This is a genomic window from Verrucosispora sp. FIM060022, assembly GCF_003977705.1.
Lineage (GTDB): Bacteria > Actinomycetota > Actinomycetes > Mycobacteriales > Micromonosporaceae > Micromonospora > Micromonospora gifhornensis.
The window spans coordinates 802,534-859,583 of record NZ_RQIV01000002.1 but is presented as its reverse complement, the minus strand read 5'-3'; the positions used below and the strand labels follow the sequence as shown (position 1 = coordinate 859,583).

Below are 57,050 nucleotides of genomic sequence, written 5' to 3'. Positions count from 1 at the left end.
TGATAGGGTTACGGCGGTTATGGCGGAAGGGAAACGCCCGGTTACATTCCGAACCCGGAAGCTAAGCCTTCCAGCGCCGATGGTACTGCACTCGGGAGGGTGTGGGAGAGTAGGACACCGCCGGACATTCTTCGATTTGAGGGCCACCCTTGTTGGGGTGGCCCTCGAACGTATCTACCCCCCGGGAAATAGTTACTGCTGGTTCGGGATCGGGGACGGGTTCTGCGCCGTCGAGCGGCGCCCTGGTCATGACCTCGCGCAATGCCACGGGCCGGCGGGCCGGGCATGTCTGCCTGAACTGCTTTGCTCTGCTTCAATCCACGCACTGGTTTCCGTTGCTGGTTGTTGCGTGGGTTGAAGCAGAGCAAAGGGAGTCCCGAGCACCACAGTGAGGGTGTTCGAGCGTGGGTGTTAGGGGAGCCGGAGGAGAACCAGGGGCATGAGATCATGTAGGACGTCGTCACCCGGTGTCGCCAGCGGCTGAGGTCGAACAGTTCCCTCAGCAGGACGGGCAGCGCCAGACCGTTGACCCGCGGCGTGTTCTCCGCGCGTTCTCTCCGTCCTCGGAATGGGCGGACAGGCGCCGGGCCGAGGGTGAACCACTGTGCCTCGGCGGCGCGGTCATCGTCCGGTGTGTGCCGAGGTCAGGCGGGTTCCTTGGCGCAGATGAAGCGGGGCTCCGCGTCGTAGGTCCAGGTGAACTTCTCCCGCTTGACGACTTTGCCGTCCTTCTTGATGACGCGGAACGCGTCCTGGGTGAAGCCCTGGCTGCCGTTGGCCGGGATGCAGCTGGGCCCCGGCTCCAGGTAGACGGTCTTCGGCGAGGTGATGTTGCGACGGGGGCCGTACTCGGTTTTGACGCTGTCCCAGATCTTCGTGCTCCAGATCGAGACGGTGATCGAGTTGGCGGTGTACGAGGTGTCGATCAGTACGCCGTACTCGGTGTTGTTGCGGAATTTGAAGTCGAGGTTCGGCCAGAAGATCGTGGACTCGATGACGGCCGGGTAGCGGCTGAAGTAGTACGAGTGCGGCTTGTGCTCGACGTCTTCCAGGCCCGCGTAGTAGGTCGCGTTGAACAGCGTGGTGGTGAACTGCGAGGTGCCACCGCCGACTCCGGGCACCAGTTTGCCGTCGAGGATCACCGGCGCGTCGCGGTAGCCCTGCGCGTAGCCGCGCTCCCCGGTGTGGCCGTTGAGCGAGAACGTGTCGCCGGGCAGGACCACGGTGCCGTCGACGTGCTTGGCGATGGTCACGATGTTCTGGCTACGTGGCGATGACAGGCCGCCGGTGAAGTACGTGGTGAAGGAGGAGACCTTCTCCTTGATCCCCAGACCGGAGATCTTCTCGGCGGTGACCTTCGGGGTGACCGGCTTGAGGTCGGCGGAGATCGTACGGTCGTCGGTGCGGGGTAGGACGGCCAGCAGGTCGTCGCGGAGCTTGCCGATGTCCACCTGCTTGCCGGCGCGCCCGTCGACCACCTTCGGTTTGCCGCCGGAGATGGTCATCGTGGCGTTCTTCGGCGCCACCTCGACCTTGTCGAGTCGGTCGCCGAGGGCCGACCTGAGCTTCTTGGCATCCACGCTCGGGGTGAGCTTGCCGGCCTTGTCGGCCTTGAACTGGAGGCTCTTGGCGATCGCCTGTGGCGGGATGGTCACCGTGCCCCGGTCGGTGTTCAGCTTGACGGGTGCCGCGACCGCCGGCTTGGCCAGTTCCTCCACGAGGCGGTCCACCTCGTCGGCGGAGGTGACCGGGTGGTTCTCCACCAACGGCACGGTCACCGGCTGCCCGCTGAGCCAGCCCTCCTTGACCACCTGCGCCGAGTGTTCGGTGTCGAGGGCCAGGCTCGGCTTGGGGTGACGGGCCTTCGGGGTGGTGCCGGAGAAGGTGATCGCTGGCATGGTCATCTTCCGGCCCTGCTTGCCGACCAACTTCTGCAGTTCGGCTTCCAGCTTCGGCACGTCGACGGAGACCACCGGCTCGATCTCGCGGGAGCCGACCAACCGGTCCACGGCGTGCGCCTGGGCTGCCGCCGCGGCGGCCACGGTGGCGTCCACGTCGACAGTGAGCCCGACCTCGGCCGGGTTGATCTGGGCCGTGCGTTCGCCCACCCGTACCTCGATCGGGGCAGCCAGTTCGGCCGCGCGCCGGTCCAGCTGCGCCTGCAGCTCCCGCGCCGCGTCGGCCCGGCTGCGCCCGCCGAGTTCGGTGCCGAGCACGGTGGTGCCGCGCGGGACGTCACCGGCGTACGTCCAGGCGGCGACGACGCCCACCGACGCGAGCACGGCGGTGGCCACCCCGGTGGCGAGCAGGATCCGGACCCGGCGGGATCGCTTGGCGCTGCCCTGCGGCGGATCGACAGGTGTGGGGCGCTCCGGTTCCTCGACAGGCCAACTGACCGCTTTCACCTGGACCGTGGGCCGGTCGTCGTCAGCGGGCGGACGGTTCTCGCCGTACAGGGTCACAGCTACCTCTTCGGAAATGGCCGTGGGCGGAGTTGGGAACCTTCACCCCGGGAGCAACTACGGTAGCCAACGCGACGGGGTACGGGGGGTCTGAGTGTGCGGAGAGTCGCCATCGACACCGGTTTGAGGCGTTGGGGCAGCGGTACGGTCACGCTGTGTAGTTCGCGGGTGGCTCGGTCGGAAGACCAGCCAGGACATCGTCGCGGCGGTCACGGCGGCGGTGACCAGCGCGCAGGACAGCACCCCGGTGACGGTGCGTGGGGCGATGAGGGCAGCGCAGACGGTCAGGCCGACCGTGGCCATCCACAGCGGTGCGGCCGGCCAGCGCGCGCCGGTCGCCACCCGGTCGTTGACGAGCATGAACACCACTGCGTAGAGGGCGCCGGTGGCGGCGAAGATCGGCGCGGTGTCGGCCAGGTGAAGGTAGTCGGCGCCCCCGGCGAGCCGGAACGCCAACTCGCCGCCGATGGCGGCGGTCGCGACGAGGGCGGCGCCGCAGGTCGTGATCAACGCCAGCGCCACCAGGCGGGCGCGCCGGTCGCCCCGGGCCAGCCGGGGCAGGACCAGCAGGGTGACGACCTGAGGTGCCCACAGTGCGCCCTTGGTGAGTACCGAACCGACCGCGTACGCGCCGGAGTCGGCGGCGGGCAGCAGTTGGCGGGCGAGGATCAGATCGGCGTACGAGATGGCGAGCATCGCCAGCGTGGCGGCGCAGGCGGTGGTCACCTGCCGGGCACCCAGCCGGCGTGGCACCGGGTCGCCCGGTTCGGCGGACCTCGGCTGATCATCTCGTGACCCGGTCGGCACCGCACCGGGCGTGGCTGTCGCAGTGGTGGTGGGGGCGGCGAGGCGGGCCAGCAGTGGCAGGGCGAGCAGGCCGGTGACCGTGGTCAACAGCAGGCAGGTTGCCGGTCCTCGACCGAGCAGGAGGCCGACGACCAGCCCGCCGTAGCGGCCGGCGGCCAGTACGGCCATGGCGACGGCGAGCCGCAGGAAACGCTGGTCGCCCTGCAGTTCACCGAGCCACCGGCCGGCCATCACGGTGGCGAACGTGGTGGTGGCGAGCAGCAGCGTCAGCGGGGCCGGCAGCCGCAGGAGCACCGTCAACAACGGTGCCAGGGCCAGGGTGACGGCACCGGTGAGCGCGGCGGTGCGTAGCCCGAGTCGGCCGGCTCCGTCGCCACCCCAGCGGGCCCGGTGCGCGGCCACCGCGATCTGCAACCCGAACCCGGGCACCGCGGCGATCGCAGCCAGCGCGAGGACGGTGGCCAGCGCGCCCAGGTCGGCGGCGCTCAGCCGGCGGGCGCCCAGCACCGGTACGACGTACGCCAGCGCGTTTGTCACCAGCGTGGCGAGGGTGACGGCGGCACCGGCCGCGCCGAGCCGAACCCTGCTGGTGTCGCTGCCCGTCGTCTGTGTCATGCCACTCCGCGTCTGCCGGCCGCCCGCACGACCGGCCGGCTGATCCCGTCGGGAAGCGGCCCGACCGGCAAGACGGTACCGGCCGGTAGCCTTTCCGGACAGCCCCGCACCGACGGCCCCTGCCCAGCGCCGCGGAAAGGGTCTAGTGTGCTGCCCCATGGCGTCGACGAAGCTGGCCCCCGCAGCGACCTCCGGCCTGGCGGCAATGCTTCCCGAGCGGCTGCTCGGCGCAGCGATCCGCCGTGCCTATCCGCGGGTCGAGCCGGAGTTGGCCCGGTTGGCGGAGTTCGTTCCGTCCGGCGGTACGGCGGTGGATGTGGGTGCCTGGTACGGCCCGTGGACGGCCCGGTTGCTGGGGCGGGCGGAGCGGGTGGTCGCGGTGGAGCCGACGGCGGCGCTGGCCGGACAGCTGCGATCGGCCTTCCCCGCGGTCGAGGTGGTCGAGGCGGCGGTCTCCGACCACGAGGGCTCCGCCACGCTGTACCTGCCCGCAGGGGGCGCGATCGTGGGCACCTCGTCGCTGGAGGATCCGACACAGGGTGAGCCGGTGCCGGTACGACGGATCACGCTCGACTCGCTGGGCCTGACCGACGTGCGGTTCGTCAAGCTCGACATCGAGGGGCACGAACTGCCGGCGCTGCGCGGCGCGGCGGAGACCGTCAAGCGGGACCGGCCGGTGCTGCTGATCGAGGTGGAGGAGCGGATCCAACCGGTCGAGCCGCTGCTGGACCTGCTCACCGGTTGGGGCTACCGCGGATATGTGCTGCCGGAGCGCGAATGGGTGCCGCTTGCCGATTTCGACCTCGGTGGACACCAGCGGGAGGCGATCGTACGGGTCGGGCAGAGCTTCGCCCGCCGGGTCGTCTGGCCCCGTCCCCGGTACGTCAACTCGGTGCTGTTCCGCCCCGAGTGACGTACGCCGCTACTCGGGTCTGGGTGCCGGGTCGCCGATCGCGATCTCGTTGGTGCAGAGCGACACCTCGCCGCTGGTCACGGTCAGCTCCACCGTGTCGCCGCCACCGGTGATGCGGAAGAACCGCTGGTTGAGACCCTTGCGGATCGGGAACTGGGCCACGCCGTCGCCGAGCCGCAGGGTCGCCGTGCCGTCGGCCGAGCTGAGGTAGCCGATGCGTACCACCCAGTGCCACTCGAAGCGTGGCTCGTTCAGCGGCATCCGTACGGTCTCTCCGGTGCCGACCCGGTAGCCGCAACCCTCCTGAGGGCCGGGCTGGATGGTGCTGCCCACGATCGTGGCCACCTGGATGCGGCCCAGATCGTCGAGGACCGAGGCGTTGTCGGTCTCGTCGACAAAGGTGGGGCGGGTACCGAAGGCGCGGAAGAACCGGGACTGGAGGTTGTACGGCGAGGAGAGGCGGGGCACGACGTTGTCCGGCACCGGGGCGTCGAAGAAGACGGTGTCCGGTGGCGCGCTGGCCATCTCGATCCGCACGGTGTCGATGTACGACCGGCCGGATTTCGCCGCCCACTCGTCGCCGTACCGGGCGGTGGTCCAGACCGTGCCCAGGCCGACCGCGACCAGGAGGAGGACGAGGACGACGGTGACCGCCTCCCGGTAACGCTCCGGCACCGGACCGAGCAGTCCCGGCGTGGGCGGCTCGGTCGGGTTCGACGGTGGCACGTCGGCCGGGGGTGGTCCGGGAGCGGCCCGGCCGGGATGGGGTTCCGGGTCGACGGGGGCTTCCGCGTGGATGACACCGTGCCCGGAGACCAGCCGTGCCGGTTGGCCCGTCGCCGCAACAGCCGGCGTGGTCGACGCGATCACCGGCTGCGCCGGTGTCGCTGGCTGCGCCGGTGTCGTCGGCACGGTCGGGCCGGTCATGCGGGCCAGCCCGACCACGGCGACGCCCAGGCAGATCGCCGCGACCACGACGACGTCGCTGACGTACCGGGGGACGCCGCCGGCGACCCCGCTGAAGGCCGAGCCGAGCCGGGTCGCGGCAAGCATTCCCGCCACCATCAGCAGGTAGGCCGCGAGCAGCAGCCAGGCCCGGCCGGCCCGGCGACGCTGGCGTACGGTCGCCGCGACCACGGCGGCGACGATCGTCCAGCCCACCCAGGTGCCCAGTTGCGGCGGCGAGGCGACGGGCGCGCCGTCACCGGCCCCGAGCCACTGCCACGGGCCGCCCACCAGGCCGGGCATCACCGTCGACCCGAACATCTGGGTCAGGAAGGAGAAGACCTCGCCCACCGATTCCGGGCGACGCAGCGACGATTCCGAACGGCCCAGGTAGGCCGCCGCGAAACCGAGCGACAGTACGGTCAGCATCAGCCAGGACGGCCACCACCGACGGATCGTGGTCCAGATGGCCCGTACCGGACCACCGTCGGCGTAGCAGGCGGCGGTCAGCAGGAAGACCAGCGGCACGATCAGGATCGACTTCTCGAAGAAGAAGAGGCCGAGCAGCAGAGCCGACGCCAGGCTCACCAGGTGCCGCCGACGCCCGGTCTGCACGTAGCCGACCTGGGCGGAGACCGCGAGCACCATGGCGATCTGCATCGGCAGCATGTTGACGCCGACCGCCCACCAGGTGCTCGCCTCCAGGGTCAGCGGGCTGAACAGCAGCAGGCCGAGTGGCAGGAGCAGCAGCGCGGAGGGGCGGAGCATCCGCCGTAGCAGCCGGAAGAAGGTGATCCCGAGGATCGCCTGGCCGATCGCCATGAGCAGCACGTACGGCCAGTACGCCAGGCCGACGTATTCGGTGACCAGCCAGATGAGCAGCCGCCCGCCGGGCATGAGGTGGTTGTTGTAGAGCGCGAGCAGGTGCTCTACGGTCAGCCGGGACTCCGCCGCCTGGGTGATCAGCACGTAGTCGTCGGCCGCCAGGAAACCGCGGGACGCCACCTGGGCGCGCCACAACACGCTGACCGCGATCATGACCAGCGCCGCCGTGGCGATCCGGTCGCCGCTCAGTCGGCTGCCTGGCCGCTCCGGTACCGCCGACACGCCTGCCCCCGCTGATGCCATGGCGGGAAGACTGCCACACCACTGAATGCGTTCCCTATCAGGTCAACGGATGGTTCGACCGGTTGGCGACCCGGGCGGAGTCTGCCGGTTACAGTGGCCGCCACCGACGCGGCGGGTCGCCGCGTACCGGCGAGGTGAGGTCCACGGATGCGGGAACGGCTGCGGCAGGGCGGCCCGGCGGCCGAGCGTGGCCGTGCCGTCGGTCGCCTCGTGCCGCACCTGGTGGCTGCCGCCGTGACGGCAGTCGTGCTCGCGCCGTTGGCCCGGCCCGGCTACGTGCTGCGCTACGACATGGTCTTCGTGCCGAGGCAGGCGCTGAGCTGGGAGGTGATCGCCCCGGCGACGGCACTGCCCCGGGCCGTACCGCAGGACGCGGTGGTGGCGTTGGCCAACCAACTGGTTCCGGGCTGGCTGCTGCAACGCCTGGTGCTTGTGGCGATCCTGTACTTCGCCGCGCTGGGCGCCGCCCGGCTGGTGCCGACCCGGCGGACGGCCGTGCGGGTGGTCGCCGCCCTCGGGTACGCCTGGACGCCGTACCTGGCCGAGCGGCTGCTGATCGGCCAGTGGGGACTGTTGGTCGCGTACGCCGCGATGCCGTGGCTGGTGCGTGCGGCGATCGGGGTACGGGCGGGTGAGCGCGGTGCGCTGCGCCGGCTGCTGCTGGCGGTGGCGGTCTCGGCGATCACCCCGACCGGTGGCCTGCTCGCCCTGGTGGTCGTCGCCGTCCTGCTCGTCGGACGGGGTACGGCCCGGTCGGCTTCGGTCGGGGTGGGCGTGACGTTGTTGCTGAACGCGCCGTGGCTGGTGGCCGGCTTCACCAGCGCTGGTGAGGGGCGGTCCGATCCCGCCGGGGTGGCGGTCTTCGCGGCCCGGGCGGAGAACTGGGCGGGTCCCCTGGTGGCGCTCGCCGGTACCGGTGGCATCTGGAACGCACAGGCCACTCCGGCGTCGCGGGCCGGGTTGCTGGTGCCGGTGGCGACCGGGCTGCTGCTGGTGGTCGCCGCTGCTGGCGTACCGCTGCTGCGGCGTCGCTGGGCGGCCGGGGTGACCAACCGTCTCGGCCTGCTGGCGGTCGGGTCGTGGCTGGCGGCGGTGTTCGGCGTGCTGCCGGGTGCGGTGACGGTGCTGGGCTGGCTGGTCGCCAACGTGCCGGGCGCGGGTTTGCTGCGCGACGGGCAGAAGCTGCTTGTCCCCTACGCGTTGCTGCTGGCGGTCGCCGTAGCGTTGGGGGCGGAGCGGCTCGCCGGGTGGTTGACCGCCCGGTTCGACGCGGCGACCGGGCGGGTGTTGCTTGTCGGTGCGGCGTTGCTGCCGGTGGCCGTCCTGCCCGACCTGGCGTTCGGTGGGGTGGGTCGGCTGCGCCCGGTGGCGTGGCCGGCGGACTGGGCGGTGGTGGCCCGGCTGGTGCAGGAACGGCCGGGTGAGGTGATCTCGCTGCCGTTCCAGGAGTACCAGAGTTATTCGTGGAACGACGACCAGGTGGTGATCGATCCAGCGCCCCGGTATCTGGGCGTGCCGGTCCTGATCGACGACACGCTGCGCGTGGACGGTACGGCGGTGGCGGGCGAAGACCCGCAGGCCGCCCGAGTGCGGGACCTGCTCGACGCGGGGGAACCGGTGGCAACGGCCGGTCCTCGGTGGGTGCTTGTGCAGCGGGCGGCCGGCCCGCCGGTGGACCCGGCGACGTTGGACGGACTCCACCGGGTGTACGCGGGCGACGACCTGACCCTGTACGAGAATCCGCAATGGCGACCCGCGCCTGCCCCGGCCCGTCCCGGACCGGTTGGCCTGGCGCATCTCCTTGCCGCAACGGTGGTGCTGGCCATCGGTTTTTTGGACGCTGCGCGACGGAGCTACCGCGTGGTAGCGTCCCGGCACGCGAGTCCCGCGGAAGGAGAAGGTGGATGAGGAACCTGCCCGCGTTCGTCGCCGTCGGGGTACTCGGTGTCGTGCTCGGCATGCTCGGCAGCGTCGGTCTGGCGAACGTGCTCAGCCCGTCCGCCAAGGAGGCCGCGAACTCCAAGGTGAGTGAGCAGACCGAGTCCCCGCTGTACGGCACGCGCTGACCTCGAACGGCACAAGGCGCCCGCGACGCGGGCGCCTTGTCGTCGTGTCCGATCAGCCGCGGGCGGTGGCCTGCGCCACGAGCTGGGCGAAGCGGGCACCGGTCGCGGTCCAGGTGAACTGGGCCGCGTGGGTCAGCGCAGCCTCACCCATCGCCTTGCGCCGTACGTCGTCGGCGAGCAGTTCGCGGACGACGGCGGTGAACTCCTGTTCGTCGTCGACGAGCAGGCCGGTCTCCGTGTCGACCATCGCCTCGGCCACCCCTCCGGCGTAGCGGAACGCCACCGTCGGGGTGCTGCACGCGGCGGCCTCCACGATGGTCAGTCCCCAGCCTTCCTTGAGCGACGGGGTGAGGGCGAGCCAGGCCGAGCAGAGCAGGGCGTGCTTCTCCTCCTCGCTGACGAAGCCGGTGAACCGCACCCGGTCGGTGATGCCGAGCGTCTCGGACAACTCGCGTAGCGGCTCCTCCCACCAGCCCTGCCCGGCCACCACCAGCTCCAGTTCCGGCAGTTCGTCGGCGAGCTCGGCGACCGTCCGCAGGGCGATCTCCACCCGCTTGTGCGGCACCAGCCGGCCGAGCACCAGCAGCGACGGATGGGGCGTACGCGGCAGGGACGGGCCGGTCACGGTGGGGGTGCCGTTCGGCACCACGTCGATCCGCTCGGCGTCCACGCCCAGCGTGGTCAACTCCGTCCGGCTGGCCTCGGAGACGGTGACGTACCGGCAGCGCCGGTAGAGCCGTACCGCCAGCCACGATTCGATCCACCAGCCCAGCCGGGACATCCACGGGCCGAACACCACAGGCCACTGCTCCCGATGCACGTGGTGCACAAGCGCGATGACCGGTCGACCGACGTAGAGCGGGGCGAAGAACGGCACCCCGTTGCAGACGTCCACGACCAGGTCCGGCCGGCCCAGGCCACGCCGACCCAGCGGGCCGAACCCGAAGCGACCCGCCAGGCAGGTGAGCGCCGCGCGCAGGTAGACAGTCATCCGCGAGCCGTGACGCAGCACCCGTACGCCGGTTTCGGTGGTCTCGGCCGGGCCCGCGTTGTCGTGCGCGGCGCAGAGCAGAGTCACCCGGTTACCTGCTGTGACGAGTTCGGCGGCGATGCGTTCGATGTAGACCTCGGAGCCGCCGCCCTCGGGGTTGGTGGTGTCGCGCCAGTTGAGGAACAGGACGTGGCGGGAGGGGGTGTCGGAGTTGTCCACGCTGCTCCTACCGACGAGTAAGTGAGCACGATCGCGCCACCCTAGGGCGGTCCGACCCGGGTGCGCAATGGGCAGATCCGGCAGCGTGGGTCGGATGTCGGTTCGTCGATCAGGGGTTTGCCGAGCCGCACAAACCTTGGCAGGGTGTGCAGCGCAACAGCGTGCGATGCTCGCCTGCCCGTCGCGGCGAACCCGTCGCGGCGCGTGTGACCTGCGATGGCGTGTCGTCCGCAGGGGTGACGAGGAGGTGAGGCGGCGGTGGAGGCCGACCGTCGCGCGCCCACGCGCGCCCTGTCCCACCGGTCGCCGGTGGTGCTGCTCAGTGCCGCCCTGGTGGTGCTGCTGGCCGGCTGGGCGGCGGTGGCCTACGTGCGCGCCGACCGTGGCACGCCGACCTGTGTCGAACAGGTGCGGCTGCGGGTGGCTGCCGCCCCGGTCATCGCGCCGGCGCTGGACCGGGTGGCGCGGGCCAACGCCGGCAACCAGCCGTGCGTCTCGGTCGAGGTGCAGGCCCGACCGTCGGCGGCGGTGGCCCGGGAACTCGCCGAGGGCGCTGACGTGGCCGACGCCTGGCTGCCGGAGTCCACGTTCTGGCTGCGACGGGCCCGGGCCGCAGGTGCCTTCGAGGTTCCGGGCGCGGGCACCTCGGTGGCGAGCACCCCGGTGGTGCTGGCGGTGACCGAACGGGTCGCCCGCCGCTCCGGCTGGCCGGCCAAGCCGCTGACCTGGAAATCCCTGGTGGGCGCCAAGGCGCGGCAGGTCCAGGTCGGGCTGCCCGACCCGGCGGCCGACCCGGCCGGAGCCGCTGCCCTGCTCGGCGTACGGGTGCTGGCCGACGACAACAAGGACTCGGCGGCAACCGTGGCGGCGACCCTGCGTCGCCTGGCCACCCGCACCTTCAGCCCGGGCGAGCAGGCCAGCTCGCTGACGCCCGGCCGTGACCTGCCGGGCCGCGTCGACGTGGTCGCCGCGAGCGAGCAGGCGGTGCTCGAACACAACGCGTTGACCACGTCCGGCAAGCTGGTCGCCGCGTACCCGGAGATCGCCGTGCCCTGGCTCGACCTGCCGTACGTGGTGCTGCCCGCCGCGCAGGGGCGGGCCCGCGACGCCGCCGCGAGGCTCCTCACCGAACTGCTCACCGCCACCAGCCGGGACATCTTCGTCGGCCACGGCTTCCGGACCGCGTCGGGTTTCCCGCCGGCCATGCCGAGCGACGACCGGCTGCGGGCGGACGAACGCCGGCCGGTGCCACTACCCGCCGAGGAGACCGTCACCGATGTGCTGACCGGTTGGAGCGGCGTGCAACGCAGTGCCCGGATCCTCACCCTGCTGGACGTCTCGGGCTCGATGGCCGCGCAGGTGCCCGGTGGGGGAACCCGGCTCGACGCCACGGTACGGGCCGCAGAGGAGGGCGCGGCGCTGCTGCTGGACAACAGCGAACTCGGTGTCTGGGCCTTCGCCACCAACCTCGACGGCGAACGCGACCATCAGGAGATCCTGCCGGTGGCTCCGCTGGGCGCTCAACGTGACCGGCTGGCCGAGGCGCTGGCGGCCGTCCGGGTCGAGCCGCAGGGCGGCACCGGGCTGTACGACAGCACGCTTGCCGCGTACCGCGACGCGCGGCGGAACTGGACTCCCGGGCGGATCAACCTGGTGCTGGTGATGACCGACGGCCGCAACGAGGACGACGACAGCATCGGCCGGGCCGCCCTGCTCGCCGAACTGAAGCGGATGCAGGAACCACGCCGACCACTGCCGATCATCTTCATCGGGCTGGGCGGTGCGATCGACCCGGAGGAGTTGGAGGCGATCGCGAAGGTCACCGGCGGCCGGGTCTTCGTCACCGCACAGCCCAGCGGGATGCGCCGCATCTTCTTCTCCGCCCTGGCGGACCTGAGCTGCCTGCCACCGGAGTGCCGCCGATGAGCCGCCTGCTGGCATCGCCCCTGAGCCGGTTGTCGGCACGCGTACGCCGCTCACCCGGCACGGTGCTGTCGCTGCTGCTGCTCACCGCGATCGCCTTCGCGCAGCGGCCCGGTCAGGTCACCTTCGACACCAAGCTCGACCTGGCCGCCAACCCGATCCACTTCATGGCCCGCGCGCTGCACCTGTGGAACCCGGAGGCCACCTCCGGGGAGTTGCAGAACCAGGCGTACGGCTACCTGTTCCCGATGGGGCCGTTCTTCGCCGCCGGTCAACTGCTCGGCATCCCACAGTGGATCACCCAGCGGTTGTGGACGGCGCTGCTGCTGGCCGCCGCGTTCTACGGGCTGCTGCGGCTGGCCCGGGCGATGAACATCGGCACCGAACCGACCCGGTACGCGGCGGCGCTCGGCTACGCGCTGGCCCCGCGCATCCTCACCGAGGTCGGCGCGCTCTCCTCGGAGACGCTCTCCGCCGCGATGCTGCCCTGGGTGCTGCTGCCGCTGGTGACCGTACGCCGGATCGGCTCGCCACGCCGGGCCGCCGCGCTTTCCGCGCTGGCCGTGCTCGGCATGGGTGGGATCAACGCGGCGGTGGTGCTGATGGCGTTGGTACTGCCCGGCGTCTGGCTGCTGACCCGGCGCTGGGACGCCGAGCACCGGCGGCTGGTCGCCTGGTGGTGCGTCTGCGTGGTCGGGGTGTGCCTGTGGTGGATCGTGCCGCTGCTGCTGCTCGGCCAGTACAGCCTGCCCTTCCTCGACTACATCGAGTCGTCCACCACCACCACGGCGGTGGCCTCGCTGTTCCAGGCGGTACGCGGCACGAACCAGTGGGTCGCGTACATCGTGCAGGGCGAGCCGTGGTGGCCGGCCGGTTGGCTGCTGATCGACCACCCGGTGCTGATGGCCCTCACCGCGGTGGTCGCGCTGATCGGGTTGGCCGGGCTGGCCGGCAACCTGCTGCCGCAGCGGCGGTTTCTGGTGGCCGGCTTCCTCGCCGGGCTGACCCTGCTCACCATCGGCTACGTCGGCGCGGTGGACAGCCCGCTCTCCGAAGTGGTCCGGGAGTTGCTCGACGGCCCACTCGCCCCGCTGCGTAACGTGCACAAGCTCGACCCGGTGCTGCGGCTGCCGCTGATGCTCGGCTTCGCGCACGGCGTCGACGCGGTGGCCACCCGGATGCACCACGCGCTGGCCCGACGCCGGCCCGGTGTGCGGCTGCGCCCGCTGGTCTTCGTACCGGTGCTGATGCTGGTGCTGGGTGCGGCCGCACCGGCCTGGCTGGGGCTGCTGCGGCCCGGCCCCGGCTGGGCGGACCTGCCGCCGCACTGGCGGTCGGCGGCGACCTGGCTGGCCGACCGGGACGCGCTGGCCCGCACGCTGATGGTGCCCGGTTCCGGCTTCGGGCAGTACGAGTGGGGACGTACGGTCGACGAGCCGTTGCAGGCCCTGGCCGGGGCGCCGTGGGCGGTCCGGCACCAGATTCCGCTCGGCTCGGCCGGTAACACCCGGATGATGGACACCGTCGAGGAGGTGCTGGCCAGCGGACGTGGCTCCACCGGGCTGGCCGACCTGCTCGCCCGCTCCGGATTCCGGCATCTGCTGCTGCGCAACGACATCGACCGGATCCAGGTGGACGCCCCACCGGTGGCGGTGCTGCGCCGGGCGCTGGCCGAGTCGCCCGGCATCACCCGCGTCGCCACCTTCGGCAGCACCGACGCCCTGACCCGGACCATCGGCAGCCCGGTCGACGAGGGGTTCGACACCCTGCCGGCGATCGAGGTGTACCAGGTCGACGCGCCGGTCCCGGCTGCCTCGGCGGTGCTCACCGCCGACGTACCGACGGTCAGCGGCGGCCCGGAATCCCTGCTGGCCCTGCTGGAACAGGGCGTGGTGGAACGGGACCGGCCGGTGGTGCTCGCCGGCGACCGGGACGAAACACCGGAGGCGACAGGCGAGTCGTGGATCGTCACCGACGGGCTGCGCCGCCGGGAACGCGACATCGGCCGGGTGCGGGACAACCTCTCTCAGACGTTGACCGCGAACGAGTCGGGACGGCAGGGCCGGGTCGCCCTCGACCTGCTGCCCTTCTCCGGCGAGCAGCATCAGACCACCGCGACCTACCAGGGCGTACGCGAGGTGTCGGCGTCCTCGGCGGTGAGTTTCGTGGACACGCTCGGCCCGGCCGACCCGTCCCGCCTGCCGTTCGCGGCCGTCGACGGCGACCCGCACACCGCCTGGCACTCGGCACCGTTGAGCGGGCCGGTCGGGCAGTGGCTCGAAGTCGACCTGGACACTCCTCGCCAGGTGGAGAACGTGCGACTGTCGTTCGTCACCGACCTGGCTGTGGGCTGGCCGGTGACCCGGTTCCGGCTGACCACCGACCGTGGTTCGGTGGATCACGAGGTGGCCCCGACGCTGGGCGGCCACACGTACTACACGCTGCCCGGACCGACCAGCCGGGTACGGGTGACCGTGCTGGCGGTGGCCGACGGACGGCTCGACGGTGCCGTCGGCATCCGCGAGTTGACCATCGCCGACACCGAGCCGCGTCGCGCGCTGCGCGCCCCCACCGACCTGCCACAGGATCCGGCCGGGCCGGTGAGCTGGGTGTTCAGCCGGGGCCCGGCCGACCGTCCGGCGTGCCACCTCGCCCAGGCGTCGGAAGCCGACCGGATCGTCCCGGTCGGGTCGCCGGTGCGGGCGGCCGACACGGTGATCCGTTGCGACCGGTTCCTGGCCCGGGTCGGTGAAGAGCCGCTGGGGCTGGACCGGATCTTCCGCAACCCGGCCGCCGACACGTACCGGATGGCGTTGCGGGCGGTGGCCCGCCCGGGCGGCGATCTCAAGCTCTCCGGCCTGAAGGTGACGGCGAGCGCCTCGTCCCGGCTGGCCGGAGACCCGGCCGTGACGGCGTACGCGGCGATCGACGGTGATCCCGGCACGGCCTGGCTCGCCGACACCGGCGACCTGCGGCCCACCCTGCGGCTGAGCTGGTCGGGCCCGCGTCGGATCGACCAGCTGCGGTTGCGGGCCGCGCAACTGCCGGTCGGCTCGCTGCCCGACGAGGTCGAGATCCGCACACCCGGCCGCGAGGTGGTCGTACCGGTGGGCGCCGACGGGACGGTGCGCTTCCCGGCGGTACGCACCAACCGGATCGAGATCGTGGTGCGCTCGACCGAACTGCGGATCGCCGACCAGCGGGGCAACGGCTGGCCCGCGACCGCAGGCATTGCCGAGGTGGAGATCCCCGCTCTGGCGAAGCTGCTGGAGCCGGTCGACGCCGAGACCCGGGTCGTCGAGCGGTGCGGCGACGGACCGACCGTCGAGCTGGACGGCCACCGCTACGACACGTCGGTCGACGCCCGACTCGGCGACGTGCTGGCCGGCCGGCCGGTGCCGCTGCGGGTCTGCGGGCCGGGCGGTGCCGTGCTGGATCTGCCGGCCGGCGGACACCGGCTGGGAACCTCGCCCTCGAAGGGCTTCCTCGTGCAGGACGCGAGCCTGCGACCGGTGGCGGACGCGACTTCCGGTGCGGCGGACGGTGCGACCGCACCCGGGGTGGATGGTGCGACCTCACCTGCGGTGGACGGTGCCGCCGCGCGTGCTGTCGACGCTGTCGACAAGCCTCGGCATCGGGCCGTGACAGTGCTGGACTGGGCACCGACGGATCGGACGGTCCGGGTCGACGGCGGGGAGTCGGCGCTGCTGGTGGTGCCGGAGAACGCCAACCCGGGCTGGACGGCCACGCTTGGCGGTACGCCGTTGACCCCGACCCGGGTGGACGGTTGGCAGCAGGCGTGGGTGCTGCCGGCCGGTGCCGGCGGCGAGGTCAGGTTGATCTTCGCGCCGGACCGCGCCTATCGAGGTGCCCTGCTGGCCGGCGCGTTGACGGTCGTCGGGGTGCTGCTGCTGGCCACGTGGCCGGCGCGCCGCCGGCTGGACACCGTGCGTGTCGCGTCGGTCGACGCCGGGCGTAATGCGTCGCTGGGCACCGGGCGTGGCGCGTCCGTGGACGGCGGCGGGGCCGCAGCTATCCCGGCGGAGGCGCCGGCCTGGCTGATCGGTGGGTTGCTGGTGGTGCTGCTCGCCGCGCTGGGCGGGGTGCTGCCGGTGGCGATCGTGCTGGCCGCGATGGTGTTGCGGCAACTGGCCGTGCGGGCCCTGCCGGTGGTGGTGCTCGGCGGCCTCACGGTGGCCACCGTGATCGCGGTGACCGGACGGGTGCAGGGGCACGGGCAGAGCTGGGCCTACGGCTCCTGGGTGCAGGCGGCGATGCTGGTCGCGGTCGGCGCGGTGGTCGCGGCGGTCATGCCCACACCCGGCGTACGGACCGAGCCGCCCGTCGCGCATGATGTGACGCCGGGCACATCCGGACAGCCGCCACGGGCGGCCGAGGGCGGGACCGAGGACGGGACGGTGACGCGGTGACGACAGCGGACGACCGGGCGCGGCGGGCGGCACGGCGTCGCTTCGCCACCCTGCGCCGGTCGGTGACCCTGTTCCGGGCATTCCTGGTCGAGCAGACCGACCCGGACCACTTCTACGGCCTGCTGGCCGCCGACTCGGTAACTCAGCTGCACGGCTACACGGAGTTGATTGGCCGGACCGTGCTGGACGTGGGCGGTGGGCCGGGGTACTTCGCCGCCGCCTTCCGCGCGGCCGGATCCCACTACGTCGGGCTCGACCCGGACGTGGGTGACTTCTCCGCAGCCGGGGAGTCCGTGGCGGGCATGCTGCGGGGCAGCGGCACGGCGCTGCCGGTACGCACCGGCAGCGTGGACATCGCGTTCTCGTCCAACGTGGTGGAACACGTCGCCGAGCCACCCCGGATGCTCGACGAGATGGTACGGGTCACCCGACCCGGCGGGCTGATCTTCGTGTCGTACACCCCGTGGTTCTCGCCCTGGGGTGGGCACGAGACCGCGCCCTGGCACTATCTCGGCGGCGACCGGGCCCGCCGCCGGTACGAACGCCGCACCGGACGGCCGCCGAAGAACCGGTTCCGGGAGACGCTCTTCCCGGTGTCGATCGCCGACACGCTGCGCTGGGCGCGGAGCAATGACCAAATCGATATGGTCGATGCGCTGCCCCGGTACCACCCGTGGTGGGCCCGCTGGGTGATCCGGGTTCCCTGGCTGCGGGAAGTGGTGGCCTGGAATTTCGTCCTGGTGTTGCGCCGTCGCGCGGAGCATCAGCCCGACACGGTGCAGAAATCAGAGCTGACCGGGGGTCGCGTTGCTATGTGACCAGGTAGTAACCTCGCGGCCATCCCACTGATTGACACCGACGAAATTCGCTCCTCTAGGGAGGAAACATGAAGCACCGCGCCGTGGGTGCCGTGCTGTTCGGCGGGGGCGTCCTGCTCCTGGCGTTGGCCGCCGGACTGGTGTTCGTCGTCAAACCGGCGATGACCAAACTGCCCTACGACCTGGATCCCTCGACCTCGGTCGCCGAGGCCAAGGGCGCGACTTTTCTCCAGATCACCAACGGCGCGGTCGACATCGACCAGGCTGACCTGAAGTCCACCATCCTGGTCACTCCGGACCGCGACAAGACCGCGGCGCTCAGCGGTGACCTCGCCGGCGACACCGTGGTGTGGCGGGTCGGCCAGACCGTCGACCGGACCGACACCAAGGAACTGGTCAGCGCGTACGGCGCGGAGCTGGCCCTGGACCGGGTCTCCGGTGCGGCCGTGGAGTGGAACGACCAGTTCCTCGACGACAGCGGCACCCCGGAGAAGGTCTCGTTCGCCGGGCAGGTCTACAAGTTCCCGTTCAACGCGGAGCAGAGCAACTACGAGGTCTTCGACCGGGACCTGCGGCAGACCCGGATGGCCGAGTTCAAGGGCACCGAGGAGATCGAGGGCCTGGAGACGTACCGGTACGAGCAGGTCATCACCGACGAGAAGCTGCCGCTGCCCGCCGAGCGGATCGCCCTGCTGCTCGGCGCGCTCGTCCCGGGTGCGACCGCCGGCGACATCGTCTACAGCAACACCCGTACGGTCTGGGTCGACCCGGTGACCGGCTCCTACATCAAGGTGCGGGAGCAGCAGAAGAAGGTGCTGACGCCCGACACGGGCGCACCGGTGACGCTGCTGGACGCGGACTTCGTGTACAACGACGAGACCGTGACGGCCTCCGCCGACCGGGCCAAGTCGAGCCGGGGTCAGCTGGCGATCCTGGGCGTGTGGGCACCGCTCGCCCTGGTCGTGCTGGGTCTGGCGCTGATCGTCGCCGCGCTGCTGTTCTCCCGCCGGCCCGCCCCGGCGGCCGTGGGCACCCACCGGGCCGGGGCGGACCCGGCGCCGACCCGGGTGGACCAGCCGGCGGTACGCGACGACGACCGCGCGGCCGGTCCGCTGACCGACGAGATCCCGCCGGCGTCGACCAACTGGCGCTCCGAGGAACCCACCGTGCCGCTCCAGCGCGGAACGCAGGGCGAGGCGGAGAAGCGCTGACCCGCTGAACACGTCGACGTTGAAGGGGTGGACCCACGCGGGTCCACCCCTTCAGCGTGTGCGGACTCAGAGACGGGCCAGCGCCCGACGCAGCGGGTCGAGCCCGAGCGCACCCAGGTCGAGCGCCTGCCGGTGGAACTCACGCAGGTCGAAGTCGGCGCCCTTGCGGGTCTTCGCGTCGTCGCGGGCCTGCAACCAGATCCGCTCGCCCACCTTGTACGACGGTGCCTGCCCCGGCCAGCCCAGGTAGCGGTTCAACTCGAACCGCAGCATCTCGTCCGGCACCCGGCAGTGCTCCCGCAGGAACTCCCAGCCCAGCTCGGGCGTCCAGCGTTCCCCCGGGTGGAAGTCGAACGGATTGTCCTTCGGGATCTCCAACTCCAGGTGCATGCCGATGTCGACGATCACCCGCGCCGCCCGGAACGCCTGGCCGTCCAACATGCCGAGCTTGTCACCCGGATCCTCCAGGTAGCCCAGCTCGTCCATCAGCCGTTCGGCGTACAACGCCCAGCCCTCGCCGTGCCCGGAGACCCAGCAGAGCAGCCGCTGCCAGCGGTTGAGCATCTCGGCGCGGACGGCGGTCTGCCCGATCTGAAGGTGGTGGCCGGGCACGCCCTCGTGGTAGACGGTGGTCACCTCACGCCAGGTGGAGAAGTCCGTGATCCCCTGCGGTACCGCCCACCACATCCGCCCCGGCCGGGCGAAGTCCTCGCTGGGGCCGGTGTAGTAGACGGAACCGTCGCTGGTCGGCGCGATCATGCACTCGATCCGGCGTACCTGCTCGGGGATGTCGAAGTGGGTGCCGTGCAGCTCGCTGATCGCCTGGTCGGCGAGCTGCTGCATCCAGTCCCGGAACGCTTCCTTGCCCTGGATGGTGCGGGTCGGATCGGCGTCCAGCGCGGCCACCGCCTCGTCGATGGTGGCACCGGGGGTGAGGATCTGCCCGGCCACCGTACGCATGTCGGCCTCCAGGCGGGCCAACTCGGCGAACCCCCAGGCGTACGTCTCGTCGAGGTCGATCCGGGCACCGAGGAAGTACTGCGAGGCCAGCTCGTACCGCTCCCGCCCGGCAGCCTGCTTCTGCCGCCCGTGCGGAGCCAGCTCGGTGCGCAGGAACTGCCCGAACTCGGCGATCGCCGCGGTGGCTGCCGCCGCCCCCCGACGCAGGTCGGCGTCGAGGGCGCCCTCGGCACCCAACCGCTCGACCAGCCCGTGGAAGATGTTGTCGCCCTGCGGGTCGACCCAGGCGTCGCACTGCTCGGCCACCTTGAGCAGCTGAGCCTGCGAGCTGACGTGGCCCTTCGCGGCCGCCTCGCGCAGCGTGGTCTTGTAGCCCTCCATCGCACCGGCGAAGAGGCCCAACCGGGCGGCGATGTTGGCCTGCGCCTCGGCACCCTCGGTCGGCATCAGATCGAAGATCATTCGACTGTGGTGCAACCCGCTGGTGATGACGCTGACCTCGCTGGTCGTCTCCCCGGTGTCGTAGCGGGCGAGGTCGAGACCCAGCCGCTCCTGCATCGCCTCCCGGGCGATGCGCTCGGCCTCCGTGTCCGGCTCGGTGGCGTCGAGGTCGGCCAGGGTGCGGCGGGTCAGGTCGGCCTGGGCGGCGTACCCGTCCGGCGACAGGTCGTCCAGTTGGTCGTCATAACCGGAAATGCCGACGTAGGTGGCGCCGGTCGGGCTCAGCGCGGCCCACTCGGCGACGTAGCGGTTGGCGATGTCGTCGATTCGTCCCACGCACGCGACCCTACGCGAGACGGCCGGACAGAGGTTGCCGTCTTTCCGGCCCTTCCGCACCGGCGTGGCGACCCGCCGACGGCAGTGGGGTGCCCGGTTCCTGTGGTGCGCGACACGGCGGCGGAAATCCGCAGGACAATGTCGTTCCCCAGGGGCAGAGTGTCAGGGGTGACCGTGGATCTCACCCCTGACAAGCCGGCCTTGCGGAGCTGGCTGCCCGGATTCGTCGCACTCGCCGCCATCTGGGGCTCCAGCTTCCTGTTCATCAAGGTCGGCGTGGCGGAACTGCACCCCTTGCACCTCACTCTCTACCGGGTCGGTGCCGGTGCGCTGACCCTGCTGGTGGTGCTCGCCCTGCTGCGGGACCGGCTGCCCCGGGACCCGCGCGTGTGGGGCCACCTCTGGGTGATCGCCGCCTTCGGGGTGGCGGTGCCGTTCAGCCTGTTCGGCTACGGCGAGCAGCGGATCGAGTCGTTGCTCGCGGGCATCTGGAACGCCACCACCCCGCTGGTGGTGCTGCCGATGGCGGTACTTGTGTTCCGTACCGAGCGGTTGACCGTACGCAAGGCTGTCGGGTTGGCGCTCGGCTTCGCCGGTGTGCTGGTGGTGCTCGGCGTCTGGCAGGGCGTCGGCGGTGCCCACCTGGTGGGTCAGCTGATGTGCTTCGCGGCGGCGGCCTGCTACGGCCTCGCCATTCCGTACCAGAAGAAGTTCGTCGCGGGCAGCGAGCTGTCCGGACTGTCGCTGTCGACTGCGCAGCTGGTGCTGGCCACGGCCCAGCTCGCCATCGTGGCGCCGCTGGTGGCCGGCGCGCCGCCGGTACCGACCAGCCTGTCGCCGAGCGTGGTCGCCTCCGTGCTGGTGCTGGGCGCGATCGGTACCGGACTGGCCTTCGTCATCAACCTGCGCAACATCCGGATCGTGGGCGCCACCACGGCCGCCATGGTGACCTACCTGATCCCGGTCTTCGCCATCGTGATCGGTGCGCTCGTGCTCGACGAGCGGCTCACCTGGCACCAGCCGGTCGGCGCGCTGATCGTGTTGCTCGGCGTGGCCGTGTCGCAGGGACTGATCGGCCGCCGCCGGGCGGGCACCGCGCGACCTTCCGACCCAGTGCGCGCCGGGACGACGCCGGCTGGGGTGCCTTCTGCGGTTTCGGCGGAATGGCGGTGACGCGGCACCACGGATACCGCTATTACGGCGATATGGAGTGGATCAAGCACTGAGGCCGAGGGCAGGTGGTCAGGGGGTTGTCCAGGCGGTCAGGTCGGTGGCGGTCCAGGTGTTGATGACGCGGTCGGCGGGGACGCCGCAGCGGGCTGCCCGTTCGCAGCCGAAGCGCTGCCAGTCGAGCTGGCCGGGGGCGTGCGCGTCGGTGTCGATGGCGAAGAGGCAGCCGGCCTCCAGTGCGCGGCGGATCAACCGCTTGGGCGGGTCCTGACGCTCGGGCCGTGAGTTGATCTCCACGGCGGTGCGGTGTTCGACGCAGGCGGCGAAGACCGCGTCGGCGTCGAAGTCGCTCTCGGGGCGGGTCCGGGCGCGGTGTCCGCGGTCGCCCGGACCGGTCACGCCGGCCGGGCGGGACGACACCATCCGGCCGGTACAGTGCCCGAGGATGTCCAGGTGCGGGTTGGCGACGGCGGTCAGCATCCGCCGGGTCATCTTGGCCCGGTCGTCGTTGAGGCCACTGTGCACGGAGCCGACCACCACGTCCAGGCGGGCGAGCAACTCCTCCTCCTGGTCGAGGGAGCCGTCGGCGAGGATGTCCACCTCGATGCCGGTGAGGATCCGGAATCCCTCAGGCAGCGCCTCGTTGAGCTGTGCGACGTGGTCGAGTTGCCGGCGCAGCCGGTCCGCGGTCAGGCCGCGCGCCACCTTGAGCCGGGGCGAGTGGTCGGTCAGCACCAGGTACTCGTGGCCCAGCTCGACCGCGGCCAGCGCCATCTCCTCGATCGGCGAGCCGCCGTCGGACCAGTCGGAGTGGGTGTGGCAGTCGCCGCGCAGCGCGGCACGCAGCCGGCTCGCCTCGGCGTCCAGGTCGGTGCCCTCGGTGGCGAGCAGTCGCCGCAGGTAGACCGGCTCCTCGCCGGCCAGCGACTCGGCCACGCAGCGGGCCGTCACGTCACCGACGCCGGCCAACTCGGTGAGCTTGCCGGCCCGGGCACGCTGCGCCACCTCTGCCGCCGGCAGCGCGGCGAGGGCGCTCGCGGCGGACCGGAAGGCCCGGACCCGGTAGGTGGCCTCGTTCGCCCGCTCCAGCAGGAAGGCGATCCGACGCAGGTCGGCGATGGGATCACGGGTCATGGTCTGCAAACTACGCGCCCGCGCCGCCGGTCGGGAGACGACCGGCGGCGCGGGGTTGGGGGCCGAAGCAGTGGACGAGGGCCCCGAGTCGGCACCGGAGCGTCCTACCGGACGTGGACGCCCCGACCCGGGTGGGCGGTGATCAGCTGTACGGCAGTCTGATCACCGACTGGTTTCCGATCCCGAGCGTGCTGGGGTTGTTGCCGATGGCGGACCAGACCTCCACCCGTACGGTGCCGTTGCGCAGGTTCCCCAGCGATCCGGTGCTGGAGTGCAGCCCGGCCGCCTGGGTGTAGTGCTCCCAACCGGGAACCGGGTCGGTGGCGAAGTACCGGTAGGTCTCGATCCGTTCCCAGGACCCGTTGCCGGTCAGGTCGTACGAGATGCGGAGCTGTACCCCGTTGCCGACCGCCTGGCCGGCGTCGAGCAGCAGGTCGAACGCGGTCTGCCCGCCGTTGTGGTTGAGGTTGAGCCCGGTTGCGGTGAACACCACCGGGTTACGTGGGGTGCCGTCGTAGTTGCCGCCGCCGGCGCTGGTCACGGTGGTGCTGCCGGCGGATCCCGCCGCGCCCAGACCGCCGCCCGACAGCAGGTACCGCACCGGCGAACTGACCGGCCCGGTCGGGGTCGGGGTGGGCGTCGGGGTGGGCGTGGGCGTCGGGGTCGGCGTGGGAGTGGGCGTCGGGGTGGTGGTCGGTGGGGGCGTGCCGCCACCGCCGCTGCCGCCGCTCCAGGTGTGCGCGCCGCTGGTGGCGGTCCGTCCCGGTGCCACCGACAGTTGCGTCCCGTCGGAGAACCGTACGGTCAGCTGGGTGTTGGAGATGTTGCTGGCCACGTACGTCCGGGCACCGTTGCGGTTGAAGACGGCGGCCAACGGGTGGTTGGCGGTGATCTCGGTGTCCACCCGGCCCAGCGCGGCCAGGTTGCGCACCCAGTGGAAGGTGTGCGCCCGGCTCTCGCCCTCCTCCGGGGTGTAGCCGGGGTTGGCGCGCAGCTTGGCCAGGGCGGCGTCGGCGTCGCCGAGGGCCAGGAACTGCCAGTGCATGTCCTGCCAGATGGTCGGCTCGCCGCCGTTGTTGCGGACCAGTTCGGCGTACTTCTGTGCGTTGTAGTCGGGGTGGTAGCCCAGGTAGAGGTGCCCGCCGGTGATCGGCAGCAGGTTGATGCCCTGGATCATCTCCGGCTCGGCGCTGAACCAGGTGGCGTACGCCCCGCCGTCCCCCCAGACCATGCCGACGTTGTTGTGGCCGAACGCGGCGGGGAAGTTCTCACCGGTGACGTCGAACCAGTACTCGTGGATGGCGGCGGCCTGGGTGGTGTAGATGAAGATGCCGGCGTCGCGTACGGCGGTGTTGCCGGTGGCCTGTCCCCACTGGATCAGGGCGTTGGCGAAGTTCATCCCCTCCGACGAGGACTCCTGGTTGTTGCCGCTGGCGAACGCGCCGTGCCCGGCCGCCCAGTCGTGCCCGGCGTAGATGTCGAAGTCACGCAGGTACGGGAAGCGGCTGTCGGTGCGGTCGTAGTTGTTGGCGTCCCGGATCAGCAGGTCGATCATGCCGCCGTACTGGTCCTGACGGGCCCAGGCGGGGTCGAACTTGGCAAGCGTCGCGGCGGCGGCGATGTAGTAGCCGTAGTGGAAGTGGTGGTCGTTGAGCTCCTGGTCGGAGCCGTACGAGGCGGGGTAGCCGATCAGCGTGCCCCAGCGCTGGTCGTAGTAGAACAGCCGCTCGGTCTCGCCGGGCGAGGCGGTGAGCCAGTCGGTGAGCGTGGCGCGGATGGCGTTCAACGCGGCCGTACGGGTCTCGGTGTCGCCGACCTGGTCGGCGATCTCGGCGATCCGGGCCGCCCGGCCCAGCCCCTTGCCCGTCCAGTAGGTGTCTCCGCCGCGCTGGTCCATCGGGTTGGCGCGGGTCGCCGCCAGGTGTTGGCGCAGCGTGGTCAGGTCGGCGCCGACCCCCGTGGCGACGGCGGGCACCTCGGGCAGTACGCCGTGGAAGCGCATCGAGGTGCGGAACTCGGCGACCCCGGTGAGCACCTTCATTCGGCCCCGGGCCGACGGGTAGGTCTGGCTGATCGGGGTGGCCCCGGTCAGCGCCTTCCACTGGTGCGGATAGAGGCTGACCACCGTACGCGTCTCGGTGCCCTCGCGGGGCGTGGTGGTGAAGGTGTATCGGGTCTCCACCTGGCTGCTCGACTGCTGGTAGCTGTAGGCGACCCGGGTGCCGGTGACGTGCGCGTGCGCGTACCGGCCGTAGGTGGTGGCGAGTTGGGCGCGGGTGGTGCCGTCGGCGGTGGCCGGCAGCAGGGCGACGGAGAAGTAGCCGCGGCCGGCGAGGTTGGAGCTGATCCGTGCGCCGCTGACGGTCCAGGTCGCGCCGCTCGGCGCGTACGCGACGTAGTCGTGGCCGCGGACGGTGAAGCCGATGGTTCCACCGCTGTTGGACCAGATCGTGGGGCTGCCGCCGGTTGCGTTGATCACCGCGTCGCCGCCGGTGCTGCGGAAGTACGTGAACGGCAGGCCGTGTCCGATGGTGGCCCGCAGGGTGCGTGACCCGTCACTCCAGTACGGGGTGACCGTCCAGTCCGTCCAGTCGTCCACCAGAACGTTCGGGGCGCCCAGCCCGGCCAAGCCGACCCGGATGTCCTCGACGTAGGGGTACTTGAACTCGCCGACCCCGGTGGCGGTGCCGGTGATGGTGGCCGTGGAGGTGGCGGAGAAGCCGAGGCCGTCGGTGACCGGCTGGTAGGCGACCGGGTGGGCGTGCAGTGGCTCGCTGAAGGCGCAGTTGAAGCGCTTCCACAGCAGCGAGGACCACCAGTCGTTTGTCGGTACCGGCCCGGCGGGTGCGGCGGCGGTGACGTACTGCCGGGGGTTGGTGGTGAGGTTTCCGCAGCCGCTGGGGAGCGGGCCGACGGGGGTGGTGGTGTAGCTGCCGGCACCGACCGGCGCGGCCTGTGCGGCGGAGGTGGCGATGACGGCCAGCCCGCCGAGGACGAGGGCCGCGGCGGCGCCGGCGGCCAGGAGCCGGTGGTGGGTGCGGTGTGGGACGGGAGGTCTCATCTTTCCTCCATCGCGCCGGTCCGGCCGCGACCGGTGGGCGCGTTTTGTCGTCATTGTGAGTTTAGGTAGGCCAGAGAGCGCTCTCTGAGGTGTTAGGCGGACGGTAGTTCACGAATGAGACCTCCGTCAATGTTGCGGAGTGATGACGTGCGAATGACGCGGGACGCGATGCCCCGTTCAGCGCCCCGGTGGTTTCGCCGGACAGCCGTGCCGACGGTGCCATCGGGCCACCTCGGCACCCGGTGCGCGGTTGCCGCCCCTGCGCCACGAGTCGAGGTACGGCGCCGGCCAGACCACACCCCGACGGATCCACCAGCCGTCCTCACCCAGGCACGGCGGAGAGATGCCGAAGTGCAGGTGGCAGACGTTGTTGGCGTTGCCCGTCCGGCCCACGGTGCCGAGTTGCTGACCGGCCCGTACCCGCACGCCGGGCTCGATGCCCGCGGCGATCTCGGTCAGGTGCGAGCCGTAGTAGCGCACGCCGTCGTCGCCGAGCACCGACACCGACAGGCCACCGTTGTACGGGCCCTGTGGGCCCCGCTTGTCGTACCGGTCCCGGCGGCTGACCTCGCCGACCGTACCGTCGGTGACCGCCACGAACGGTTCGCCGCAGTCGGCGAAGATGTCCGTGCCCGGGTACCCGGAGTGGGTCGGGTGGTAGTCGACGTTGCGGGCGCGTACCGGAAAGACGTGCGGCAGCCGGTCGGCACCCGGGGTGGCGGTCGGCGCCGGTTGATCGGCGCTCTCCGGCCCCGGGCTGCCGGCGGCGGTCGGGGTGGTGCTGGCCGGTGCCGTCGGGCTGGTTCCGGTCGTTGCGCTTGTCGGGCTGCTGGTCGGTGCGGACCAGGTGGGTCCGGGACCGGTCGCGCAGCCGGCGGCGAGCACCGGCACCAGCAGCAGCGCCGCGTACGGCAGGTGTCGTCGTCCGGTCAGCGCAACCACCCGGCCATCCTGACAGAACCCGTCCCGTCCGGCCCGGCCGCGTGCGCTCGCCCGCCCGCCCAGCGGCGGTCCTCCCCGGTACGGTGAGCAGTACCGGCCAGGCGTGGGAGGAGTGGCCAGCGATGATGCCGTACAGCCCGTCGGGTCTCTTCCCCAGCGGACGCCCGCCGCGTCCCACCTACCGTGAGCCGCACCCGGTCAGCGGAGCGGCCATCGCCGCCGGCGCCACCGGCACGACCGCCTGGTTGGTCATCTTCGGGCTGCTCGGCGGCACCTTCACCGGGTACGCCTGGTGGACCCTGATCGCCGGAGCGCTGGCCTGGCTGGTGTCCCTCGTGCTGGTCCGGTACGGCGACCGGGGGGTGGCCACCGGCATCGCCATCGTGACCGCCGGAGGGTGGAGCATCGCCGCTGCCGCGGTCGCCGTCCGGTGGTGGACCAGCGGCGACTGGCCGCTCTGGTGATTCCTACCGGCATTGAGTGCGTTGCGTCGTCGTGCAGGCACTGAAACCCATCTTGACTGTGCCGCCAGGACTCGGCACTCTCCCGGTATGGCCTGGACCACTCCGCGGCTCGACCCGGATCGCAGCCGTCGCCGCCTTCAGCTGCTCGCGCAGTTGGCGGACGCCCGCGCGATACGCGAACGAGAACGGCCACAGCGGGCGCGCACCGAACGACTGCGCGAGCTGATCGCCACCCGTCGGCGGCTCGCCGGCTGAGCGGAACCAGATACTTCCCCAGGAATGACCGGCCGGCGCTTCGGGGCGTTGACCGGTCGCCTACCGATCCGACCGGCTAACGTGCACGCGTAACGGCTGGCGTGAGCTGTGCCAAGGGCTACTTGGGGGGACCGTGTCGTACTTCGCTGCGGCCGTGGTACGCGAGAAGGGCGGCTGGACAGCCGCCGAGCTGAGTCTGCGGGGTGTCGCCGACGTCGACGATGTCGCCGAGCGGCTGCGCGACGTCGGACCGGATGCCGACCTGTCGCTGTTGTTCGTCGAGGCGGACGACACCTACCTGGTCATCCTGCGCCTCGACGAGGGTGAGGACCTGCGGGTCTTCGGCTCGGACTCGGCCTTCGGGGAGGAGTCCCGGCTGGGTGCCCTGCTGGTCGGTGACCTCAAGACGTCGATCGCCGGGCTCGACGACGCCGAGGAGACGCCTCCCGCCACGACCAGTGGCGACGACAACGAGCAACCGGCCGTCGACCCGGAAGCCGACCCGGTCGGTGAGGCGGACATCCTGACCGACCTGGGCATCTCCGCGCAGCAGTTGCTCGCCCTCTGCGCGCACGAAGGACTGATGCCGGCCGACGTCACCGCCGAGGTCTGCCAGGTGCTGGGCTGCGTCGATGACGTCGAGGAACTGCGTGAGGTCTGATCCAGCCGGCGGAGCACCGCCGGGTGGTGTCGGATCTGCCGGTGGGCTGCCGCTGGGTAGCGCCGGATCTGCTGGCGCGCCGGTGGGCGGTGGGGAGCCGGCGGACGCGACCGATCCGGCGTTGGAGACGGTCCGGGCCGGGCAACCCACTCCCGGTGCGGTCGGCCGGGTGGGGCCGGGCGCGCACGAGGGCCTCGCCGATCCGGGCGGCATCGGCCGGCGACAGCGTCACGAACTCTGGATGCGCCGCGCCCTGGAGGTCGCGGTCACCGGTCCGGCGGTTGCCGACCCGTCCGGGCAGGCCGACGACGTGCCGGTGGGTGCGGTGCTCTACGGCCCGGACGGTGACGAACTGGCGATCGGCCGCAACGAGCGGGAGCTGACCGGCGATCCGACCGCGCACGCCGAGGTGCTTGCGCTGCGGCGGGGTGCCGAACGGCTGGGCCGCTGGCGGTTGGACGGCTGCATCCTGGTGGTCACCCTGGAACCGTGCACCATGTGCGCGGGCGCGCTGGTGCTGTCCCGGGTGTCCACCGTGGTCTTCGGCGCGTGGGAACCGAAGACAGGTGCCGCCGGCTCGCTCTGGGACGTGCTGCGCGACCGCCGCCTCAACCACCGCCCCGAGGTGTACGGCGGAGTCCTGGCCACCGAGACCGGCACCGTCATGCGTGCCTTCTTCCGCTGAAGCCCTGCCGTCGCTGGTGCTCTCGTCAGGCGGGGCGCAGCAGGGCGCTGGCGATGCCTCGGGCGGTGTCCGTCCAGGGTGCCGGGCGCAGAGTGGCCGGGTCGAGCCGGACGACGGCCCGTCGTCCCTCGGCGTACACCGTCGTGCCGTCGAGCGAGTGGAAGCGGAAGGCGTAGACGGCGCTGCTGGTGCCCAGGTGCTCCAGCCAGAAGTGCACCCCGACCGGGCCGGTGCCGGTGATCGGGGCACGGTAGGTGATCGCGAACTCGCGGACCGCGTGGAACACGTCGGGGGTGGTGGCCTGCCCGTTCTGCAAGGCGACCCCGTTGGCGGACCAGTACGCGGTGAGCGCCCGCTCCAGCAGCAGCGCGTACCGCGCGTTGTGCAGGATGCCCATGGCGTCGAGGTCGTCGAAGTGCACCATGGCGTGCTCGACGTGGCCGTACTCGACGGCGGTGGGGTCGGCGACGGCGTTGCTCATCAGGTGCCTTCCGGTAGCAGGGTGGGATCGGGGCACAGGCCCCGGAGCCGGTCCAGCACGCTCCGGCGGGCATGCCGGTAGGTGCTCTCCGGGTCGAAGAGTCGGGAGCGCATCGCGGCGGCGATCCCGAACGAATCGATCTCGTACGCAAGCAGCGCCACATCCACCTCGGCGGGCAGCTCACCGAGCTCGACCGCCTCGCGGACGAGCCGCTCCAGGAACGCGGTCCAGTCGGCGAGGACCGTGGCGAGGCGATCGTGGACCGCACCGGGCCGGGCGTTGAACTCGAACTCGGCGGTGCCGAAAAAGCACCCCCCGGGCAGCACCCGGGTGGCGTAGAAATCGATCCGGGCCTCGTGCAGCGCCCAGATCCGGCGTACGCCCCGGGGGGCGCGCAGGGCCGGGGTGATGATCAGCTCCTGCCACTGGGCCACGGCCCGGTCGATGGTGGCGAGCTGGAGCGCCTGCTTGGAACGCCAGTGCGCGAAGATGCCGGACTTGCTCACCCCGAGGGAGTCGGCGAGATGCCCGAGTGACAGCCCGTCGAGGCCGTTCTCGCTGGCCAGGCTGACGGCGGCATCCAGCACTGCGGTGCGGGTGCGCTCACCCCGGGCCAGCCGGCCGTCAACGGTCATACCGCTGACCCTACACAATACGACCGACCGGTCGTACTTATTTTTGTCGTGACCGCCGTCACCCGGCTGTGGTGCTCCGCCGTTTCGGCGTAATGGTGGTGACGCGGCGCTGCGGATACCGCCATTACGGCGATATGGAGTGGATCAGCGCTGGGGCTACGGCGGTGCGGTGTTCGGCGCGGGCGGCGAAGACCGCACACGAAGCGTCCCGCCACCGACGAGCGGTGACGGGACGCCGACGGGTGCCGCGAGTCAGGCGACGATGGTGTCCAGGGCGATCTCGACCATCTGGCTGAAGGTCTGCTCCCGCTCCTGGGAGGTGGTCTTCTCACCGGTCTTGATGTGGTCGCTCACGGTCAGCAGAGTCAACGAGCGTGCCTTGAACCGGGCCGCGATCGTGTAGAGCGCGGCGGACTCCATCTCCACCGCCAGCACCCCGTAGTCGGCCAGCCGGTCGTAGAGATCCGGCCGGTCGGTGTAGAAGGCGTCCGCCGCCAGGATCGGCCCGACCCGCATCGCGATGCCGCGCCGCTCGGCCACCTCCACCGAGGTACGCAGCAGCCCGAAGTCGGCCACCGGGGCGTAGTCGATCAGCCCGTCGAAACGCACCCGGTTCATGTTCGAGTCGGTCGACGACCCGATCGCCGCGATCACGTCCCGCAGCTGAAGGTCCTCGGACAATGCGCCACACGAGCCGACCCGGATCAGCGACTTCACGCCGTACTCGTTGACCAGCTCGTGTGCGTAGATCGAGGCGGACGGCATGCCCATCCCCGACCCCTGCACGGAGACCTCGACACCGTTCCAGCGGCCGGTGAAGCCCAGCATCCCCCGGACCGTCGAGTAGCAGTTCGCCCCTTCGAGGTAGGTCTCCGCGATCCACTTGGCCCGCAGGGGGTCACCCGGCATCAGGACCCGCTCGGCGATCTCGCCCGGCTTCGCGCCGATGTGCGTACTCATGCCAGTGATCCTGCCAGGCCGGCCGGCCGGGGACCGGTTCGGCGTCCGAACCGGGAGTCCTGTAGCCTCTTCGGCGGTGGCGTGTCCGAGTGGCCTAAGGAGCACGCCTCGAAAGCGTGTGAGGGTTTACGCCCTCCGCGGGTTCAAATCCCGCCGCCACCGCTCGTGAACAGCGAGAACGCCCGGTCGATCCGCAGGGATCGGCCGGGCGTTCCGCTTGTGGTGTCAGTTGTGGTCTCAGTCGTCGTCAACGCGCTGCGTGCAGACCGGCGTCCGGTGAGTGCCCTGTCACTCTTCGCGCTTGACCTCGGCGGGCTGATCAAGCTGCTGCTGTCGCTTGTTCTGCTCGTCACGAAGCCTCTCGACGGTGTCGGCGAAGAGGGCGTATGCCTTTGCCTCATCTAATCCCGCGTACTTGCCCACGCGAAGTTCAACCGCCTCGTATTCACGCTCAATCGCGTCAGCCGTCTGCTGTGAGTTGAAGCTGCGCTCGTGATATTTGAAATACCCGGTGAAGCCGGCTGATAGCCCGACGGCGGCGCTTGCTGCCACAGTTAGCCACCTTGCTTGGCTAAAGGCGACTGACGCTGTAGCAATCGCGGAGGTGGCTACCGAGCCGACAATAATCACGCTTTGGAAGCGGTTATGAATTCCTCGGGTCCTCCCGGCATCCTCACGGAACTGTGAGATGAGGTCGGGGACGTCATCCCTGTAGCGCTTCTGCGCGCGCAGCGCCGAATTCTCTCCGCTGCTCGTGCTCGTGTCTAGGTCGGACTGGGTTCGCCGGCGGATGACGTGCAGCTTTTTGATGATTATGCGGGTTTTTCTCATGCGCTTGTACTGCCAGTAAGCCAGCGCAGGCGAAGCGAGAAGCGATACGGCGCATGCTGCGTAGAGTGGGGTGGAGAAACGGGTCAGTTGTCCGAGATTGGAAAACGTGGCGACTGTTGCTGTTGCGATAAGGGCGATATTTCCTACGAGGATCCAGGCGATCCCAACCTTGCGCCATAGCCCTTGAAGGTGGAGTTTCTCCTCAGCGTCGAGGATCAGACTCCGGACATGGTCGGGATGCCAGCTTTGGGAGCCATCGCTAATGACCTGGTTCCAGTTTTCCTCGTTCGTAGTTCCACTTCTTTTTCCCCAAAGCTGTGACAATCTCGACCACATGGCGTCACGCTATGATTACGCACTCATGAGGGCAAGGTGAGGCGGCGTCGTCTTATCGACACTTGCTTTTGGATCGGGGGTGTGCTTCCGGCTCGATCTCGCTTTCCGGCAGGCGCGGTGCCTTGGCGAGGCTGGCCGGATTCTTGGCCAGGTCTCCCGGCGTACCGCCTCGTTAAGCGCGGTTCGGATCGTGCGGTGTGCCTGGTGCGTCGTTGCTGGGACGCTGCTGTTCTCCTGCATGTGGGCGACTGGCTGCTGCGGCGAGCGTCCGGGCGGAGTTGAGCATTCGACTCCGGCCCGCCCTAGGTATCCGGGCTCGTGTATGTGTGGCGTCTGCCGGTTAGTGTCAGCGTCCGCTCAAGGGAGGAAGCGCTGTGGTTCTCACGCCTGCACAACCGTTGGCACCCGCCGGACCGGTCACGTCCCGTTCCGGTGGCTCCCTTCGGCCGCACCTGATCTGGGAGGCGGTGCTGCTGGCGCTGACCGTCGTCGCCGCGGTGGTGTGGTACTCCCAGGACGGGTCGCGGCTGTCGCCGCTGGTGTTCAACATCGCCTCCGCCGGCCTGCTGGCGACCGCTTTCGCGCTGTCGCTGCGCACCGCCACGCCCAACCTGGCGGTCGTCGCCGTCGCTGCCCTCGCCGGCCTGACGTACGCGGAGGTGCTCGACGCCGGCGCCCCGGTCCTCGTCGCGGCGGTCGCCGCGGTCGCCGCCGCGGCGTTCTTCGGTCTCGGGATGGGCCTGGTCGCCGGGCTGCTGCAGGCGCCCGGGTGGGCGGTGTCGCTGGGCGGGCTGGCCCTGGCGCAGGGCATTCTGCTCGCCACCACCGGCAGCGGCGGTCCGCGGCGGCTCGCGAGCGAAGGTTGGATCCGGTCCGACGGTGCCGGGGCCGGGTGGCTGGTGCTGTTTCTCCTGCTGTCGATCGGCGGCGCGGTGGTGTGGTCGATCCCGGCGGTGCGGCGGGCGCTGAGCGGCAACCGGGTCGTCGCCGGGGAGCCGCCGTCGCCGTTCGGCGCACGGCTGCTGGGCGCGGTCATCGGCCTGGGCGGTTCCAGCCTGATCGCGGGCGCGGCCGGAGTCCTGCTGGCCGGCCGGATCGGCGCCACAACCCTGTCGGCCGACAACGGCCAGCTGGCGTTCGTGGCCGGCGCCGTCCTGCTCGGCGGCGTGAGCGTGGCCGGCGGGCGGGGCGGCTTCGCGGGCACCGTGCTGGGGGTCGCCCTGCTGAGCCTGGTGCAGATGACCATCCTCGTCGCGGACGGCCCCCGGTGGCTGTCGACGGTCGTCTTCGCGCTGGCGGTCCTCGCCGGCCTGGGCGTCAGCCGGGCGCTGGAGGCCCTGCAACCGGCACTGCCCGCGAGAGTGCCGGGTGCCGGGCCGGTCGAGCCGTTGCGGACGTACTGACCGCTGTCAGTCGGTGGCTGCGGCCCCGGGGGCCGGTACGCCCGGTCGGTCCGTCAGGATCGCACCGGGCGTTCTGCTGTCTGCCCGTCCGCGACGGCCGGTTCCGGACGGGCAGACCGCGATGTCTGGCCGGATAGGCATGGTTTTTGATCTACGTTTCCCTATGCTGTGAGAGCGACAACGGGGATGCGGGGGTTTCGATGCGGCGCAGGCTTGCCGGGCTGACGGTTCTGACGGTGTTGGCCGGGCTGGCGGTGAGCGCTCCCGCCCAGGCCGCCGACGAGTTCCGGACCATCACCCGGGACGGCCTGATCATGCAGTACCACCGGGTGGCGAAGGCGGTCACGCCGGTGAAGGGGACCGGGGCGACCCGTTCCGACTTCGACGGCGACGGGGTCGACGACATCGCGGCTTCGGCCGGCTGGCTCAACCACAGCCTGCCGCACTATCCGACGGGCGTGGTGGTGGTGCGCTACTCGTCCGCGCCGCACGTCGACTACTTCATCGGCACCGGGGTGGACAACATCTCCAGCTTCGGCATCGCGCTGGTGGCCGGTGACTTCAACGGTGACGGCTACGACGACCTGGCGATCGGTGACGCCGACGAGGCCGACACCAAGAAGAACAATGCGCATGGCGGTGGGGTCTGGATCATTCCGGGCAGCCGTACCGGCCTGGTTGTCGATTCGACCAAGCACTTCAACCAGAGTTCCCCCGGTGTGCCCGGCGAGTCGGAGAACCGCGACGCGTTCGGTGCCTCGCTGGCGGCCGGTGACATCAACGGCGACGGTCGGGACGACCTGGCGATCGGGGCCTTCAAGGAGGCGATCGGCAGCGTCAAGGAGGCCGGTGCGGTCACCATCCTGTACGGCGGTAGTGGCGGCCTGACCGGCACCGGGGCTCAGCAGCTGCACCAGAACCAGGCGGCGGTGCCGGGTTCGGCCGAGCGCCGTGATCATTTCGGCATGTCGCTGGCCATCGGCAAGGTCAACAACAACAAGTACGCCGACCTGGTCATCGGCGCGCCGCACGAGAACGACGGCAGCGGTGCCAACGGCAGCGGCATGGTGACCCTGATGTGGGGTTCGGCGAGCGGGGTGAAGCTCAGTGGGGCCACCTCGGTCACCGGCGCGGGGGTGTACAAGGCGACCGGACGCAAGGACACCATCGCCTGGTACCTGGGCATGTCCCTGGCGATCGGTGACGTGAACGGTGACGGGCTGGGCGAGGTGATCGCCGGGGCGCCGAACGCGCAGACCCCGCACGTCGACGGTGGTCTGATCGCGGTCTTCACCGGCCGTACCGGCGGCGCAGGGCTGTCCGGCAAGGCCGTGAAGATCATTACGCAGCGTACGGCCGGGGTGCCGGGTTCGCCGGAGAGTGCGGACCGGTTCGGCGCGACCCTGGCGGCCGGTGACGTGACCGGCGATGGTCGGGCGGACGTGCTGGTCGGCGCGTACACCGAGGCGATCGGTACGAAGGACGAGGCGGGCATGATCGTCCTACTCAAGGGTTCCTCGTCCGGGCTGACCGGCACCGGCGCGCAGGGGTTCGACCAGAACCACTCCGTCGTTCCGGGTGGGGCCGAGCGCGGCGACCGGTTCGGCGGCTCGCTCGCGCTGTTGAACCTCAACGGCAAGGGCCCGCTGGACGCGCTCGTGGCATCGACCGGAGAGGAGGTCGCCGGAGACATTCCCGGTTACCCCTCCGCGACGTTGTCCCGGTTCCACGGTTCCTCCAGCGGGATCGTCGCGCAGTCCGGCTCGTGGAGCGGGCGTGCCCTGAACACCAACCGTCTTGAGTTGCTGAACTACGGCCAGCGCATCGCCGGGCCGCAGAGCAGTGGACCGTGGTACTGAGCAGGAAGACGGGGGCGCAGATGCGGCGCAGGCTTGCCGGAGTGTCGGTGTCGGTGGTTGCGGCGAGCCTGATGGTGAGTCCTCCTGCACATGCGGCGGCAGAGGAGGTCCGGACCATCACCCGGGAGGACGTGATCCTCCAGTACCAACGGGTGCCGAAGGCGGTCACCCCGGTCAAGGGGACCGGGCCGACCCGGTCCGACTTCGACGGTGACGGGGTCGATGATGTCGCGGCGGCCAGCGACTTGTCGCAGAGCGGACTGCCACATCACGCGACCGGGGTCGTGGCGGTGGGCTACTCGTCCGCACCGCACGTCGACTACTTTGCGGGCGTGCTCTCGTCGGACGGCGGCTGTGGCTGCTTCGGCATGGCCCTGGTGGCCGGCGATTTCAACGGCGACGGCTACGACGACCTGGCCATCGGCGACTCCGACGAAGTGGACCCGGGGAACAAGACCCATGCCGGTGGGGTGTGGGTGATTCCCGGCAGCCGGACCGGCCTGGTGGTCAACTCGGCGCAGCATTTCAACCAGAGCAGCCCCGGGGTGCCCGGTGCGGCGGAGGACTACGACTGGTTCGGTGCGGCGCTGGCGGCCGGTGACATCAACGGTGACGGCCGCGACGACCTGGCGATCGGGGCGTACGGCGAGTCGATCGGCAAGGTCAGGGAGGCCGGTGCGGTCACCGTCCTGTACGGCGGGGTGGGCGGCCTGCGGACGGCCGGTGCGCAGCAACTGCACCAGAATCTCGCCGCCGTGCCGGGTGCCGCCGAGCGCGGTGACCACTTCGGCTTCACGCTGGCCATCGGCAAGGTGAACGAAAACAGGTACGCCGACCTGGTCATCGGCGCGCCGCACGAGAACGACGGTCAGACCTGGAACGGCAGCGGCATGGTGACCCTGATGTGGGGCGCGAAGACCGGGGTGAAGCTCAGCGGTGCTACCTCGGTCACCGGCGCGGGGGTCTACAAGGCGACCGGCCGCCAGGACACCATCGCCTGGTATCTCGGTGAGGCGTTGGCGATTGGTGACGTGAACGGTGACGGGTTGGGCGAGGTGATCGCCGGGGCACCCGGTGCCCAGACCCCGCACCTCAACGGTGGTCTGATCGCGGCCTTCACCGGTCGTACCGGTGGCGCGGGCCTGTCCGCCACTGCTGTGAAGATCATCACCCAGCGCACGGCCGGTGTTCCGGGCAGCCCGGAGCAGGAGGACCGGTTTGGTGCGGCGCTCGCGGTGGGTGACGTGACCGGCGACGGCCGGGCCGACGTGCTTGTGGGTGCGCCCGGTGAGTCGATCGGCACCAAGACCAAGGCGGGCACGATCGCCCTGCTCAGGGGCTCTGCCTCCGGGCTGACCGGTACCGGGGCCCAGGGGTTCGACCAGGACCATGCGGTGGTGCCGGGCGGTGCGGAGCGTGGCGACCATTTCGGCGCTTCGGTCGCCATCCTCAACCTCGACGGCAAGGGCCCACTGGATGCGATCGTGGCATCGACGGGTGAGGAAGTGGCAGGTGACCAGGCCGGGTACCCTTCCGGCACGTTGTCGCGGTTCCACGGTGCCTCGGGCGGTCTCGTGCCGCAGGCGGGCTCCTGGAGTGGTGCGTCGCTGCGTACCGACCGGATCTGGCCGCTGCGGTATGGCGCGCGGATCGCCGGCCCGGTCAGTGGCGGCCCACGATATTTCTGATCTTTCGAAAGCGGGGGTTCTTGATGCGGCGAAGTGTCGCAGGACTGTCCACCTTGGCCATCGGAGCTGGTCTGGCGGTGAGTGTGCCCGCCCCGGCGGCAGCGAACGACTACCGGACGGTCACCCGGGACGGGATCGTTCTTCAGCACTACCGGGTCGCGAAGGCGACCACGCCGGTCAAGGGGACCGGGCCCACCCGGTCCGACTTCGACGGTGACGGCGTCGACGACATCGCCGCCTCCGCCGACCCCTTCGAGCAGCGCTTCCCGCAGTCACCGATGGGTCTGGTGGTGGTCCGGTACTCCTCGGCACCGTACGTCGACTACTTCGCGACCGGGGTCACGCCGGCCGGCGGTTGCGTTTGTTTCGGGGAGGTCCTCGCCGCCGGGGACTTCAACGGTGACGGCTACGACGACCTGGCCGCCGCCGACCTCGGTGAATACGACCTGAGCGCGAAGGCGAACGCCGGAGGGGTCTGGGTGATCCCCGGCAGCAGTACCGGACTGCGAATCGACGCGGCGAAGCACTTCAACCAGAGCAGCCCGGGAGTGCCGGGCGCCTCGGAGGAGGGAGACTGGTTCGGCTCGGCGCTGGCGGCCGGTGACATCAACGGTGACGGCCGCGACGACCTGGCGATCGGGGCGTACGGCGAGGCGATCGGCAGCATCACGTACGCCGGCGCGGTCACCGTCCTGTACGGCGGGGCCAGCGGACTGACCGGCACCGGCGCGCAGCAGTTGCACCAGAACCAGGCCGCCGTGCCGGGTTCCGCCGAGCGCAACGACCACTTCGGCTGGACCCTGGCCATCGGCAAGGTCAACGACAACAAGTACGCCGACCTGGTCATCGGCGCGCCCGGCGAGAACGAGAACAGTTCCTCGACCGGCAGCGGCATGCTCACGCTGATGTGGGGCTCGGCGAACGGCGTGAAGCTCAGTGGCGCGACCTCGATCACCGCGGCGGCGCTGCGCAAGGCGACCGGTCGTACCGACAGCTATGTGCGGAGCCTCGGCATGGCGCTGGCCATCGGTGACGTCAACGGCGACAAGTTGGGCGAGGTGATCGCGGGCGCGCCGTACACGCAGTCCCCGAAGGGCAACGAGGGCATGGTCGCGGTCTTCACCGGTCGTAGCGGTGGCGCCGGCCTGTCCAGCAGCGCGGTGAAGATGTTCAGCCAGCGTACGCCCGGGGTACCCGGTTCGGCGGAGGTCGGTGACCTGTTCGGTGCGACCCTGGCGGTCGGTGACGTGACCGGCGACGGTCGGGCCGACGTGTTGGTGGGCGCGCCCGGTGAGGCGATCGGTACGAAGAAGCGGGCGGGCACGGTTGCTCTGCTCAAGGGGTCCGCCTCCGGGTTGACCGGCACCGGTGCGCAGGGCTTCGACCAGGACCACCCGGTCGTACCGGGTGGGGCCGAGAGCAACGACCTGTTCGGCGGTGCGGTGGCCATCCTCAACCTCGACGGCAGGGGCCCGCTGGACGCTGTCGTGACCTCGCCCGGGGAACTGGTCGGCGCGGACCCGGAGCGGCCCGCATCCGGGTCGGTCGCCCTGTTCCACGATGGTTCCGGTGGGTTGGTTCCGCAGACCGCCTCATGGAGTGGTGCGAGTATGCGCACCGACTTCGTCTGGCCCAAGTGGTACGGCCGTCGCCTGGCCACCGCCCAGTCCGGCGCCCTGATGTACTACTGATCTGCGGCCCGATCGCCCCCGCCACCGCCTGCGAAGCAGGGATGGCGGGGGCGACGGCGTTCAGGCCATGTGCGGGTAGCGGTGGTTCGTCGCCGGCACGAAGGTTTCCTTGATGGTGCGGGCGCTGGTCCAGCGCAGCAGGTTCTGGGCGGAACCGGCCTTGTCGTTGGTGCCGCTGGCGCGCCCGCCGCCGAACGGCTGCTGACCGACCACCGCCCCGGTCGGTTTGTCGTTGACGTAGAAATTCCCGGCCGCGAAGCGCAGCACCTGGGCGGCGTGCGCGATGGCGGCGCGGTCCTGCGCGATGATCGAGCCGGTCAGCGCGTACGCGGAGACGGACTCCAACTGGGCAAGCGTCGCCTCGTACGCCTCGTCCTCGTAGACGTGCACCGCGAGGATCGGCCCGAAGTACTCGGTCGTGAAGACCTCGTCGGTCGGGTCGGTGCACTCGATGATCGTGGGCCGGACGAACCAGCCTTCGCTGTCGTCGTACCCGCCACCGGCGAGGATCTCGCAGCTGGCGGTGGCGCGGGCCCGCTCGATCGCGACGGCGTGCCGGGCGAAGGCCCGCCCGTCGATGACCGCCCCCATGAAGTGGGACAGGTCGGTGACGTCGCCCATGGTCAGCGACTCCACCTCGGCGATCAGCTCCTCGCGCAGCCGGGTCCACAGGGACCGTGGCACGTACGCCCGGGAGGCGGCCGAGCACTTCTGCCCCTGGAACTCGAACGCCCCCCGGATCATGGCGGTGCGCAGCACGTCGACGTCCGCCGACGGGTGGGCGACGATGAAGTCCTTGCCGCCGGTCTCGCCGACGATCCGCGGATAGCTGCGGTAGCTGCCGATCCGCTCGCCGACGGTGCGCCACAGGTGCTGGAAGGTCGAGGTGGAGCCGGTGAAGTGGATGCCGGCCAGGTCCGGGTCGGCGAGCGCGACATCGGAGACGGCGAGACCGTCACCGGTCACCATGTTGATCACCCCGGGCGGCAGGCCGGCCGCCTCCAGCAGGCGCATCGTCCACCACGCGGCCAACTGCTGCGTCGGCGACGGCTTCCACACCACCGTGTTGCCCATCAGGGCGGGCGCGGTGGGTAGGTTTCCGGCGATGGCGGTGAAGTTGAACGGCGTGATCGCGTAGACGAAGCCCTCCAACGGCCGGTGGTCGACGCGGTTCCACACGCCGGGCGAGGACTGCGGCTGCTCGGCGCGGATCTGCCGGGCGAAGTGCACGTTGAAGCGCCAGAAGTCGATCAGCTCGCAGGCCGAGTCGATCTCCGCCTGGAACGCCGTCTTCGACTGGCCCAGCATGGTGGCTGCGTTGAGCGTCTGCCGCCACGGCCCGGCGAGCAGGTCGGCGGCCTTGAGGAAGACCGCCGCCCGCTCGTCGAAGGAGAGCGCCCGCCAGTCACCGGCGGCCCGCTTCGCCGCGTCGACCGCCGCCCGGGCGTCGTCGTGGGTGGCGTTGCCGAGGGTGCCGAGGACGTGGCGGTGGCGGTGCGGTTGGACGATGTCGATCCGGTCGCCGCCGCCGATGCGGCGTCGACCGTCGATGGTCATGTCCAGTTCGAACCGCTGGCCGGCGAGTTCGCCAAGCTTCGCGGTCAGTCCGGCGCGTTCCGGGCTGCCCGGTGCGTACGAGAGGTTCGGCTCGTTGACCGGTGCGGGGGTGGTGGTGACGGCGTCCATCAGACTGCGTTGCTCCTGGTCAGTTGCGGCTGGTGAGAGCCCGGAGGAAGAACATGAGGTTGGCCGGACGCTCGGCGAGACGCCGCATGAGGTAGCCGTACCACTCCTCGCCGAACGGCACGTACACCCGGACCTGGTGGCCTGCTTCGGCGAGTCGCCGCTGCTCGGCCGGGCGGATGCCGTACAGCATCTGGAACTCGTAGCCGGTGACGCCGCCGGGGCGGCCGGCGGCCAGCCGGGTGCCGGCCACGATGAGCTCCGGGTCGTGCGTGGCCAGCATCGGGTAGCCGGGACCGCCCATCAGGATCTCGGCGCACCGCAGGTACGCCTGGGTCACCTCGGCGCGAGCCTGGTAGGCCACGCTCGCCGGCTCCCGGTAGGCGCCCTTGCACAGCCGGACCCGCGAACCGGCGGTCGCCAGATCACGGCAGTCGCCCTCGCTGCGCCGCAGGTACGCCTGGATGACCGCGCCGGTCTCCGGGAAGTCCCGACGCAACTGGGCGACGATGCCCAGCGTCGAGTCGGTGGTGGTGTGATCCTCCATGTCCACGGTGACCGTGGTGCCCGCCCGCGCGGCGGCCGCGCAGATGCGGGACGCGTTGTCCAACGCCACGGCCTCGCCCTCGCGGGGCAGGGCCTGACCGAGCGCGGACAACTTGATCGAGACCTCCGCCATGCCGGTCAGCCCGGCGTCGGCGAGCCCGTCGAGCAGTGCCACGTACTGCCCGGTGACGTGCTCGGCGTGGGCCCGGTCGGTGGTGTCCTCGCCGAGATAGTCGAGGGTGGCGAGACAACCGGCGTCGTTCAGCCCTTCCGACGCGCGTACGGCGGAGGGCACGTTCTCCCCGGCGACGAACCGGTCCACCACGGCACGAGTGAGCGGGGTGGCCTCGATCGCCCGCCGGGCGCGGCGACTGGCCGCGGTCTTCAGGATGACCTGACGCAACATGTCAGCCGGCCTTCTGGTCGAGCGGACCACGCGGGGTGGGCGCGGGACGGTCGGCCGGCGCGTACGGGTCGGTGGCGACGATCGGGCCGTACAGGTCGGGTCGCCGGTCCTGGAGCAGGTTCAGCCCGAAGAAGCCCTCGGTGCGGCTGGCCAGCGTGGTGGCGTCCAGGTCGGCGGTGTGCGTGACCAGGCCCTCCTCGTCGGTCAGCATCGCGACGACCTTGCCGTACGGGTCGACGATCTGGCTGTGCCCCCAGTAGTCGAGGCCCGCGCTGTAGACGCCCTTCTCACAGTGGTTGGCGACGACCAGCCACGACTGGTTGAAGAAGGCGTTGGCCTGGGCGGAGAGGTCCATGGCGAAGCCGTGGTAGTCGTCGTTCGGGTCGTGACCCTTCATCGGCCACGCCGTGGAGTTCAGCACCAGCGTCGCGCCCTTCAGCGCGAAGACCCGCATCAGCTCGGGGAAGGCCAGGTCGTAGCAGATCAGGCTGGCGACGCGGGCGAACGGCAGGTCGAACACCGGCGCGGACTGACCGGCGTTGAAATACGGGAACTCGAAGGTGTTGTGGGTCTTGCGGTACACGCCCACCACACCGTCGGGGCCGATCAACGCGGTCGCGTTGAGGATCACGTTGCCGTGCGCGGCCCGCTCGGCGAGCCCGAGCTGGACGTACATGCCGTGCTCCGCGGCCTTGGCCCGGATGGCCTCGGTGGACGGGCCGGGCACCGGCTCGGACTCGCGGAAGTAGTACTGCTTCTGCGCGGCGGTGCCCTTGTCACCGAGACCGAAGGCGAAATCGGCGTAGCCCTGGAGGCCGACCTCCGGCAGCACCAGCACGTCGACGCCCTTGGCGGCGGCCTCGTCGATCATCTCCAGGAACTTCGCCAGGTTGCGTGCCTTGTCGTGCTCGATACGCACGTTCGCGGCGGCGAGGGTCACGGGGGCCATGGTTTTCCTCCTCGTCAGGGGGTCGGATCAGGAGAGCTCGTACTTGACCAGGTCGCCGCCCTTGATGACCACGGGTACGGCGGTGGGACTGGCGAAGACCTCGATGTCCTCCCAGGGGCGTCCGTCCACGACGATCAGGTCGGCGAGCTTGCCCGCCTCGACCGTGCCGAGCCGGTCGGCCAGGCCGAACAGCTCCGCGTTGACGCGGGTCGTGGCGATCAGCACCGCGGCGGCCGGCATGATCTCCGCCTTGAGGGACAGCTCCCGGTGCTTGTGCACGAACATCGGGCCGAGCAGGTCGGAGCCGCTGGCGATGCGGACGCCGGCACGGTAGGCGTACTCCAGCGAACGCAGGCCCTGCTCGTGGGCCATCCGGATCTTCTCCAGCGGCTCCGGGGCCACCCCGTGCTCGGCACCCTGGCGGTGCAGCAGTTCGTAGGTGGAGAGGGTGGGCACCAGGTAGGTGCCGACCTCGGCGAGCAGCGCGGCGGTCGCCTCGTCCATCAGGTTGCCGTGCTCGATCGAGCGGACCCCGGCTTCGACGCAGTTGCGGATCGCGGCGGAGGAGTAGGCGTGTGCCAGCACGTACTTGCCGGCCGCCTCGGCGGTCTGCACCGCCATCCGCAGCTCCTCCGGGCTGTACTGGATGGTGTCCAGCTCGTCGGCGGGGGACATCGCGCCGCCACTGGCCATGACCTTGATCTGGTCGGCCCCGGTACGGATGTTCTCCCGTACGCCCTTGCGGATCTCCTCCGGGCCGTCCGCGACGATCGCGTTCATGCCCACCTGGGAGCAGCACTCGACGGTGTTGCCGCGCTCGGTGGGACGCCGCCAGTCGGCGTGACCCCCCGTCATGGACAGCGGCGCGTTCGACACCAGCAGCCGGGGGCCGAGGATGTCACCCTGCTCGACGGCCTGCCGGAAACCCGCATCGCAGCCACCGGCGTCCCGCACGGTGGTGTAGCCCTGCATCAGGGTGCGGTTCAGGATCCGCCCCATCTTCAGCGCCGCGTGGCTGGTCTGGTAGTTCCGGTGCTGTTCGAGGATGTTGACGTCGATCGCGCCGATGTGCACGTGCGCGTCCATGAGGCCGGGCATCACGGTCCGGCCGCCGCAGTCGATCACGCGGTCGGCGCTGGCCGGCACCGCACCGCCGGCCGCCACGTCGACAATCAGCTCGCCGTCCACCACGACGGTGGCACCCTCCACGGGCTCCGCGCCGGTGGCGTCGAAGACAGTGGCGTTCGTCAGTGCGATGGTGCTCACGTAAGTCCTTTCGATTGTCAGTGATGGACGCCGAACGCGTCGGCGACGAGTTGGTCGACCTGGGCGGAGTCGGCGGTGTCGATGACCCGGTCGACGGTGCCGACGCGGAGCAGGACGAGTTCGTCGGCGACGCTCGCGGCCCGCGCGACGCTCTGCTCGACGAGCAGCACCCCCATGCCGCGCGAGCACAACTCGGCGATGTAGCGGTAGATCTCATCGATGACGACCGGTGCCAGGCCCAGTCCCGGCTCGTCCAGCAGCAGGTACTTCGGGTCGCGCAGCAGCGCCCGACCCAGCGCCACCATCTGCTGCTGTCCGCCGGAGAGCAGCGACACCTTCTGGTGGGTACGCCCCTGCAGCGCCGGGAACAGGTCCAGCACCTCGTCGATGCGGGCCCGCTGCGCGCGGTTCGCCCCGACCGTCAGGTTCTCCAGGACGGACAGCTGGGACAGCAGGCCACGCCCCTCGTGGACGACCGAGATGTGGTGGTCGTTGACCCGCCGGTGCGTCGGCTTCGCCGAGATGTCCACGTCGTCGACGCGTACCGATCCCTCGGTGCGGACCGCGCCGAGGATGGCCCGCAGCGTGGTGGTCTTGCCGGCACCGTTGGTGCCGACCAGGGCGACGGTCTTGCCCGGCGGTACGCGCAGGTTCACCCCGAACAGGGCCTGGGTCGAGCCGTACCAGCCCTTGACCGACTCAAGCGTCAGCACTTGCGGCCCTCCCGAAGTACGCGAGCTGCACCTGCCGGTCACCGAACACCTCGGCCGGGGTGCCGTCGCGCAGGAAGGCACCGGAGTCGAGGGCGATGACGTACGAGCAGAGGCTCTTGACCAGGTCCACGTCGTGCTCGACGACGACCATGGTCGACGGATGGTTCTCATGGACCCGGGTGAGTACGGCTGCCAACTCCTGCCGCCCCTCCTGGTCGAGACCGGCGGCCGGCTCGTCCAGCAGGATCACCGACGGTGCGGAGACCAGGACCCGGGCCACCTCCACCAGGCGGCGGCTGGCGAACGGCAGTTCGTCCACCCGGCGGTGCGCCTGCCGGGCCAGGCCCAGCAGGTCGAGCACCTCGGTCGCCGCCGCCAGGTCCCGGTTGCGGGCACGCCACTGGGACGGCAACGCGAGGAACTGGGCGAGCGCGTTCGGCTGCGGCAGCCGTTCGGTCCCGACCAGCACGTTTGTCAGCACCGACTCGCGTTCCATCAGCCGAACCGTCTGGAAGCCGCGCACCACGCCGGCGAGGGCGCGGCGGCGGGTGCCGAGCGCGGTGATGTTGCGGTGACCGATGTGCACGGAGCCCTCGGCGATCGGGGTGAAGCCACTTATCGCGTTGAGCAGTGTCGTCTTGCCGGCGCCGTTGGGGCCGATCAGGCCGCTGATCCCGCCCGCCGGCAGGCTGACGGTGACGTCACGCAGTGCCTGGAAGGCGCCGTACCGGACGGTCAGCCCTTCGGTCCGTACGTGCGGCGCGTCGGTGGTCGTGTTCATTTGGATTCCTCCTCGTCCCCACGTACGCCTCTGATCCGACGCCACACGTTGCGTCCGAGCCCGACGATGCCGTCGGGCACCACCAGCGCCACGATCGCCAGCAGGGCGCCACCCACGATCGGGTAGAGGTTCGGCTGGCCGGCCAGGGTGAACACCTCGGGCATCAGCACCACGTACGAGGCGCCCAGCCAGGCCCCCAGCACGGTGCCCGCGCCGCCGATCACCACGGCGACGAAGAGGTACACCGAGGCGAACAGGTCGAAGTCGGGCGGTGCGATGAATCCGGTGATGCCGGCGTAGAGCCAGCCGGCGACGCCCGCGTACACGGCGCTGATCAGGAACGCGGTGATCTTCGTGCGGGCCACCGCCACGCCTACCGACTCCGCGGCGAGTTCGCTGTCGCGTACGGCCAGCATCCGGCGGCCGAGCTGGGTCCGGCCGAGGTGCACGGCGAACGCGGTGGCGATGGCCGCGGGGACCAGCGCGATCAGGTAGGCGTGCAGCGGTTCGCTGGAGTCCAGCCGCCCGAACAGGAACGGGTCGACCGAGGCCCCCTGGGTGCCGCCGGTGAGGTCGGTGGTGTTCCGGATGGCCCAGGCCAGCAGCTCACCGAAGGCGAGCGTCACCAGTGCCAGCCGCATGCCGGACAACCGCAGCGTGGGTACGGAGACGACGAGCGCGGCGACCAGCGCCACGCCGATCACCGCGGCGAGCTGCATGGCGGGCCCGTAGCCGTGGGTCGCCATGACGTAGGTGGTGTAGGCCCCCACGCCCATGAAGGAGGCGTGCGCCAACGACATCTGCCCGGTCCGCCCGTACAGGATGTCCAGGCCCAGGGTGGCCACCGCGAACGCGAGGACCTGCGCCGCCATGAACACCCAGTAGTCGTCGAAGAGCAGCGGCGGAACCGCGGCGATCACGGCGAAGACGGCCACCCGGGTCAGCAGGCGGGGTACGCCCCGACCTTTGCCCACCGTCGGGTTCTTCCCGTCGCGGCGTGGCCGCGTCATGGTGGTGCCGGTCATGCTCGCACCTCGTTCCGCTCGTTGACGAACCGCTTCGGCACCAGCGCCAGGACGACGATGATCAGGAGGAAGACCGCCGGCGTGCCGGCGCTCGCGCCGAGCAGGTACACCGCCAGTGACTCGTAGACCCCGAGCGCCACGGCGACCACCAGCGGCAGCCAGAACCGGTCGAGGCCGCCGATCATCCCGGCGATGAACGCCTTGATCAGGAACGGCGTCATGTAGAACGCGTCGACCGACAGCCGGCTGGCGACCAGGATGGCGACGACCGCCGCGATCAGACCGGCCACCGCCCAGGTGGCGGTCCGCAGCGCGCGGACGTTCACGCCGGCCGCCTGCGCGATGCCGGCGTCCTCGGCGCTGGCCCGCAGCGACGTGCCCAGGCTGGTCCGGTTGAGCAGCAGGTACGCCGCCAGAACGGTCACCACGGTCAGGCCGATGACGATGCCGTCACTCATGCTGACCACCACCCCGGCGACCTCGGTGCGGGTGTCCGCGCCGAGCGAGACGAAGGTGTGCGCGTTGGCGTCGATCAGCTGCTGCATGACGGCCGTGATGAGCAGGAAGATGCCGAGGGTGACGACCAGGTCCAGGCCCGGCCGACCCGCCGGGATCCGGCGAATGGCGGCGAAGTCGATCGCGCTGTTCACGATCACGGCGATCAGCACACCGATCACCAGCGCCACCGGCACGGGCAGGCCCTGCTCGGAGTAGAAGAACCATGCGCTGAAGGCGGCGATCATGCCGACCTGCCCGTACGCGAAGTTCATGCTCTTGCTGACCTGGAAGACGATCAGCACGCCCAGCAGGAAGAGTGCGTAGAGGCTGCCGGTGGTGACACCACCGAGAAGGATCTGACCGAGGTCACCCACGTGGACTCCTGGTCTCGTACTGGTCCGGGGGTGGGTCGGGTTGCGCCGGACCCACCCCCGGAGGGGTCACTTCTGCAGGGACTTGGTCTCTTCGAGGACGACGAGCTTGTCGCCCTTGATCTGGCCGATGCCGACCGCGTCAACGCCGGCGCGGTCGCCCTTGCCCCAGGTGACCGGGGGCAGAATGCCGGTCTCGAAGTTCTCGAAGGTCTCGAGCGCCTCGACCACGCAGCCACGGTTGAGACCCTCGGCCCGCTTCAACGCCTCGGCGGTCAGCTGCGCCTGCACCCAGCCGAGCTGGTTGAACTTGCTCGGCGCCTTGCCGGTCTGCGCGGTGAAGTCCGCGACGAACTGCTTGACCAGCGGGTTCTCGCTGTCCAGCGACGAGGTCTCCAGCGCGACAAGCATGTCCTGCGAGAGCGCGCCGAACTCCTTGATGTAGGAGTCGTCGCTCATGCCGGCCCAGGCACCGGTCTTCGGGGTGTACCCGATGCGGGACATCGCCTGGAGCAGGCCGCCGGTGTCGGCGTTGGTCAGGATGAGGAACACGTACTCGGCGTCGAACTGCTTGAGCTGGGTGGCGATCGGGGTGAAGTCGGTGGTGCCCGGCGTCTCGGGGACGTAGAGCAGTTCGATGCCCTTGCCCTCCAGCGCCTTCTCCATGCCGAGCTTCGCGTTGTCGCCGACGTTGCCGGCCACACCGACGAGCGCCATCTTCTTCGGCGTCTCCTGGTCGAGCACGTAGTCGGTCAGGATCTCGAATTCCTGGATGTAGTCGACAGTCGCCATGAAGACGTGCTGGTTCTTGTCGCCGCCGAGCTCGTCGCTCGGCGCGTACGGGGCGATGGCCGGTACCTTCTTGCGGTCGAGGTACGGCACGGCGCCGAGGAAGTTGGGGGTGCCCTCACCGCCGGAGACGACGAGGATCTCCTCCTTCTCGACCAGCTGACGCATCTGCTTCTGCGCGGTCGACGGGTCGTACGCGTCGTCGAGGATGATCGGCTTGATCTTCCGACCATGCACGCCACCCTCGGCGTTCAGCTTGGCGTAGTACGCCTCCTGCCCTTCCTTGGTGCCGAGGCCGCCCGCGGCACCGGAGCCGGACAGTGGCATGGTGGTGCCCACCAGGATCTCACTGTCCGTGACACCCGGACCGATCTCCTTGGTGTCGCAACCGTTTGCCGACGAGCCCGACGAGCCCGCCGACGAGTTGGAGTCGCCGGTCGCGTTACCGCACCCGGCGGCGAACAGCATGCAGGTGCTCGCCAACGTGGCGACGACCAGCCGTCCTTTCAACCGCATGTCTTCTCCCTAGTTGTGCAATCTGTTGGTGCGAACACCTCGGCCGGGTGAGCGTCATCGGTGATCTTGGATAGGACCCGGGTGGCGACGGCCAGGGCCACGTCCACGGCGGATCGGATACTGTGCGTCGCGACGCCTGTGGAGTCGGCGGTGAGCAGTTGGTACTCTCCGGCGACTGCGGCGAACCGCAGGGTTCCTCCGGGCACCGCGATCGGCGCCCATGGGCGGACCTCGTGGTCGAGTGCGCGGGTCCAGTGCAGGCCTACGGAGAAGCCCGACTCGACGGGAAGGATGCCCACGTGCAGATCCCAGAAGGATCGGCTGGCGAAGCCCAGGGCACTCCATTCCCAGCTCGCCTCGACGGCACGGAGCGCCGCGGCGGCGGGGGAAGTGTCCTCAGCCAGTTCCGGGCCCCAGGCGACGTGGATCTCGGGGCGTCCGGCGAGGGCCGTCCGCAGGCCGTCATGGACCGCGAGCAGGCCATCAGCTGCTGCACTATCCGGCATGTGTCACCTCCCCAGCGACCCCTACCGACCAGTCGGTACGTTGAGGAGGACCGTACCGGACCGACCGGTCGGTCCGGTAGCTTGAAATCGAAACGTAACCCGCTCGCATTCGGCCGGGGTTATTGAAAGGGACGATCTGATGCGAACGAGGAGCGAAGACACGCGGGGCCGCATCCTCACCGCCAGCGCAGACCTGTTTGCGCGGCAGGGGTATCACGGGACGGGTCTGGCGGAGCTACTCGACGCGGTCGGCCTGCAAAAGGGCGGCTTCTACCACCACATCGCCAGCAAGGAAGAGCTGCTGCTGGAGATCATGCTCGACCCGATCGACCGCATCCTCGTCAGCAGCGACCAGATCCTGGCCACCGACGGTGACGCCACCACCAAGCTGCGGCAACTCGGTACCGACCTGGGCAACGCGATGGCCGCCGACCTCGCCGCCTGGACGGTGTTCCTCCGCGAGTACAGCGTCCTCGGCGCGGACGGCAAGGCGCAGATCCTCCAGCGCCGCCAGCAGTACCTCGACCGGTGGCGGCAGGTCCTCCAGGAGGGCGCGACCGCCGGCGAGTTCCGGCCACTGGACCTCGCGTTCGTGGAGGGCATCCTGGGCCTGTTCATCTACACGTTCGTCTGGGCCCGTGCGTCGACCCCGCCCGAGGAACTGACCCGTTCGATCATGCAGGTGCTGATGCCCGGGATCTGCCTGCACCCGGTCCCGCAACCCCGCTGAGCAGGCCGGCATTCGGGCGCTGGTCTCGCCGGGTCAGCAGGGGCCGTGGCCCTCGACGAAGAGGCGATGTGCCCAGCTGGCGTAGCCGGCGATGATCTTCTGGACCGCCTGACCGTCGTGCAGGAAGAGGTAGGCGCGGTCGCCGTCGCGAGCAAGTAGACCGTCGAGACGGTACGTCCCCTGTGGAGCGTTCAGCTCGCGTACCGTCGGGTACGCGGCCCGGACCTCGGCGATCGGTGCGCCGGCCGCGATCCCCTCTGGGGTGCGTACCGGGTCGCCGGCCCAGAGCAGCACCAGCCGATCGTCGATGAAGATCGGACTGACCATCGCGTGACCGGCAAGCGTCGGTCCGCAGGCGTCGACGTCGGTCCGAAGTATCCCGCGTCGGGTCAGCTCGGCCTCGGTGTCGCCGAAGTCCACATCGGCCAGTCCGTCGAGATCGACAACGGTGACCGACGCGACGGGTTCGGGCATGGCGATGCCCTCCGGTGGCATGGGTCCGCTGCCCGATGCCGAGGCAGCCAGAAGCAGTGCGGCGATGAAGCCGAATTGTCGCAATTTCATCAGAATCCCCCAGTCACCAACGTGACGGGGACGCAGAGGTTATTGCCGGGCTTCCCATTCCTCGGCCAACTCGTCCCAGTAGTCGGCGCTCAGCCCGCGTCGCCCGTGCGCGAGCCACCCTTCGGTGCTCCGCTCGACGTGCAACCCCAGCTCGGCGAAGGGATCGATCCAGTTGCCGGGCTCCGCGCCCAACTCGATCAGCGCGGCGTTGATCGGCCACTGCGGGCGCGGCCCGTCGAACGCCGAGTCGAACCGCGGCCCCCAGGCCGGCGCGCCGTCCAACCAGACGGCCGCCGCCTGGTGCCCGACGCCACCGGCGAACTCCGCCTCGACGTACGCCACCGGCCCCCGCCGCGACCAGCGGGTCAGCGTTTCGGTAAGCGCGGGGGAGAGGGCCAGGGCGAAGGGCTGCTCCGGCCCGGGCTCGCCGGTCGCGTAGTCCAGAGCGGCGCCGGTCAACTCCTGCACCAGCTGTGGCGTCACCGGCAGCAGCGCGAAGTCCTGCCGCAACTCGCCGAGCACGGCATGATCCAGGTCGCGGGTCTCCTCGCGCAGCAGCTCGGCGTCCGCGACAATCGCGCTGAGCTGGTAACTCATCCCGCGTCCACAGCCTGTGGATAGAACATGTGTACGACGCCGGTCTGGGGCGGGTTCGCCCGCGCACGTGCTCCCACCCGGCCAGTATCACCGCTCTGTCGCCGCGACGTGAGTGCGCGCCGTTTCGGCGATGTGGCGGTGACACCACCGACCGGATACCGCCACTTCGGCGATACGGAGTTGATCAGCCCCTACCGACGACTCAGGGCCGGTCCCCGTGGGGCCGGCCCTGTCGTTCGTGCTGCTCAGGCGAGCGGAGGATACGAGATTCGAACTCGTGAGGGTGTTAACCCAACACGCTTTCCAAGCGTGCGCCCTAGGCCTCTAGGCGAATCCTCCGCGAGCCAGGATACAGGTCTCCGAGACGTTGCCCACCCCACCACCCCCTGAAGATCGACGACGGGTCGGGTAGGCTGGTGCTACCTCCCGTGCGGCGGTACCTCGTGAACCTCCCCAGGGCCGGAAGGCAGCAAGGATAAGCGAGCTCTGCCGGGTGCACGGGGGGCCTTTCTGTCTCCGGCCTGGCTGCGCCGCGCTCCCGTCGCGGCTGCCGGGGCTTCCGGGCAACTGGATGGCACGACGTGCCGCAACCCGAGATCACGCAGTCGGCGGAGTGCTGCCCGACCCAGGTGCAGCGCTCGGCGCAGATGTTAAGAAGGGGCCCTTCCTCTACCGGAGGCGTTAATAAGGTGCCCTTCCTTACATCCCGTCAGCGGGGTGGGTGGTCAGTCGGGCGCGGGCGGCGGAGAATGGCGCGGTCGAGAGGAGGCGGGACGCCGTGGCATTGGCGCTCTACCGCAAGTACCGGCCGCGTACCTTCGCCGAGGTCATCGGGCAGGAGCACGTCACCGAGCCGTTGTCGCAGGCACTGCGTAGCGGGCGGCTCAACCATGCGTACCTCTTCTCCGGGCCGCGTGGGTGTGGCAAGACCTCCAGCGCCCGGATCCTGGCCCGCTCCCTCAACTGTGAGCACGGTCCCACCCCGGAGCCGTGCGGGGTCTGCGCGTCGTGCCGCTCGCTGGGCAGCGACGGGGCCGGCTCGATCGACGTCATCGAGATCGACGCGGCCAGCCACGGTGGCGTGGACGATGCCCGTGAGCTGCGGGAGAAGGCCTTCTTCGCGCCGGCCAGCAGCCGCTTCAAGATATACGTCATCGACGAGGCGCACATGGTCTCGTCGGCCGGCTTCAACGCCCTGCTCAAGCTGGTCGAGGAGCCTCCGGAGTACGTCAAGTTCATTTTCGCCACCACCGAGCCGGAGAAGGTCCTCGGCACGATCAAGTCGCGGACCCACCACTACCCGTTCCGGCTGATCCCGCCGAAGGTGCTGCGGCCCTACCTGGAGCAGCTCTGCCAGGCCGAGGGCGTCGAGGTCGAGCCGGCGGTGTTCCCACTGGTCGTGCGGGCCGGTGGCGGCAGCGCCCGGGACAGTCTCTCCGTACTCGACCAGCTCATCGCCGGTGCCGGTCCGGACGGCGTCACGTACGCCCGGGCCGCCGCGCTGCTCGGTGTCACCGACGCGGCACTGATCGACGAGATGTGCGACGCCCTGGCCGCCGGGGACGGCGCCGCCGCGTACGCCACGGTTGACCGGGTCGCCGAGGCCGGGCACGACCCGCGCCGGTTCGCCTCGGATCTGCTGGAACGGCTGCGTGACCTGATCGTGCTCCAGCAGGTGCCGGACGCCGCCGCCAAGGGCCTGATCGACGGCCCGGCCGACCAGATCGAGCGGATGACCGCCCAGGCCCAGCGCCTCGGCCCCGCCACGCTGTCCCGCTGCGCCGACATCGTGCACAACGGCCTGGTCGACATGCGCGGCACCACCGCGCCCCGGCTGCTGCTGGAACTGATCTGTGCCCGGATGCTGCTGCCCGCCGCGGACGACTCCACCGGCGGCCTGCTCCAGCGCCTCGAACGCATGGAACGCCGGCTCACCCTCGCCGGCACCGACGCCCTGCCGGCCGCCGCCGACTCCGCGCCGACCACCACCCCGGCGGTACGCCCCCAGCCGCCCGCCCCGCCCGCGGCTGGCGCCGCGTCTGCGGCTCGGACCGCCGGTGAACCGGCGGCTCCCGGTACCCCTTCCGGGGTGGCCGCCGCCCGTGCCGCCGCCGCGAACGCCGGCACTCGCGCGCAGGCCGCCGGTGGCCCGGGTACCCGTGGCTCGGCGGCAAGCGACGCGGATGCCCATCAGCCGTCCGCAGGTGCTCCGGCAGCCGACGACGGAAGCGACCACGGTGTGAACCGGGAGGCGACGAGAGCGCCGAACCCGAACGGTGCCGGTCCGGGACCGACCGGCGGGCATGCCGGTGACACGGCCTCGTCCGGTGTTCCGGCCGATGCGCCACCGTCGCGTCGTCCGGTGCCGCCCTCGGCGGTCATGCCAGACCCCGTCACACCCGAACCGCCTCGACCCGGCGCGGTACAGCCCGGTGTGCTCGACGCCGCCGCGGTGCGCCGGATCTGGCCCGAAGTGGTCGGCAAGGTGGGCCGTAAGAGCAAGAAGGTCGCCGCCTGGGCCCGCGAGGCCACGGTGCGTGAGGTCGACGGCCAGACGCTGGTGCTGACCTTCCGCTATCCCTTCCACGCCCAGGCCCTCTCCAACGAACCCGAGTTGCTGATCGAGGCGCTTTACGAGGAGTTGGGTGGCCGCTGGCAGATCCGGTGCGAGGTGGCCGGCGAGCGTGGTGGCGGCGCGCCAGCGAGTCCGCGTGCCGCGTCGGCTCCGTCCCGTCCGGCACCCGCCCCAGCCGACAGCAGGGCGAGTACCGGACCGTCCGCCGGCTCGTCCAGCGCGGAGCACGGCGCGCCAGGCCGACCCGGTGGAGGCACCGGACCAGCCACCGGTTCCGCAACCGCGGCCGGGGCTGCGGGTCCGGCCGACGTTGCTTACTCGGCCAGGGCTGCGGGCTCGCCCGGAGCTACGAACTCGGTCGGCGCTGCGGGCTTGCCCGGGGCCACGACTTCGGCCGGTGCCGCCAGTTCTGCCGGGGCTAGGAACTCGGCCGGTGCCGGAAGCTCAGCCGGGGTGGCGAGTTCGGTCGGGGTGGCGGAGGCGGTCGACGACGAGGGCTGGCCGGAGCCGGCCCGGCCCGGCGGCTCTGCTCCCGTCGTCTCGGCGGCGACCGATGTGGTCGACGAGTGGCCCGAGCCGGCGCGTCCGGGTGGCGGAGGTGACCAGACGGCTCCGTCGGCCCGTGGCGCGTCCGCCGGCACGATCGCAACCGCCCGTGCCGCGACCGAAACCGTCTCGCCCAGCGGCGCGTCAACCAGCGGCAACACCAAGGCGACCCCGGCGAGCAGCACCAGGGCCGTTCCGCCGGGCAGCACCAGGGCCGCCCCGGCGAGCAGTGCGATCGCCGCGGCCCGTGCGGCGGCGGCCGGGCGAGGTGCGCGTACCGATCAGGCGACCCGGCAGACCGCGGACGCCGAATTCGCCGGTGAGCCGCCGTACGATCCGGATTTCGACGGCCCGATCCGCAGCACCGGTGCTCAGCCTGCCCCCACCGCCGCCTACGAAGGCTTCGACCCGGGCGACGAGCCGCTGGACGAGATCATCGACGAGAAGACCGCCCGCGAGTCGAGCGAGGAACAGGCGCTCCGCCTCCTCCGCGAAGCCTTCGCCACCACCGAGAAAATCAGCGAACCAGACGCCCGCTAACCCCCCCCGTCCCCCCGTCCCCCGTCCCCCCTACTCCGTCGATCTTGCACTTTTTGCCGGGGTAAAGGCCGCATTCTGGGCAATTCGGCGACCGGAAGTGCAAGATCGACGCGGGCGGGGCGCGGGGCGGGAAGGGGGTGCATGGGGGCGGGGTGGGGTCGGTGGGGGCGGTTAGGGTGGGCGTGGTTACGTAAGCCGAGTCAAGGGAGCCGTCGTGCGGCCTGGTGGACAGCCGAACATGCAGCAGATGCTGAAGCAGGCGCAGAAGATGCAGCAGCAGATCGCCAAGGCGCAGGCCGAGTTGGCCGAGGCCGAGGTCACCGGCACCGCCGGTGGTGGTCTGGTCACCGCGACGGTCTCCGGGGCGGGCGAGATCAAGAGCATCAAGATCGATCCGAAGGCGGTCGACCCGGAGGACGTGGAGACCCTGGAGGACCTGGTCGTCGCGGCGTTGCACAACGCCAGCGAGGCGGCTCGCCAGTTGACCGAGCAGAAGATGGGCCCGGTGGCGGGCGGGATGGGCGGCCTCGGCCTGCCCGGGTTCTGAGCCCGCAGATGTACGAGGGTGCCATCCAGGATCTGATCGACGAGTTGGGTCGGCTGCCGGGCGTCGGTCCGAAGAGCGCCCAGCGGATCGCCTTCTACGTGCTGTCCGCGGATCCGGCCGACGTCAATCGGCTGGCGGGCGCGTTACGCAAGGTCAAGGAGTTGGTGCGGTTCTGCACCAACTGCTACAACGTCGCCGAGTCCGACCAGTGCCGGATCTGCCGCGACCCGCGTCGCAGCGACGAGGTGATCTGCGTGGTCGAGGAGCCGAAGGACGTCGTGGCGATCGAGCGGACCGGTGAGTTCCGCGGGCGCTACCACGTGCTCGGTGGGGCGATCAATCCGCTGGAGGGCATCGGTCCGGACAATCTGCGCATCCGGGAGTTGATGACCCGGCTCGGCGGTGGTGCGGTCCGTGAGTTGATCCTGGCCACCGATCCGAACACCGAGGGCGAGGCGACCGCCACCTACCTCGCGTTGATGGTCAAGCCGATGGGGATCTCGGTGACCCGGCTGGCCAGTGGGCTGCCGGTCGGCGGTGACCTGGAGTACGCCGACGAGATCACGCTGGGCCGAGCCTTCGAGGGCCGGCGGGCCGTCTAGCGCCGCCGCCGGGCGGGTCGCTGGGCCGGCCGACGGGCGGGTGTGTTCGAGCCGTGCCCGCGCTGGCGGGTACGGCTCGCGCGGGCCCGTGAACGTATGACACTGTCGTGATCGGATGTTCGATCGATGTAACAGAATGATATCGATTGGCGTGGGATAATCGGGCTGTTTGTCCGATAGTCCGACAGGGGTTGTTACAGCGGTCGGTCACTAAGGACACGATCCGGTACCAAGAGCTTCCCGTGCCGTTTCCGGCCAGTCCGAACGGGAGCTAAGGTCACCGCCAGCGGTGACCCTGTCACCACGTTGTCCGTACCCCCTAGGACGAGGTGAAAGCACCATGCGTGCATCCAGGCCGAAGGTCGCTATCGCGGCCATCGCGGCCGCGGCCCTCGCGGTAGCAGGCTGCGCCGAAAGCGACCGCGAAGAAGGCTCCGGCGGTAATAAGAAGGACACCCTCGTCTTCGGCGTTGCCGGAGACCCGAAGGTGCTGGACCCGAGTCTCGCGAGCGACGGTGAGTCGCTGCGCGTGGCCCGTCAGGTGTTCGAGACCCTGGTCCGCCCGGAAGACGGTGGCACCAAGGTCAGTCCCGGTCTCGCCGAGTCCTGGGAGCCGGACGCCGCCGGCACGACCTGGACGTTCAAGCTGCGCTCCGGTGTGAAGTTCCACGACGGCGAGGAGTTCAACGCCGAGGCCGTCTGCTACAACTTCAACCGCTGGTACAACGCCAAGGGCCTGATGCAGAGCCCGGACGTGACGGCGTACTGGCAGGACATCATGGGCGGCTACGCCGCCAACGAGGACCCCGCCCTCGGCGAGAGCCTCTTCAAGTCCTGCACCGCCACCGACCCGACCACGGTCAGCCTGGCCTTCACCCGGGTCTCCAGCAAGATCCCGGCCGCCCTGATGCTGCCGTCCTTCTCCATCCACAGCCCCAAGGCGCTGGAGCAGTACGACGCCAGCAACATCTCGGGTAGCGCGGATGACATCAAGTACCCGGCGTACGCGACCGCGCACCCGACCGGTACCGGCCCGTTCAAGTTCAAGGCCTGGGACGTCCCGAACAAGACGCTGACCCTGGAGCGGAACGAGGACTACTGGGGCGAGAAGGCCAAGCTCAAGACCCTGATCTTCAAGACCATCTCGGACGAGAACGCCCGTAAGCAGGAGCTGCGTTCCGGCGGCATCCAGGGTTACGACCTGGTCGGCCCGGCCGACGTCGAGCCGCTGAAGGGTGAGGGCTTCAACGTCCTGACTCGCCCGGCCTTCAACATCCTCTACCTGGCGATCAACCAGAAGGGGAACCCGAAGCTGGCCGACCTCAAGGTCCGGCAGGCGCTCGCGCACGCGATCAACCGCCAGGCCCTGGTCGACTCGAAGCTGCCCCCGGGCGCCCAGGTCGCGGTGAACTTCTTCCCGGACACCGTCGAGGGCTGGAACGGCGACGTCACCAAGTACGAGTACGACGCCGAGAAGGCCAAGGCGCTGCTGGCCGAGGCCGGTGCGTCGGACCTGACCCTGCGGTTCCACTACCCGACCGAGGTCACCCGGCCGTACATGCCGAACCCGAAGGACCTGTTCGAGCTGATCTCGGCGGACCTCCAGGCGGTCGGCATCAAGATCGAGGCGATCCCGCTCAAGTGGAGCCCGGACTACCTCAACGCCACCACCTCCGGTGACAAGCACGACATCCACTTCCTCGGATGGACCGGCGACTACGGCGACGGCTACAACTTCATCGGTACGTTCTTCGACCGGCAGAAGGACGAGTGGGGCTT

Annotated in this window: 45 protein-coding genes, 2 tRNA genes, 1 rRNA gene, 1 other RNA gene and 1 pseudogene (1 of these 50 running past the window's edge); 24 read left to right on the top strand and 26 right to left on the bottom strand. The window is 70.5% G+C overall.

All coding sequences use genetic code 11. The features are described 5' to 3' along the window. Nucleotides 1–9: 9 nt before the first annotated feature. Nucleotides 10–126, top strand: a 5S ribosomal RNA gene (gene rrf, locus EG812_RS10500). Nucleotides 127–644: 518 nt separating this feature from the next. Here rrf and EG812_RS10495 read toward each other — a convergent pair. After that, nucleotides 645–2,462, bottom strand: a complete 1,818-nt coding sequence (locus tag EG812_RS10495; RefSeq protein ID WP_013736406.1) for a VanW family protein — start codon at nucleotides 2,460–2,462, stop codon at nucleotides 645–647. 57 nt (nucleotides 2,463–2,519) lie between these two features. After that, nucleotides 2,520–3,884, bottom strand: coding sequence for a polysaccharide biosynthesis protein (locus tag EG812_RS10490; protein WP_126711437.1), 1,365 nt, complete (start codon nucleotides 3,882–3,884; stop codon nucleotides 2,520–2,522). A 157-nt stretch (nucleotides 3,885–4,041) separates the two neighbouring features. On the opposite strand from EG812_RS10490, the gene EG812_RS10485 reads away from it, so the two are divergent. Further along, the gene (locus EG812_RS10485; protein WP_126711436.1) at nucleotides 4,042–4,797 is read left to right on the top strand and encodes an FkbM family methyltransferase; all 756 of its coding nucleotides are present in this window, start codon (nucleotides 4,042–4,044) and stop codon (nucleotides 4,795–4,797) included. A 9-nt stretch (nucleotides 4,798–4,806) separates the two neighbouring features. Here the strand turns inward: EG812_RS10485 and EG812_RS10480 are convergent, their stop codons facing one another. Next, nucleotides 4,807–6,870 (bottom strand): hypothetical protein, encoded by a 2,064-nt coding sequence (locus EG812_RS10480; protein ID WP_126711435.1) that lies wholly within the window; start codon nucleotides 6,868–6,870, stop codon nucleotides 4,807–4,809. A 147-nt stretch (nucleotides 6,871–7,017) separates the two neighbouring features. On the opposite strand from EG812_RS10480, the gene EG812_RS10475 reads away from it, so the two are divergent. Further along, entirely contained in the window at nucleotides 7,018–8,778 is a 1,761-nt protein-coding gene (locus EG812_RS10475) for an MmpA family trehalose lipid delivery protein (protein WP_126711434.1), read from the top strand. Continuing rightward, nucleotides 8,775–8,936: a hypothetical protein gene (locus tag EG812_RS29085; protein WP_158244934.1), complete on the top strand. Its 162-nt coding sequence runs from the start codon at nucleotides 8,775–8,777 to the stop codon at nucleotides 8,934–8,936. Before EG812_RS10475 ends, EG812_RS29085 begins: the two co-directional genes overlap by 4 nt. A gap of 52 nt (nucleotides 8,937–8,988) precedes the next feature. Here the strand turns inward: EG812_RS29085 and EG812_RS10470 are convergent, their stop codons facing one another. Beyond that, nucleotides 8,989–10,146: a glycosyltransferase family 4 protein gene (locus EG812_RS10470; protein ID WP_126711433.1), complete on the bottom strand. Its 1,158-nt coding sequence runs from the start codon at nucleotides 10,144–10,146 to the stop codon at nucleotides 8,989–8,991. A gap of 258 nt (nucleotides 10,147–10,404) precedes the next feature. On the opposite strand from EG812_RS10470, the gene EG812_RS10465 reads away from it, so the two are divergent. The 4 genes from EG812_RS10465 (at nucleotide 10,405) to pgfA (ending at nucleotide 18,528) form a co-directional block, all read left to right on the top strand. Then, nucleotides 10,405–12,072, top strand: a complete 1,668-nt coding sequence (locus tag EG812_RS10465; RefSeq protein ID WP_126711432.1) for a substrate-binding domain-containing protein — start codon at nucleotides 10,405–10,407, stop codon at nucleotides 12,070–12,072. Further along, the gene (locus tag EG812_RS10460) at nucleotides 12,069–16,499 is read left to right on the top strand and encodes an alpha-(1->3)-arabinofuranosyltransferase (protein WP_233579438.1); all 4,431 of its coding nucleotides are present in this window, start codon (nucleotides 12,069–12,071) and stop codon (nucleotides 16,497–16,499) included. Before EG812_RS10465 ends, EG812_RS10460 begins: the two co-directional genes overlap by 4 nt. Beyond that, the gene (locus EG812_RS10455) at nucleotides 16,496–17,317 is read left to right on the top strand and encodes a class I SAM-dependent methyltransferase (protein ID WP_126711430.1); all 822 of its coding nucleotides are present in this window, start codon (nucleotides 16,496–16,498) and stop codon (nucleotides 17,315–17,317) included. The genes EG812_RS10460 and EG812_RS10455 overlap by 4 nt, the downstream gene beginning before the upstream one ends. A 68-nt stretch (nucleotides 17,318–17,385) precedes the next feature. Next, nucleotides 17,386–18,528 (top strand): cell envelope lipid trafficking protein PgfA, encoded by a 1,143-nt coding sequence (gene pgfA, locus EG812_RS10450; RefSeq protein ID WP_126711429.1) that lies wholly within the window; start codon nucleotides 17,386–17,388, stop codon nucleotides 18,526–18,528. A 66-nt stretch (nucleotides 18,529–18,594) separates the two neighbouring features. On the opposite strand, the gene EG812_RS10445 is transcribed toward pgfA, so the two are convergent. Beyond that, nucleotides 18,595–20,265 carry a DUF885 domain-containing protein gene (locus tag EG812_RS10445; protein ID WP_126711428.1) on the bottom strand — a complete coding sequence of 557 codons (1,671 nt, stop codon included), beginning with the start codon at nucleotides 20,263–20,265 and terminating at the stop codon, nucleotides 18,595–18,597. Between the two features lie 168 nt (nucleotides 20,266–20,433). On the opposite strand from EG812_RS10445, the gene EG812_RS10440 reads away from it, so the two are divergent. Next, nucleotides 20,434–21,438: a DMT family transporter gene (locus tag EG812_RS10440; protein WP_233579437.1), complete on the top strand. Its 1,005-nt coding sequence runs from the start codon at nucleotides 20,434–20,436 to the stop codon at nucleotides 21,436–21,438. 69 nt (nucleotides 21,439–21,507) lie between these two features. Here EG812_RS10440 and EG812_RS10435 read toward each other — a convergent pair whose 3' ends face one another. The 3 genes from EG812_RS10435 to EG812_RS10425 all read right to left on the bottom strand — a co-directional run bounded on the left by EG812_RS10435 (nucleotide 21,508) and on the right by EG812_RS10425 (nucleotide 26,515). Then, a complete protein-coding gene (locus EG812_RS10435; protein ID WP_126711426.1) occupies nucleotides 21,508–22,569 on the bottom strand; it encodes a PHP domain-containing protein in 1,062 nt (353 codons plus the stop codon). A gap of 142 nt (nucleotides 22,570–22,711) precedes the next feature. Next, nucleotides 22,712–25,630: a glycosyl hydrolase gene (locus EG812_RS10430; protein WP_126711425.1), complete on the bottom strand. Its 2,919-nt coding sequence runs from the start codon at nucleotides 25,628–25,630 to the stop codon at nucleotides 22,712–22,714. Between the two features lie 177 nt (nucleotides 25,631–25,807). Continuing rightward, the gene (locus EG812_RS10425; RefSeq protein WP_502697183.1) at nucleotides 25,808–26,515 is read right to left on the bottom strand and encodes a M23 family metallopeptidase; all 708 of its coding nucleotides are present in this window, start codon (nucleotides 26,513–26,515) and stop codon (nucleotides 25,808–25,810) included. A gap of 179 nt (nucleotides 26,516–26,694) precedes the next feature. On the opposite strand from EG812_RS10425, the gene EG812_RS10420 reads away from it, so the two are divergent. The 4 genes from EG812_RS10420 (at nucleotide 26,695) to EG812_RS10410 (ending at nucleotide 28,637) form a co-directional block, all read left to right on the top strand. Then, nucleotides 26,695–27,036: a hypothetical protein gene (locus tag EG812_RS10420; RefSeq protein WP_013736390.1), complete on the top strand. Its 342-nt coding sequence runs from the start codon at nucleotides 26,695–26,697 to the stop codon at nucleotides 27,034–27,036. An 87-nt stretch (nucleotides 27,037–27,123) separates the two neighbouring features. Next, entirely contained in the window at nucleotides 27,124–27,291 is a 168-nt protein-coding gene (locus EG812_RS29275; protein WP_013736389.1) for a hypothetical protein, read from the top strand. A gap of 133 nt (nucleotides 27,292–27,424) precedes the next feature. Next, the gene (locus tag EG812_RS10415) at nucleotides 27,425–27,952 is read left to right on the top strand and encodes a tRNA adenosine deaminase-associated protein (RefSeq protein ID WP_126711423.1); all 528 of its coding nucleotides are present in this window, start codon (nucleotides 27,425–27,427) and stop codon (nucleotides 27,950–27,952) included. A gap of 241 nt (nucleotides 27,953–28,193) precedes the next feature. Further along, nucleotides 28,194–28,637, top strand: coding sequence for a nucleoside deaminase (locus EG812_RS10410; RefSeq protein WP_081476320.1), 444 nt, complete (start codon nucleotides 28,194–28,196; stop codon nucleotides 28,635–28,637). Nucleotides 28,638–28,662: 25 nt separating this feature from the next. Here EG812_RS10410 and EG812_RS10405 read toward each other — a convergent pair whose 3' ends face one another. The 3 genes from EG812_RS10405 to deoD form a co-directional block, all read right to left on the bottom strand. Beyond that, on the bottom strand, nucleotides 28,663–29,118 hold the full coding sequence (locus EG812_RS10405; protein WP_013736386.1) for an acyl-CoA thioesterase: 456 nt from the start codon (nucleotides 29,116–29,118) through the stop codon (nucleotides 28,663–28,665). Next, nucleotides 29,118–29,753, bottom strand: coding sequence for a TetR/AcrR family transcriptional regulator (locus EG812_RS10400; RefSeq protein WP_126711422.1), 636 nt, complete (start codon nucleotides 29,751–29,753; stop codon nucleotides 29,118–29,120). Before EG812_RS10400 ends, EG812_RS10405 begins: the two co-directional genes overlap by 1 nt. 252 nt (nucleotides 29,754–30,005) lie before the next feature. Next, nucleotides 30,006–30,713: a purine-nucleoside phosphorylase gene (deoD, locus tag EG812_RS10395; RefSeq protein ID WP_013736384.1), complete on the bottom strand. Its 708-nt coding sequence runs from the start codon at nucleotides 30,711–30,713 to the stop codon at nucleotides 30,006–30,008. A gap of 75 nt (nucleotides 30,714–30,788) precedes the next feature. Between deoD and EG812_RS10390 the strand changes: the two genes are divergently transcribed. Continuing rightward, a tRNA-Ser gene (locus tag EG812_RS10390) sits at nucleotides 30,789–30,875 on the top strand. A gap of 126 nt (nucleotides 30,876–31,001) precedes the next feature. Here the strand turns inward: EG812_RS10390 and EG812_RS10385 are convergent. Both EG812_RS10385 and EG812_RS30245 read right to left on the bottom strand, forming a co-directional pair. Continuing rightward, the gene (locus EG812_RS10385) at nucleotides 31,002–31,880 is read right to left on the bottom strand and encodes a DUF4231 domain-containing protein (RefSeq protein ID WP_126711421.1); all 879 of its coding nucleotides are present in this window, start codon (nucleotides 31,878–31,880) and stop codon (nucleotides 31,002–31,004) included. An 88-nt stretch (nucleotides 31,881–31,968) separates the two neighbouring features. After that, a pseudogene (locus EG812_RS30245) lies at nucleotides 31,969–32,120 on the bottom strand (site-specific integrase); the annotation flags it as partial. Nucleotides 32,121–32,254: 134 nt separating this feature from the next. On the opposite strand from EG812_RS30245, the gene EG812_RS10375 reads away from it, so the two are divergent. The 4 genes from EG812_RS10375 to EG812_RS10360 all read left to right on the top strand — a co-directional run bounded on the left by EG812_RS10375 (nucleotide 32,255) and on the right by EG812_RS10360 (nucleotide 38,521). After that, nucleotides 32,255–33,283: an ABC transporter permease gene (locus tag EG812_RS10375; protein WP_126711420.1), complete on the top strand. Its 1,029-nt coding sequence runs from the start codon at nucleotides 32,255–32,257 to the stop codon at nucleotides 33,281–33,283. A 200-nt stretch (nucleotides 33,284–33,483) separates the two neighbouring features. Further along, complete coding sequence (locus tag EG812_RS10370; RefSeq protein WP_043722265.1) at nucleotides 33,484–35,142, top strand: FG-GAP-like repeat-containing protein; 1,659 nt, start codon at nucleotides 33,484–33,486, stop codon at nucleotides 35,140–35,142. Nucleotides 35,143–35,162: 20 nt separating this feature from the next. Next, nucleotides 35,163–36,830 (top strand): FG-GAP-like repeat-containing protein, encoded by a 1,668-nt coding sequence (locus tag EG812_RS10365; RefSeq protein WP_126711419.1) that lies wholly within the window; start codon nucleotides 35,163–35,165, stop codon nucleotides 36,828–36,830. A gap of 77 nt (nucleotides 36,831–36,907) precedes the next feature. Beyond that, nucleotides 36,908–38,521, top strand: a complete 1,614-nt coding sequence (locus tag EG812_RS10360) for an FG-GAP-like repeat-containing protein (RefSeq protein ID WP_233579436.1) — start codon at nucleotides 36,908–36,910, stop codon at nucleotides 38,519–38,521. A 60-nt stretch (nucleotides 38,522–38,581) separates the two neighbouring features. Here EG812_RS10360 and pruA read toward each other — a convergent pair whose 3' ends face one another. From pruA to EG812_RS10310, 10 genes are all read right to left on the bottom strand, one after another. Next, entirely contained in the window at nucleotides 38,582–40,207 is a 1,626-nt protein-coding gene (gene pruA / locus EG812_RS10355) for an L-glutamate gamma-semialdehyde dehydrogenase (RefSeq protein ID WP_126711417.1), read from the bottom strand. 19 nt (nucleotides 40,208–40,226) lie between these two features. Next, entirely contained in the window at nucleotides 40,227–41,156 is a 930-nt protein-coding gene (locus EG812_RS10350) for a proline dehydrogenase family protein (protein WP_126711416.1), read from the bottom strand. Nucleotide 41,157: 1 nt separating this feature from the next. Beyond that, nucleotides 41,158–42,105 (bottom strand): carbon-nitrogen hydrolase family protein, encoded by a 948-nt coding sequence (locus EG812_RS10345; RefSeq protein WP_126711415.1) that lies wholly within the window; start codon nucleotides 42,103–42,105, stop codon nucleotides 41,158–41,160. Between the two features lie 27 nt (nucleotides 42,106–42,132). Then, a complete protein-coding gene (locus tag EG812_RS10340) occupies nucleotides 42,133–43,371 on the bottom strand; it encodes a metal-dependent hydrolase family protein (RefSeq protein WP_126711414.1) in 1,239 nt (412 codons plus the stop codon). 17 nt (nucleotides 43,372–43,388) lie between these two features. Next, entirely contained in the window at nucleotides 43,389–44,084 is a 696-nt protein-coding gene (locus EG812_RS10335) for an ABC transporter ATP-binding protein (RefSeq protein WP_013736373.1), read from the bottom strand. Then, nucleotides 44,071–44,865, bottom strand: coding sequence for an ABC transporter ATP-binding protein (locus EG812_RS10330; protein ID WP_013736372.1), 795 nt, complete (start codon nucleotides 44,863–44,865; stop codon nucleotides 44,071–44,073). The genes EG812_RS10335 and EG812_RS10330 overlap by 14 nt, the downstream gene beginning before the upstream one ends. Then, the gene (locus tag EG812_RS10325; RefSeq protein WP_126711412.1) at nucleotides 44,862–45,890 is read right to left on the bottom strand and encodes a branched-chain amino acid ABC transporter permease; all 1,029 of its coding nucleotides are present in this window, start codon (nucleotides 45,888–45,890) and stop codon (nucleotides 44,862–44,864) included. Before EG812_RS10325 ends, EG812_RS10330 begins: the two co-directional genes overlap by 4 nt. Next, on the bottom strand, nucleotides 45,887–46,762 hold the full coding sequence (locus EG812_RS10320; RefSeq protein WP_013736370.1) for a branched-chain amino acid ABC transporter permease: 876 nt from the start codon (nucleotides 46,760–46,762) through the stop codon (nucleotides 45,887–45,889). The genes EG812_RS10325 and EG812_RS10320 overlap by 4 nt, the downstream gene beginning before the upstream one ends. A gap of 66 nt (nucleotides 46,763–46,828) precedes the next feature. After that, the gene (locus EG812_RS10315) at nucleotides 46,829–48,064 is read right to left on the bottom strand and encodes an ABC transporter substrate-binding protein (RefSeq protein WP_126711411.1); all 1,236 of its coding nucleotides are present in this window, start codon (nucleotides 48,062–48,064) and stop codon (nucleotides 46,829–46,831) included. Next, nucleotides 48,055–48,570 carry a hypothetical protein gene (locus tag EG812_RS10310; RefSeq protein WP_013736368.1) on the bottom strand — a complete coding sequence of 172 codons (516 nt, stop codon included), beginning with the start codon at nucleotides 48,568–48,570 and terminating at the stop codon, nucleotides 48,055–48,057. The genes EG812_RS10315 and EG812_RS10310 overlap by 10 nt, the downstream gene beginning before the upstream one ends. Before the next feature lie 139 nt (nucleotides 48,571–48,709). Here EG812_RS10310 and EG812_RS10305 point away from each other — a divergent pair, with 139 nt between their 5' ends. Further along, nucleotides 48,710–49,300, top strand: coding sequence for a TetR/AcrR family transcriptional regulator (locus tag EG812_RS10305; protein ID WP_126711410.1), 591 nt, complete (start codon nucleotides 48,710–48,712; stop codon nucleotides 49,298–49,300). 33 nt (nucleotides 49,301–49,333) lie between these two features. On the opposite strand, the gene EG812_RS10300 is transcribed toward EG812_RS10305, so the two are convergent. From EG812_RS10300 to EG812_RS10290, 3 genes are all read right to left on the bottom strand, one after another. Then, nucleotides 49,334–49,864 carry a thioredoxin domain-containing protein gene (locus tag EG812_RS10300; protein ID WP_043722253.1) on the bottom strand — a complete coding sequence of 177 codons (531 nt, stop codon included), beginning with the start codon at nucleotides 49,862–49,864 and terminating at the stop codon, nucleotides 49,334–49,336. A gap of 39 nt (nucleotides 49,865–49,903) precedes the next feature. Beyond that, nucleotides 49,904–50,461 carry a hypothetical protein gene (locus EG812_RS10295; RefSeq protein WP_126711409.1) on the bottom strand — a complete coding sequence of 186 codons (558 nt, stop codon included), beginning with the start codon at nucleotides 50,459–50,461 and terminating at the stop codon, nucleotides 49,904–49,906. A 254-nt stretch (nucleotides 50,462–50,715) separates the two neighbouring features. Beyond that, a tRNA-Ser gene (locus EG812_RS10290) sits at nucleotides 50,716–50,800 on the bottom strand. Nucleotides 50,801–50,881: 81 nt separating this feature from the next. Between EG812_RS10290 and ffs the strand changes: the two genes are divergently transcribed. The 5 genes from ffs to EG812_RS10265 all read left to right on the top strand — a co-directional run. Next, an RNA gene (gene ffs, locus EG812_RS10285) (signal recognition particle sRNA small type) lies at nucleotides 50,882–50,971 on the top strand. Nucleotides 50,972–51,239: 268 nt separating this feature from the next. Next, complete coding sequence (locus EG812_RS10280) at nucleotides 51,240–54,122, top strand: DNA polymerase III subunit gamma and tau (protein ID WP_126711408.1); 2,883 nt, start codon at nucleotides 51,240–51,242, stop codon at nucleotides 54,120–54,122. A 238-nt stretch (nucleotides 54,123–54,360) separates the two neighbouring features. Next, nucleotides 54,361–54,669 (top strand): YbaB/EbfC family nucleoid-associated protein, encoded by a 309-nt coding sequence (locus EG812_RS10275; RefSeq protein ID WP_013736363.1) that lies wholly within the window; start codon nucleotides 54,361–54,363, stop codon nucleotides 54,667–54,669. A gap of 8 nt (nucleotides 54,670–54,677) precedes the next feature. Further along, on the top strand, nucleotides 54,678–55,271 hold the full coding sequence (gene recR / locus EG812_RS10270; RefSeq protein ID WP_013736362.1) for a recombination mediator RecR: 594 nt from the start codon (nucleotides 54,678–54,680) through the stop codon (nucleotides 55,269–55,271). Between the two features lie 340 nt (nucleotides 55,272–55,611). Further along, nucleotides 55,612–57,050 carry the 5' portion of an ABC transporter substrate-binding protein gene (locus EG812_RS10265; RefSeq protein WP_043722246.1) on the top strand. 226 nt of this gene lie beyond the right edge of the window, so 1,439 of the gene's 1,665 nt are visible here — the first part of the coding sequence; the start codon lies at nucleotides 55,612–55,614; its stop codon lies beyond the right edge, outside the window.

Coding starts and splice junctions, on each gene's coding strand:
- EG812_RS10345 (WP_126711415.1), bottom strand. CDS start 42,105: ATGGCCCCCGTGACCCTCGCCGCCGCGAACGTGCGTATCGAGCACGAC.
- EG812_RS10365 (WP_126711419.1), top strand. CDS start 35,163: ATGCGGCGCAGGCTTGCCGGAGTGTCGGTGTCGGTGGTTGCGGCGAGC.
- recR (WP_013736362.1), top strand. CDS start 54,678: ATGTACGAGGGTGCCATCCAGGATCTGATCGACGAGTTGGGTCGGCTG.
- EG812_RS29085 (WP_158244934.1), top strand. CDS start 8,775: ATGAGGAACCTGCCCGCGTTCGTCGCCGTCGGGGTACTCGGTGTCGTG.
- deoD (WP_013736384.1), bottom strand. CDS start 30,713: ATGAGTACGCACATCGGCGCGAAGCCGGGCGAGATCGCCGAGCGGGTC.
- EG812_RS10490 (WP_126711437.1), bottom strand. CDS start 3,884: ATGACACAGACGACGGGCAGCGACACCAGCAGGGTTCGGCTCGGCGCG.
- pruA (WP_126711417.1), bottom strand. CDS start 40,207: ATGGACGCCGTCACCACCACCCCCGCACCGGTCAACGAGCCGAACCTC.
- EG812_RS29275 (WP_013736389.1), top strand. CDS start 27,124: ATGGCCTGGACCACTCCGCGGCTCGACCCGGATCGCAGCCGTCGCCGC.
- EG812_RS10485 (WP_126711436.1), top strand. CDS start 4,042: ATGGCGTCGACGAAGCTGGCCCCCGCAGCGACCTCCGGCCTGGCGGCA.
- EG812_RS10350 (WP_126711416.1), bottom strand. CDS start 41,156: ATGTTGCGTCAGGTCATCCTGAAGACCGCGGCCAGTCGCCGCGCCCGG.
- EG812_RS10300 (WP_043722253.1), bottom strand. CDS start 49,864: ATGAAATTGCGACAATTCGGCTTCATCGCCGCACTGCTTCTGGCTGCC.
- EG812_RS10430 (WP_126711425.1), bottom strand. CDS start 25,630: ATGAGACCTCCCGTCCCACACCGCACCCACCACCGGCTCCTGGCCGCC.
- EG812_RS10315 (WP_126711411.1), bottom strand. CDS start 48,064: ATGCGGTTGAAAGGACGGCTGGTCGTCGCCACGTTGGCGAGCACCTGC.
- EG812_RS10275 (WP_013736363.1), top strand. CDS start 54,361: ATGCAGCAGATGCTGAAGCAGGCGCAGAAGATGCAGCAGCAGATCGCC.
- EG812_RS10325 (WP_126711412.1), bottom strand. CDS start 45,890: ATGACCGGCACCACCATGACGCGGCCACGCCGCGACGGGAAGAACCCG.
- pgfA (WP_126711429.1), top strand. CDS start 17,386: ATGAAGCACCGCGCCGTGGGTGCCGTGCTGTTCGGCGGGGGCGTCCTG.
- EG812_RS10475 (WP_126711434.1), top strand. CDS start 7,018: ATGCGGGAACGGCTGCGGCAGGGCGGCCCGGCGGCCGAGCGTGGCCGT.
- EG812_RS10460 (WP_233579438.1), top strand. CDS start 12,069: ATGAGCCGCCTGCTGGCATCGCCCCTGAGCCGGTTGTCGGCACGCGTA.
- EG812_RS10305 (WP_126711410.1), top strand. CDS start 48,710: ATGCGAACGAGGAGCGAAGACACGCGGGGCCGCATCCTCACCGCCAGC.
- EG812_RS10295 (WP_126711409.1), bottom strand. CDS start 50,461: ATGAGTTACCAGCTCAGCGCGATTGTCGCGGACGCCGAGCTGCTGCGC.
- EG812_RS10435 (WP_126711426.1), bottom strand. CDS start 22,569: ATGACCCGTGATCCCATCGCCGACCTGCGTCGGATCGCCTTCCTGCTG.
- EG812_RS10400 (WP_126711422.1), bottom strand. CDS start 29,753: ATGACCGTTGACGGCCGGCTGGCCCGGGGTGAGCGCACCCGCACCGCA.
- EG812_RS10310 (WP_013736368.1), bottom strand. CDS start 48,570: ATGCCGGATAGTGCAGCAGCTGATGGCCTGCTCGCGGTCCATGACGGC.
- EG812_RS10420 (WP_013736390.1), top strand. CDS start 26,695: ATGATGCCGTACAGCCCGTCGGGTCTCTTCCCCAGCGGACGCCCGCCG.
- EG812_RS10410 (WP_081476320.1), top strand. CDS start 28,194: ATGCGCCGCGCCCTGGAGGTCGCGGTCACCGGTCCGGCGGTTGCCGAC.
- EG812_RS10385 (WP_126711421.1), bottom strand. CDS start 31,880: ATGTGGTCGAGATTGTCACAGCTTTGGGGAAAAAGAAGTGGAACTACG.
- EG812_RS10405 (WP_013736386.1), bottom strand. CDS start 29,118: ATGAGCAACGCCGTCGCCGACCCCACCGCCGTCGAGTACGGCCACGTC.
- EG812_RS10370 (WP_043722265.1), top strand. CDS start 33,484: ATGCGGCGCAGGCTTGCCGGGCTGACGGTTCTGACGGTGTTGGCCGGG.
- EG812_RS10330 (WP_013736372.1), bottom strand. CDS start 44,865: ATGAACACGACCACCGACGCGCCGCACGTACGGACCGAAGGGCTGACC.
- EG812_RS10480 (WP_126711435.1), bottom strand. CDS start 6,870: ATGGCATCAGCGGGGGCAGGCGTGTCGGCGGTACCGGAGCGGCCAGGC.